This window comes from Dickeya chrysanthemi NCPPB 402, from assembly GCF_000406105.1.
In the GTDB taxonomy this organism is placed as follows: domain Bacteria; phylum Pseudomonadota; class Gammaproteobacteria; order Enterobacterales; family Enterobacteriaceae; genus Dickeya; species Dickeya chrysanthemi.
In genome coordinates this window covers 1,828,850-1,886,520 of record NZ_CM001974.1, presented here as the reverse complement: position 1 = coordinate 1,886,520, position 57,671 = coordinate 1,828,850, and the positions used below count along the sequence as shown (strand labels likewise).

The following is a 57,671-nucleotide window of genomic DNA, read 5'->3' as shown; positions in this document are numbered from 1 at the left end:
GGGTGGCCAGCTTATCGCTATGGCCGACTACGCGGGTAAGGTGGTTCTGGTCGTTAATACCGCCAGCCATTGCGGCTTCACGCCACAATACGGCGGCCTTGAAGCGCTCTACCAGAAATACGCCGCCCAGGGTTTGGTGGTGCTGGGTTTCCCCTGCAACCAGTTCGGTAAACAGGAACCCGGCGACGCCGACGAAATCGCGCAGACTTGTCACATTAACTATGGCGTGAGCTTCCCGATGTTCGAGAAAGTAGAGGTCAACGGAACTGCAGCGCACCCGGTGTTTCGTTATCTGAAAAACGAATTGCCTGGCGTGCTGGGTGGGCGAATCAAGTGGAACTTCACTAAGTTCCTGATCGGTCGCGACGGTAAACCGCTCAAGCGTTTTGCACCGTTCACCACCCCGGAGAAAATGGAAGCCACAATCCTTGCGGCACTTGAAATCTCAGTGTTTCGATAATTCGAACCATTCAATTTTAGAGCGCTCACGAACAACTCATTATCCGTGGGAGGATAACTTCCGCTGTTCGCTCGTATCAGCCTCGCTTCAATGTCTGCAGTACTTAGCCAAAAGCGGATGTTGCTGGCGCTATTTCTTCTTATTAAGCATCGACTTGAGATCGGCAAAGGGATTATAGGTTGCTACACCAACATCTTTTTGCGCGTCTTCCCCCGCCACAACGGTTGTGCCGTACTGCTCGGCTTCCGTGTACTTCGAGTGTTCGTGGTCATGGCAATACAGACACAACAACTCCCAGTTGCTGCCATCTTCCGGGTTATTGGTATGATCGTGATCGATATGATGAACTGTTAATTCACGTAGGTTTGAATAAACAAACTCCCGTGAGCAGCGCCCACACACCCATGGATAGATTTTTAGTGCTTTCTCACGGTAACCGCTTTCCAGCCGCGAGTAGTTTTTGGGGATCAAAACCATTGCCGATGCCACCTGTTATTTATAAAGAGGTAATTTTACAATATATCCCATATCTGGAACAGAAAGAGACGCTTCGTCGTAGTCCGTTTTTCTCGCTTAGCAGAGGGTCAGCAACTAATCTCCACCAGCACAGAGAACGGCATTCCAGTTCCCAAGATGCAACATCGCTGTCACTCGCAGCTAATTAACACGCTTTCCCTGTTTATCAACCACTTGCTCGCCATCCTCTTTAATGAATGCGCCTTGCTGTGCATCAGGCAAAATATCCAGCACTACTTCTGATGGGCGGCATAGCCGGGTGCCAAGCGGCGTGACCACAATCGGGCGGTTGATCAATATGGGGTGAGCCAGCATAAATGTGATCAATTGTTCATCGCTGAAGCTATCGTCAGCCAGACCTAACTCGCTATAAGGCTCAACGTTTTGGCGCAGCAGCATACGTGGGGTAATGCCCATCGCGCTAATCAGCCCCTCAAGTTCCGCTCTGGAGGGTGGCGTTTCAAGGTAGTGGATAACGGTGGGTTCAACACCGCTATTACGAATCAGCGCCAGTGTATTGCGGGATGTGCCGCACACCGGGTTGTGGTAGATAGTAATCTCTGTCATTGCCCTATTCTCTTTGAAAGCCTGCGTTGAAGGCCACGCCGGTTAGATAGAAAGACGCAGCGCCAGCGCTGCCAGCGTTACGAACAGCACCGGTAACGTCATCACCACGCCCACGCGGAAATAATACCCCCAACTGATGCGAATCTCTTTTTGCGCCAGCACGTGCAACCACAGCAGCGTGGCAAGGCTGCCGATAGGGGTCAATTTGGGGCCTAAATCACAGCCGATAATGTTGGCGTAAATCATTGCCTCACGAATGACGCCATCAGCCGCAGAAGCATCAATCGACAATGCGCCGATAAGCACCGTCGGCATATTGTTCATCACCGATGACAACACTGCCGTGAGGAAACCGGTGCCGATTGTCGCAGTCCATAATCCCTGCGCGGCAAAATCATTCAACACACGTGTCAGAGAATCCGTCAGTCCGGCATTACGCAGACCATACACCACCAGATACATGCCCAGTGAAAACACCACAATCTGCCAGGGCGCACCGCGCAATACTGTGCCGGTATCAATGATGGCCCCTCGCCGGGCGACCAGCCAGAGGATCACGGCGGCCACCGTTGCGACCAGGCTGACAGGTACGCCCAGCGGCTCCAACACGAAAAAACCGCCTAACAACAGTGCCAGTACAAACCATCCGGCGTTAAACGTCTGCCTGTCGCGAATTGCCGCCGCGGGGTCTTTCAGCTTGTTCAAATCATAATCAGTTGGAATGTCCCGACGAAAAAACAGATGCAGCACAACCAACGTAGCAACGACAGCGGCGATATCCACCGGAATCATCACCCACGCATAGGTATTGAAATCGATACGAAAGTAATCCGCCGTGACGATATTAACCAGATTAGAGACTACCAGCGGCAGACTGGAGGTATCAGCAATAAACCCGGCGGCCATCACAAAGGCCAGCGTTGCACCGCGGCTAAAACCCAGCGCGGTCAGCATCGCCACGACTATTGGCGTCAGGATCAGCGCGGCGCCATCATTCGCAAACAGCGCAGCGACCAATGCCCCCAGCACAATCATCAGCGTGAACAGTCGTTTGCCGCGGCCCTGTCCTTTGCGCGCCATATGCAGCGCCGCCCACTCAAAAAAACCCGACTTATCGAGCAGTAAGCTGATAATAATCACCGCAATGAACGTCGTCGTCGCGTTCCAGACGATGTGCCACACCACGGGAATATCTTCCAACTGAATCACCCCGGTCGCCCAGGCCAGCACCGCCCCAAACGACGCGCTCCAGCCAATCCCCAACCCCCGCGGCTGCCAAATGACCAGAATTAACGTCAGTATAAAAACGACTGCAGCCAGTAACATGCCATGCCCCCATCAACACATATGAAATAACGAATATATAAAGATAAATTTTTTATTCACAAACCCGCTGATGACCAAGCCGTTTTATCACGCCGGCAACAGCGTGACGTTGGCTTAACCACGCCTGTTCGATAATCGCGGCGCACCAGGCCGGCATATGGAGCGAAAGCCGATAATGAATCCATTTACCCTGGCGGCGATCCACGAGCAGCCCGGCATCCCGCAATAGTGCAAGATGGCGGGAAATCTTGGGCTGAGGCTCCTGTAACCCCTCACATAAATCGCACACACACAACTCACCCGCTTCTCGCAACAACAGCACGATCGAAAGGCGAGTTTCATCAGACAACGCTTTAAACAGCTCCTGCGGGGTCAAGGTAGTCATGAAATTCTCCAGAAAGCGCCCTTATATAGGTTAAATCAGATATGTTTATCATAGCAACCATTGCTTGCTGGCAATAACCGCTAAACGACAAAAGTCGGATAATGCATTTAAATCGTTTTTTACTTGCGTTATTTTGAGTGTCATTAAATCCGACGGGTAGATCCAGAAGCTGACAAAACTCACCCGTTCGATCGTATATTTGCTTCTTGCTTATACCCGTCATACTTCAAGTTGCAGGTGCGTTGGCTGCGTTCGTTCACCCGAATCACTTACCTGAGTAAGCTCATCGGGATGAAATGAGAGACATCCTGTCTCTCACCAGAGGCCAGTTGTTGGCTGGTCAAATTCGTTCCCGACGAATTTGTCTCTCTCTTGCCGCGTTACAAGGCTCTATGAGCCTTGCCCTGAAGGGCCAACGCGTTGCGTTGTTCAAAACGCAACACGTTTTGTCCTGCAACTCGAATTATTTTGGGTATATGCCAGTAGAAAGAAGATATTAAGGTAGAGAAACCAGAACATGACGAAAAATGAATACACGTCATTCCACGTTCGATTTTCTTCAGATGTTCATTGCGCGAGATTGTATTGGGGTGAAGGCCCATCACAGTGTCAGCATCATTAACAAAGAGATATTCTTCGCGCTGGGCATCAACAGACGGACAGAAAGCGCTGCCGGGCATGTGGCTGGTCGACAATGGGGGAGCAATATCGAGTCAGGTGACCGCCTGAGCGGTCACTTCTGAGAAAAGGCGTTTACACAGAATCGTGTACAGGGTCTTTATTAGTGCTGATTTTGTGGGGATCTCTCAGCCCTTTAAGGCGACTCCAGTATTAGAAATAACCCTCGCTACACGTTTCTGCACCTTATCAAACTACCAGCTCAGCCCAAACCCACGAGGGAACGCTACCGTACATGTATTCGTTTCCACATCGAAATTACGCCAGGTATTGACCGGCAGTTTTCCCTGGGGCGTGAGTTTCCCTGTTAGCACGTCTGCCAAAGAGATCATTGAGTGACCACGCCAAATACCGTTGTCATACCCGTAATAGGAATAGGTGGCCACAGCTGCATCTACATCTTCGGCATAGCTGACAATATCGTATGGCGCGCGCAGTGAAAGATGAACGCGTTTTTTCCCCAAACCAGCGGCATATTTCAACCAGCCGGTATAAGGATTATTATCTTTTGTTCCGCCGGTAACGACGCCATCCTGTTCAACCGGTGTAAAGCGGGTTGACAGTGTCCCGAGCAAAAATACGTCACAGCCGTCAATATGCTCTCTGACCTGCGCGTCACTAAGCTCTGTTTCCTTTGCGGCAACGACGTTCTGGTATCCATCTTGAGTCATCACGGTCGCAACACCGTGGGCCTGCTCGCCCCAAGGGGTCAGGATAAAATAGCGCAGGGTTTTGTCCTTTAAGGGCAACAGCGATTGCTGGTTTATAACCACAGTAATCGAGCGATCGGCGATACATTTTTCCAGTTCATGCTCTGACGGAGAAGCTCCGGCAGTGGCGGTTTCTTCTTCACCCAGCAGGTTATACCGTTTCTTGAGGTTTAAAATGCGTTCGACCGATGCATCGATATCGTCTTCGCTGATACGATCTTTTTTAACCATTTCCACAATGTAGCGGATAAGATCCGGCAGAAGGCTAGCCTGAGAAGGTGATGTAATGCTGACAGGCATCAGGGCAATATCCACCCCGGCGGCAAATACGTTTTCAATGGCCTCTTCCTGGCTGAAATGGTCGGCAATCGCCCCCATATCCAACGCATCCGAAATCGTCACGCCAGCATAACCTAGCTCACCGCGCAGGATATTGGTCTGGATTTCGCGTGACATGGTTGCAGGCACTGTAATTTTTTCACCGTTGCGGGTGATAACCTGACTGTTATCCAGTGCCGGGTACTGAATATGCGCAGTCATGACCATATCCGGAGCCACCTGGTTATCAATCGCCTGTTTATAAGGCGCGATATCAATGGCAAAGGCATCTTCCCGTGAGCGATCGACGCGAGGAAGGCCGGTATGTGAATCAGTGGACGTACTGCCGTGCCCAGGAAAGTGTTTATAGGTGGTGATAAGCCCCTGTTGTCTCATCCCTGCTGTGATTTTTTCAGCCAGACGGGAAACGGTGTTTTCGTCATCGCTGAGTGCACGTACGTTAATTACTGGGTTGAAAGGATTGGTGTTAACATCGACGACTGGTGCAAAGTTGGTATTGATATGCAAAGAGAGCATATCCTGGGCCATCAGTTTGCCCTGTTCAACGGCAAGTTGATCATCGGCTTCCCCATTAATGGCCGCGGAGAGGGCCATATTGCCGGGAAATGAAGAGTAATCACCGCGTGGTAGCCGAAAAACATTACCGCCTTCGTTATCCGTGCCAATAAACAAACGAATGTCCGCGCGGGTTTTCATCGCAGCATACCAGGCTGTCAACGTTTTGATCTGCTGCTGATCTTTAAGATTATTGGCAAACAGAATCACGCCACCGACGTGGTTATCCGTGATTAACTTGCCGATGGTTTCATCAGGAGCAATCATATCCTGATTGCTGCTACCGGTCGGCTCCCAGTAGCGAAAATCCAGCATGATTTTTTGCCCGATTTTCTCTTCCAAAGTCATGTTTTTTACTTTCTGTTTAATATTCATAGTAAATCCCCTTTTTAAAGCACCAGTGAATGACAAGATAAAAAATATCCCTAAAAGCTCGAAGCAACCTGTCATTTTGTTTGTGTCAGTGATAGGACAAAGGACACTTGCGAATTTATTAAACAAAGAATAAAAAAATATTGAGATCAATGAATTAATAGACATATAAACATGCGTAAAAAACTGATTGCCTTACTGATTTTTGTGGTAGTGATTGAACTGTTGTTATTGCTGGTGCCCTGGGATCGCTTCTGAGTCCCTGACAACTGTAACCATAAGCAAATAAATCGTTCAGAGAATCCGTCAGTCGACGTAAGATAGACGCATTCTTATATACCCTAAATAATTCGAGTCGCAAGAAGGCGGCGACGCAGCGAATCCCCAGGAGCTTACTCAAGTAAGTGACTGGGGTGAGCGAGGAAAGCCAACGCACCTGCAACTTGAAGTATGACGGGTATATTATTATCGCCAGGCGCATACGGTCCCTGTCCCCCGTCAGGTGCCAGGCTCACACCATCGCAACCACATCACGAGGGATCACATGAACAAGCCACATACTTCTTTGCTGGCGCTTGCCCTGTCGCTGCTGTCGCTGACGGCATCGGCTGCCGACGGTTACAAAAACCTGAAATTCGGCGCATCCGCCGCCACCATCCGGCAACAGGCGAATTGTTCACTGCGTGGCCCGGAAATGATTCTGGGACAGACCGTGTACATCTGCCCTGACTTTAGTTTTGCCGATAAAAAAACCCAGGCGATATTCAGTTTCAACGGCGACAAGTTTAACCGTCTGGCAATCTCAATCGCGCTGCCCGATGTGCCAGGCGTCGTGGAAGGGCTGAAGAGTAAATACGGCATGACGGCACCGTTGTCCGCCAGCGACGTGGATACCTTCATGAACAAGCCGAACACCCGCGTGACCGCTCGGTTCGATAAAAACAATATTACGCTGGTGTTCGACAATAGCATCGACAATCAGAAAGCTATTTATCTGGTGTACAACGCTGAAAACAGCGTCAGCGCCGGCCCAACCGCTGCACCGGCCACCCGCGGCATCACCAAAGACGACCTGTAACGACGGCATACGACATCGCTGCCCGGCGCTCGCCGGGTGCGGTTTTCGGTCAGACCCGCTCCGTGCCGCCTTATCCGGCGTGGTAGCCGCTCCAGATTTTCACCAGCGCCGCCGCCGACAGACTCCAGCACACCACCGCCAGCATCAGTGCCGGCGGCAAACGCATCACGCCGGTAAAGTAATAGAGCGAAATCAGGTACACCAGATAGGGGATCACCGCCCAGATGCCGAACAGAATCGTGGCGCGCAGCGCTTCCACGCCGCGTTCCGTTCCCACGATGTAATGCGCTATCAGCGCAAACGTCGGGAATAACGGCACCAGCCCGGCAATGTAGTAATTACGGGTTTTGGCCAGCAGGCCAATCAATACCACCACGATCGCGCCCAGCGCCGCTTTTATCAGTAATGCCATGTTTGTGATGTTCAATTATCAGTGTGCCATTCGGCTCGTCTGTCACGTCCGCCCTTTCCGCCTGATCGACCCGGCAGTTGCTTCTATATCTAACAGAAAACCCGCTAATATCTAACAGAAAACTCGCCAAAAAACAGGATTGACGCCTTGTTTGTGGCAACCGTTCGCAGATAGAAATGAAACACAGGTTTATTTTTAAAAATTTATGATCCCGCTTCGCGTTTTTTTGTCCTGGGTTGCGTAGGCTGCCACAGCCTGATGCCGATCCGCCCTTAACATGACCGCAACCCAAGAGGAGCACGCTGTGAGTCTGACACACTTTTCCGGGCTGACCGCCGCGGTGTCTATGTCAATTCTCCTGACCGCCTGTGGCAGCCAGATGCCGAATCATTCGGCGCGTTTTCAGCCGGTTTTTCCCGGCACCGCCGGTCGCCCGGTGCTGTCGGCACAGGAAGCCGAACGCTTCACACCACAACACTATTTCGCCCACGGCGGTGAATACGCCCGACCGATAACGGATGGCTGGACGCCAACCCCGATTGAAACCGCACATGTCACCGCCGCTTATGTCGTCGGCCCGCGCGTGAGTGTAGCCGGCGTTACCCACACCAGCATTCAGCAAGCGGTGAATGCCGCGCTGCGTCAGCATCCAGGCCAGACGCGGGTATACATCAAACTGCTGCCAGGCACCTACACCGGTACGGTATACATCCCCGAGGGCGCGCCGCCACTGACGTTATTCGGTGCCGGTGATCGGCCGGAACAGGTAGTCGTGTCGCTGGCGCTGGATTCAATGATGTCGCCGGCCGACTACCGCGCCCGCGTCAATCCGCACGGTCAGTATCAGCCGACCGATCCGGCCTGGTATATGTACGATGTATGCGCTTCAAAACCGGGCACAACCATCAATACCACCTGTTCAGCCGTGATGTGGTCACAGAGCAACGATTTTCAGTTGAAAAACCTGACGGTGGTGAATGCGCTGCTGGATACGGTAGACAGCGGTACGCATCAGGCCGTTGCGCTACGTACCGACGGCGACCGGGTGCAACTGGAAAACGTTCGCCTGCTCGGCCGTCAGGACACTTTTTTCGTCAATACCAGCGATCGCCAAAACGACTATGTTACCGATCATTACAGCCGCGCCTACATCAAAGACAGCTACATTGAAGGGGATGTGGATTATGTGTTCGGTCGCGCCACTGCCGTGTTTGACGGGGTGCGATTCCATACCGTGTCGAGCCGTGGCTCAAAAGAAGCCTATGTGTTCGCACCAGACAGTATTTCGTCGGTGAAATACGGCTTTCTGGTGATCAACAGCCTGTTAACCAGCGACAGCGGTTATCGCGGCGCGCGGAAAGCCAAACTGGGGCGCGCCTGGGATCAGGGCGCGAAACAGACGGGTTACCTGCCGGGGAAAACCGCCAACGGCCAGTTGGTGATCCGCGACAGTACCATTGACAGCAGCTACGACCTCACCAACCCGTGGGGTGCCGCCGCCACGACCGACCGGCCATTCAACGGCAATATCAACCCGCAACGCAATCTGGACGACATCCACTTCAACCGGTTGTGGGAGTACAACACCCAAGTGCTGCTGCGAGAGTAATGCCGGTATGTCGTATTGCCTCCAACTGAAGCGAGGCGCCAGGCCGGCGCCTCTGTTTTCTTAATACACTCATTTCTTAATACACTCATTTCTTAATACACTCAGCGGGCGGCGGCGGCATGGCAACACTCCCACTTTCGAACCTCGCCGGGTTCCAGCCCTTTCACCAGAATGCCCTGAGGCAACGGACTGACGACGTCAATCCGCCTCACTTCCGGCGCTGACTGTGGTGTGGGGCGATAATAAACCGCCGTCTTCCCCTGCTCGTCCTGGCCGATCTCATCCGGTAACAGCACCATGCCTTTCGGATCGGAAACAAGGGTGATGGTTATCAGTGCGGACATACCAAACCGCGGCACCGCCTGCCCGGCGTGGCAGCAATCGAGATTGAAGACGACATCATAGGTGGCGCCGGGCTGCCCTTCGGCGTAATTGGCCTGCGGGCTGACCATCCGTAACGTACCGGCCAGCGGCTGGCCGGGCAGCGCCTCGCTGGTCAGCGTGACGGGCATGCCCGGTCGCAAATGGTCGATATCGGCTTCGTCGGCTTTGGCCCGCGCATCAAAGCGCGTCACGCCCGCCAGCATGAATAACGCCTCCCCCGCGCCGACACGCTGGCCTAGCCGGGGAAAGGCAATCTTATCCTTATCGTCGTTTTGTATGCGAACGGCATAGCCGTCACCGGGCGCATACAGCCAACCATGTGCCTGCTGGTCACGAATTTGCTGTAATTTCTGTTCGGCGTTATTCAACTCCAGTTCAGCCACCGTCTGATTTTCCGCACTTCCCGACGCCCGTGCGGATGTCAGCGCCTGACGCGCCGCCTGTAATTCCAGGCGGCGGTTGGCCAGTTGCTGAACCAGGCTGTCGCGCTCCGAACGTGCAATAATCCCTTGTTGATACAGCGGTTGTGCCGCATTCAGCTGGCTGACGGCGTCCCGTTCGCTCATTTCCGCCATGATCAACGCCCGCTGAGCCGACATCACTTCATTGCTGTTTTCCCAGGCGCGTAAATTTCTCAGCGACTGACGCGCCTTGAGAAATTGTGCCTGCCCATCGCGATACTCAATCTGCAACGGGGTGGTATCCAACGCCAGCAGGGGATCGCCTTTATGCACTTCTTGCCCATCCTGTACGTTCAACTGGCTGATATGACTATCAAAAGGGGCGCTGACCACATATTGCTCCGCCGCCTGCACGTGCGCCAACAGCGTAATATGGTTTTCCACCGGCGATGGCGTGACAGCGCGCCATTGTGTCCCGGTTTCGCTTTCGGTCTTGGCCGGCCACGATAAAAACGCCGAGACCGCCGCCAGAATGATTACCCCTCCATACAACACCCGTCGTCGCCAACGAATATTACCGATCATTCTGCTCTATTCCCCAGTGGTTAAGGGTGGTGCCCAGCACGCGATCCAGCTCAGCACGCGCGTTGAGATAGGCGATCTGCGCGGACACGCGCGCACTTTGCGCAGCGCGCAGACTGGTCTGGTAGCTCAGCACCTGAAAGTTCGATGAACGCCCTGCCAGTAGCTTGGCCTGCTCCGCCTGCAATGTTTTTTCCGACAGTCGCGTCAGGCGATCGGCAATCAAAAACTGCTGCCAGTTGCTATTAAGCGCGTTGACCTGCTGCGTGACCGTTTCTTCCAGTTGCTGACGCACATCCGCCATCTGCAATAGTTGTATTTTCCCCGCCACCCAGGCGCGCTGCTCTTCCTGACGCGCCTGCAGGTCGTTCAACGGAATGGAGACATTCAGGCCGACATAGCGCTGCCAGCGGCCATCATCCTCGATATCTGCCGCCCGGGTATTCACTCGCCCGGCCCCGGCGACCAGATCCACCCCCCACAGGCGCTGGTTTTTCGCCTGCATCAGGTAGATCTGCTGTTTGTCCGCCGTGAGTTGCTGAATCAGATAATCAGGTTGACTTTTCATCGCCAACGCGATCGCCTGCGGCGCTTTCAGGGTGATCGGGTGTATGTCGAGGCGATCGCTGGCGCTCAACGGCGTACGGGTGTCAATGCCCAATAAACCGTTCAGAGCCAGACGTCGCTCATTCAGGGCATTCTCCTGCTGTTCCAGGCTTAACTGCTGCGAGGACATATCGGCATCGCTCTGGAGTCTGTCGAGCGCCGCCTGCCTGCCGCTGTCAATCAATGCCTGCATCACGTCGCGCTGGGCGCTGGCCCGTTGCAGCGACTCCTGCGCCAGCATCACCCCTTGCTGCGCCTCCAGCAAGCCGTAGTAAGCCTGAACAATCTGCGTAATGGTGTCTGTCATCTGCTTTTGCTGGTTCAGGTGACCAATGCGCTCATCAAGCCGGGCCAGACGCACCGGTGCGGTATTGAATTCAACACCGGCGCCCTTTAACAACGGCTGTACGACATTGACCGAGTTTCCCAGACTGCGGGAACTTCCTGCCGATGACTGGCCGGAATAGTCATCGTCCCAGTCAGCCTCAAACTGCGTGCCCAATGGCGTCAACAAGCTGGCGGAAAGACCGGCATGATTTTCCTGCCCTGGCAGCTGCGCCCCCATGTTGTGACGATACTGATTGTTCAACACCAGATGCGGCCGAAAACCATCTTCGGCAACCAGCAAATCAAACTTGTCCATCAGCCGGGTTAACGCAACGCTTTTCAGCGTATTACTGTTACGCACACCCAGTGCGACGGCATCGGCCAGCGTAAGCGGCACCCGCGCCGGTGATAACGTCGCTCCGGCTGTCGCACCGTTCGCCAGCGATGACCAGGGCGCTACCAATAACGATAAAAAAGCGATGGCATACGCCGGGTTAATGTTCACGTAACGCCTCCGCAGGGGATAAACGAGCGGCGGTCAACGAGGGTTTCAGACCAAAAAAGACCGCCAGTACCAACGAACTGCCAATAGCCAGTGGAAACACCCACGGATCGACCATCAGCGGCCAGTCGGCGTAACGGGTATAAGCCCAGGCGAGCAGCGCCCCTGCTACGCTGCCCAGCACCGCGCCGGGGAGTGAAAGCAGAGCGGCTTCCAACAGAAACAACACGCCGATATCCAGCGAACGGGCGCCAATAGCCTGACGCAGGCCGATCTCATGCCGACGCGTCGACACACTCATCACCATGACGTTCATGACGCCAATACCGCCCATCAACAGCGCCACGGCGGCCAGTGCCGCCAGCAGGTAGCGGAAGGTCGCATTTTGTTGCGCCATGCTGTCGATGAGTTGCTGCTGGAGCTGAATCTGGATCGTCCGCGTCGGCAACATCTGCTCAAGCCAGGGTCGGATAGCATCGACAACCGACGTCAGGAGCGTGGTCGACGTCACTTGTATGTACAGCAGGTCTGTGGTCGCAAAAGGTGAAATCCGCATGATGGTATCCAGCGGTACCAATACGACATGGTCGGCCGCCTGCCCGCCGATTGATAACGTCGCTGATTTCAGGGTACCAATCACATCAAAGGCGTAATGGCCGAGCGGGAAAGTGCGCGCCGGGGCAGGACCCGAAAGCCGGGAGGCCAGATCCGCACTGACAATGGCATAGGTGCTGCGGCTGTCGTAACGGGAAAACGCCCGCCCCTGCGCCAGCGTCAATCCCAGCAACGGCATCAGATCGGGCGTAGAGCCGATCACCATCAACGGGACGCCGTTCTCATCCCCCTTCTGCGGCAACGAGGTATTCCAGCGCGCTACCGGAACAACACGCCGGATGCCATGGTGCACATGAGACAGCACCGACAGATCCAGCTTGACAGGCAACAACAGTACCGGCGAGTGGCTGTCTTCCTTGATGCCGATATCGACCACAATGATATCGCCGCCCAAATGGTCAAACGCACTCAATGCCATCTGTTGGGCGCTTTTGCCCAGCATTAACAGCGTCACCACCAATGCGCTGCCCACACCGATGCCCAACATCGCCAACGACGCACGCTGATGGAAGGCGATCAGGTTGCGGCAGGCTTCAAGCCATTGTTGCATCACATTCATGCCGCACTTACTCCGCAATCAGCACGCCGTCTTTCATGCGGTAACGTCGCTGTAGCCGTTGTGCCAGTTGCTCGTCGTGGGTCACCATGACAAGGGTTAATGCCCGCTGACGGTTGATGTTCAGTAACAGGTTGAGGATTTCTTGCGCGGTTTCGGCATCCAGGTTGCCGGTCGGCTCATCCGCCAGCAACACGGAGGGTTCACCGACCAGCGCCCGGGCCAATGCGACCCGTTGGCGCTGCCCGCCGGACAGCGTTGCCGGGCGTTGCAGGCGATACGGATACATCCCCAATTCGCCCAGAACGCCGACAGCGCGGCGGCGGGCCTGCACCACGGGAATATTCCGGTACAACAGCGGCAGCGCCACGTTATCCAGCACGTTATGACTGTCCAACAAATGAAAATGCTGGAACACAAATCCCAGTTTTTGATTACGCAACCGGGCACGCAAGCCTGCGGAACACAGCCGGATATCGTCACCATCCAGATGATAACTGCCCTGCTGTAGCGGCTCCAGCAGCCCCAGCACATTGAGCAGCGTACTTTTGCCGCTGCCGGAGCGACCAAGAACGGCACAGGTTTCCCCATGCCGGAGATGTAATGAAAGCGAATGCAATATGGTCGTTTCACCATAGCGGTGCTGCAAATTCTCAATCCGAATCACAAGTATAGGTTTCCCGTCCACATTCCCAAGAAAAGCAGTGAGCGACAGCTACCAGAAAATACGGTAAATGGACCATCAGGGCACATCGATCATGCTGATTACGTCAAACTCGTTATAGAAATGCTTATCTTTCTCCCGGTATTTTTCGCTAGCGCATCTTTTACCGAATCATTTGCCGAAACTTTATAAAAAACGACATGGAGCTTTATCGGCCGGGGAGCGGCGGTAGTCGCGGCAATAGTGCCTTCCAGATAACCATCATACAGGTAATACTCCGACTTCTTATCGCTAAACGCTTTTTGATCCATTCTGGAAATCGTGACGAAATACCCGGCTGCATTTCCCACATGCGTATTCTTAGAAAAGGCCTCTTCATTCTTTCTTTGCTGCAGCCATCCCCGACGATACGAGAAGCAACGCTATAACAGAAAGCAATCTTTCGATATATTTCATCATTCACCTCTGGTGAATTAAATACCGTATTTCACATTCGTGTATGGATCGTATCAATCCTGATGAAACCACACTGCACTTACTTAATCAGGCACGTCCGACTTAGTTATAAAAACGGCCGTCTGATCAAACCGCATATCCTTTGATTTATTAGTCACTTTACTTACATTACTTACACCATTTTTGCACTGAACTTTAGTATCGTTACTATTCCCGGGAACAAAAACAACATGCATAACGGCAGGATGGTCCCCGGGCAGTTGTCGCCCATGATCACTACCCAATTCAAATGAAAATACATTCGCTATCATTTGATTATCTTTTCGAGATATAGCCAGACAGTAACCGCTGGTATTCGCTACATACGTTTTAGTTTTACCTGTTTGGTATGGCTTGAGTACACCACCTGAACCTGAGTCCGCCTGTACCATAGCGGCAGACAATAGGCTCCCCGCGACAATGAAAGAAAAAAACCATTTACCATATTTCATAATTCACCTCTGATGTTGGAGATTGTGATAACGACCAGAAAAAACCTTTTATACCCTTCATACTTCAAGTTACAGATGTGTTGGCTGTGCTCGTTCACCCGAATCACTTACCTGAGTAAGCTCATCGGGGTTCACTCACTTGCCGCCGTCACTGCAACTCGAATTATTTAGGGTATATTCCCTAAAATTAAAAACACGAAAAAATTAGCTCACACTATATTTATTACTTCAAAAAATAAAAGTTGTAAAAACCGCTAAAATATAACTAACCGCTACGCAAGCAAGCACCCGGTGTCATTTTTATTTTTCGACATTACCAATGCCTGTTAGTACTGTACAGTACTCGTTATTGCTACCGCTGGGCCATCTAACTTCAGGTGTTTTTTCCCTTTCATATAAAAAGCACCCCTACAAGGATTATTGCCAATATGGCCATCCTTACTGTCAGGCACATAAAAATCAACATCGACATAAACAGGATGCTTTCCCATCACGGACTCACCACTATCATCTTTAATATAGATGCGCGGTAAACTTTCACCGCCCTTGAAATCACCACTGAGATTACCACCGTCTTTACGATAAATAACAGCACAATAACCACTTTCGTTAATCACATAAGTATCGCCATCATATAGATTTTTGTCCCTAGCCTCAGCCATACCTGACAAAAGGAGAATCGACGTCACACACAACACCCCACCATTTACATATTTCATGAGAGCACCCTTCTAAGTTAAGTTTAATATGAATAAAACCCTCACAAAGCGTCACATCCATACTCTGAATCAGAATTTTCACCTGTGAGTTTCAATACATCCTTATTACTTATTACAGTATTACACTTTTATTCAATCAAATCGCTTTGCCTATAAAAGTATTTTAATATCATCCATATCAGTATCGGAATACTCCCAACTATTGCATCAGAAAATCTATCACCATAAAACCAAAGAGAATAAATATTTCCATACAGAGACAGATAATCTGCAACGATTCCGGCAATATCAGGCAAGCACTCTTAAATATTACTTATAAAAAAGCCCCGATAAAAATCGGGGCAAAAAAAAGAAATCATAAGAAGGGATAATAAAAATTAATGTTCATGTTCCAATGCCTGAACCCCCGCCTGATTGCGGTTTTCAATGGCAATTTTTTTCGGCTTTTCGTTTTCCGGAATATCCTGTCGCAAATGAATAGTCAGCAGGCCATTTTCCAGATGCGCGCCTTCTACCTTGACATGTTCCGGCAGTGAATAACTGATGCTGAAATCGGTGCGGTTGATGCCGCGATACAGCCAATTCTCCTGCTCCTGCTGCTCCTGCGAGACTTCGTCCTTATGTTTACCGCTGATGGTGAGCTGACCGCCCTGTGTATTGATCTCCAGCTCCTCTTCGCGCCAACAGGGCACGCTGACCGTAATGCCGTAGTGCGTATCGTCAAGCCGGCGGATGTCGTAGGATGGCGTAGCGGTAAGCGGGGTATCACCGGTTAATTGGCTGAACAGCCGGTCGATACGGTTAAAACGATCGGAGAACAGTGCGTCGGTAAAAGCCGGAAATAAAGACACGGATTTGAATGCCATAGTTAACCTCCTGAATATATCGTGACACACATTCAAAAGTGCAAACCGCAAGGCAACAATAACAATATTGTCTTGCTTTCGTTATTTCATATATACCCGTCATACTTCAAGTTGCAGGTGTGTTGGCTGCGTTCGTTCACCCGAATCACTTACCTAAGTAAGCTCATCGGGATTCTCTCTCTTGCCGCCTTCCTGCAACTCGAATTATTTTGGGTATAGATCCGTATGCGATTTTTTCAAGGCCAGCGGCTAACAAATTAGCCGGTGAAGTCAGGCGGGCTTCCCTGCCCCGCCACTCTCAGGCGTTACGTTGATCCGGCAATAACCGGTACAACGCCAGCGCCACCACAAAGGTCACCGGTGCGGAAAATGACTGTAACAGCGCACTGCCATGCATCAACGCGACCCCGGCAATCACACTCAGCAGCCAGGCGACAAGGCCGGTCGGATTCAACGCTCGTACCGTCGTCGGCGCGGCGCGTCCCCCGAGAATATGCGCCAGCGCCACACCGACCCACGCCACCACAAACACCCCCTGATAAGCCAGCGCTTGCAAGATATAGGCGAACACATCCGCCAGCATCAGCACATAGACCGCAACCCCCACCACGCAGGCCCAGACAATCTTGCGATAGCGCATTCGAAACAGTCGGTCAAAAAACACCTGCATATTGACGGTAGCCAGATAATAGTTGGCGGTATTGATGCGTGTTTGCGTCACCCACACGAACAGTAACCCCCAAAAACCGAGCAGGTTAAGGATATTGACTACCACCGCGGTTTCACTGACGCCATTCTGCTGGGCAAAACTGCTGACCAGATAGATACCGACCGCGCCATTGAGCAAAAAGGTGATCAGATAGAACGGCATACCGAAGTTGATGCGCGCGTGGTACTGGCTGTCTTCCTGACGGCCGAAGCGGGCATAATCAAAGGTGTACATCATTAAGATCCACACCCCCATGTAGTAGGTAAAGCAGTTCCACCAGCCGTAGGCAGGCGGCGACGCCGGACCGAACGACAACCATTGCGGCTGATAGCCGTAGTGTTGGATAGACACCACCACCGTCAGCGCCAGCCCGAGCAGGTAAAACGGCAACAACACGCCGTTAAACTTGTCCAGCCAATGCTGCACGCTGCCGAAAATCAACGGCACGCTGTAAAGCACCACCAGCAGCGCCGCCCAGTGATAATCCAACGCGGGAAACAGGTGATTAATCGCGAACGCGATCACCGAACCTTCAAACACCGCGTAATAAATCGCGGTAGAGAAAAAGATCAGCGTCGCCAGCGCAGAGCCGGCCTGGCCGAATAACTGGCCGGAAAATGCCGCTACCGACAGGCCGCTACGGATAGCAAAACGGCTAATCACCGCATTGATCACGCCGTAACACACCACGGACAATGCCATGCCGATGATGGCGTTGCGTGCGCCATAATTCAGCGCCAGCGACGCCCCCACGACAATATAAAAAATAGCGCTGCACACCGCCCACCAGGCCATGGTCAGCGATAGTTTTCCCATGCGCTCCGTTCCAGACACCGTATCGGCAGGCGTCACCACCGCCCCTTGTACCCCGGATATTTCCGCCATACCCCCTCCACAGACCTGTCGTTGATGTATCTTGATTGACGTTGATGATCCTGCCGCAGCAGGTTTTGAGGCCGAACGCACCCGCCGTGACGGCAATACCGCACGGTCAGTGATGCATTCGGTAGAGTCAGACACGCCCCGCCGATACCATTGGCCCTGGTGTTGGCGCGGGGTGCAATCCGGCGGGGCTGTCTGAAATCAGCGCGTTAACAACTGTTCCAACCGCTCAAGGCGGTGGCGATAGTGCTGGCGGGCAAGTAATGCGTCCTCCAGCGATACCGGCGTAAAGCGAACGCTATAATGTGGCTGTAACTGCCCGATGAGGTCCAGATCGCTGCTGATCACCGTCCCCAGCGTCATGTAGCCGCCGCCGGATACCGCGTCGCGTAACAGAATGATCGGCTCCAGTCCGCCCGGCACCTGCACCGAACCGATGGGGTAGCAGGCATCCACGATATTGGACGGGTCTGAGCCTGCGCCAAATGGCGGTGTACGCGGTTCAAACGCCAGCGGCGCGCCGCCTTTCAAACGATAACCGATGCGGTCGGCCTCGGTGCCGACCCGCCACTCGTCGGCGAAAAACTGCTCGACGGCGGCCGGGGTGAGCCGATGGATATACAGCCCGGTCACCATACGCAACGTCACCTGCTTCTCCAGCGGTGGCAGACAATCCGCCGGCACCGTCATATCGGGGGCGACCTGGCGTATCGGCATACCGACCGGCAACACGTCGTTGGCGGCCAACCGCCGCCCCTGATAACCGCCCAGCGCGCCGAGCGCATAGGTTGAGCGACTGTCCAACACCTCCGGCACCGCAATCCCGCCGGCAACCGCCAGATAGGCGCGGCAGCCTGCCGTGGTCGGGGCGAACCGCAACACCTGGCCGCCACGCACCGCAAAGGTGGTATTCATCGGCATCGCTTCGCCGTCCAGCAACGGCGACATGCGTGCGCCGCATACCGCCACCATCGCATCACCTTCAAACTGTAATTCCGGCCCCAGTAGCGTCATTTCCAACACCGCCGCCTGTACCGGGTTTCCCACCAGCAGGTTCGCCAACCGCAGCGAATACTGATCCAACCCGCCGGATGGCGGAATGCCGAGATGGTAATACCCCTCGCGGCCGGTATCCTGTATTGAGGTCGCCAGTCCGGGCCGGATAACGTTGATCCGCACGCCCGAGGTCCGCTCGCTACTGCGCTGCATACAGCACCCCCTGAAGATAGTGTTTATAGCCGGTTGGGTCGGCGAGGAATTTATCCAGCTCAAAGGTGACCGGGCGAATACGCAGGCTGAAGCGCCCCGTCGCCACCGCCTCGACATCCTGCTCATAACGCGCCAGATCGATAGGCTTAAACTGCACGATGTCGCCCGCGCGGAAAAACACCATCGAGGGTTGCAAGTAATCCAGCCGTTGTTCCGGGTCGTAAATCGGCGCCGGGGTCACACCAAACAGCTGATAGCCGCCCGCCCCGCGTACCGAGTAGATACAGCCGAAACAGCCGCCATGCCCCAGCGACAGTTTGGGGGTATCGGTGCGCGGTCGCAGGTATTTCGGCACCTGAAGCTGTTGCGCCTGCTCGACCATCTGGAACATGAACGGTAATCCCGCCACGAACCCCACCATCGACACAAACCACGGCGTGCCGCTGTGCGCCGCAATAAATGCCGCCACATCCTGATAACCGTTGATTCGGGCGGCGTATTCCAGATCGGTGGCCGCCGGCTCCTGGTGACGATCACGAAAACGCATCAGGGTGTCGTGGGTCCAGGGGTCGTTATACAGCACCGGAATTTCGATGATGCGCGTGTCGAGCACCGTCATCGTCTGCGCCTGGCTTTCGGTCTGTCGCACCTGCTCCAGCAACGCCTGTGGTGCGATGACGTCTGGATTAAAGCGCGCCTGAAAAGAGGCGTTGGCCAGGCAAATATCCAGTACCCCAGGCAACGCCTGCTGTTCCAACGCACGGGTCATCGCCAGCCCGCGAAAAAATGCGCCCAGCGACATCGCCTGGTCAATTTCGGCAAACAGGTGCTCATCACCGCCGAAGGTGTAACGTATTGCGGGAAACGTCATCTCAGGCCTCCTTCGTCAGCGGCAGCGTGTCGGTTTCCCGCACCTGTAGCCAGCTTTCCAGCGAGGTGGTATCAAAGTGACCGGCGCGCAGCCGGGGATCAGCCAGCAGCCACTGGTGCAGCGACTGCGTCGTGGTCACACCGCCGATGCGCAACTGGCGCAGCGCCTGTTCAGCACGAGCCAGCGCCTGCGTACGGTCCGCACCCGACACCACCAGTTTTGCCAGCAGGGAATCGTAATACGGTGGGATGCGGTAACCGCTAAACAGATGGCTGTCGATACGGATACCGGGGCCTTGCGGCCACGTCAGCGTGTCTACCACGCCGGGACAAGGAAAAAAGTTACGCGCCGGATCTTCCGCATTGATGCGCATTTCACAGGCATGTCCGCGCAAACCAATCGCCTCCTGCCGCAGATCCAGCGGTTCACCACCGGCGATACGCAGCATCCACTGCACCAAATCGACGCCGGTTACCCGCTCCGTCACCGGGTGCTCGACCTGAATCCGCGTGTTCATTTCGATAAAATAGAACTGCTCTCGCTCGGTATCGAACAGGTACTCCAGCGTACCGGCGCTGCGATAACGCAACTGTTGCGCCAGTTGCAAGGCGCTGCGGCACAAGGCGTCGCGCTGCGTCGATGAAAGCGCCGGTGAAGGCGCTTCCTCAAAGACTTTCTGGCGGCGGCGTTGCAGCGAGCATTCACGTTCATACAAATGCACCGCCCGTTCGCCATCCCCCAAAATTTGCACTTCAATGTGGCGAGCGTGGCGAATAAACAACTCCAGATAGACATCCCCACAGCCAAATGCCGCTTTCGCTTCGCTTTGGGCGATCGGCAATTCCCGCTTTAGGTCGTCCTCATTATTCACGACCCGAATCCCGCGTCCGCCGCCGCCTGCCGCCGCTTTGATCAGCAATGGATAACCTATCTCCGCCGCGGCCTGCAACGCCGCCTCCAACGACGACAACACCCCGGAACCGGGAACCACCGGCACCCCGGCGGCCTGCGCGGTGCGCCGCGCTTCGGCTTTGTCACCCATCAGGCGGATGGTTTCCGCCGTCGGGCCGACGAACACCAGCCCGGCCTGCTCCACCGCTGCGGCAAATGTCGCATTCTCGGACAAAAAGCCGTATCCCGGATGCACCGCCTGCACTCCGCTGTCTTTGGCGGCTTGCAGCACCGCGGCCTGATTCAGGTAACTCTGGTCGGCGCGCGCCGGCCCCAGCAGTATCGTTTCATCCGCCAGACGCGCGGGCAACGAATCGATGTCGGCTTCGCTGCAGGCGGCTACCGAGGTCATCCCCAGACTGCGTGCGGCATGAATAATGCGGACGGCAATTTCCCCCCGGTTGGCGATAAGCAATTTTCTGATCGGCTGACGCATCGTCGCTGCCCTCCTGATGACGTAATAATTAGGCTGTATGGTCGTGTTGAGCGTTATTCATCGATTTTTATGATGGCTATAACCTGGCCCGGCTCTAACGCATCCCCGTCATTGACACAAAACGAGACTAACTCCCCTGCCTGTTCGGCATAAATTTCACTGAACTGTTTCATTACCTCAACCAACCCAATTACCGTATTCGCCGTAACCGCGGTATTTTCTTCAATAAATACCGGGGTGTCCGGCGCGGGTTGGCGATAAAAAATACCCGGTAAAGGAGAACAAACTTCATATGTTTTCATTAGTCCCACTCCTTGTAATTCGTTATCAATTACCAATGATTAACACTATTTTGCAGTGGCGAACGCACGTGAATATTGGCGTTATTCAACGCCTCTCGCGTCGTTTTAATTAATGCCAATGCGCCGGGTGTATCGCTGTGAATACACACCGACTCAAACTCGACGGAAATATCCTCGCCATCGATCGAGGTCACCTTGCCCTCTAAGCAGGCACGCACCACTTTTGACGCCACCCTGGCCGGATCCAGCGCGCCGACGCGACGGGTGAAGACGATAGAACCGCTGGCATCGTACTCTCTGTCGCCATAAAATTCACAAATAACAGGATGTTGTAACTTTTTCGCTTCCTGCCATACCAAGGACCCATGCAGACAAAATAACCGTAATTCAGGGTCCAGCCGGTGTAGGGTTTCGACAAACAATTGCGCAGCCGGGCGATCTCGGGCCAAATGCATATACAGCGCACCATGCGGTTTGACATGCTGCAACGGTAATTGATAAAGCCGGGTAAATTCCCGCAATGCGCCCAGTTGATACAGAATGTCATTGACCATTTCCTGCGGCTGACTATGAATATGCCGCCGGCCAAACCCCACCAGATCGCGAAACCCGGGATGGGCCCCCACCGCTACGTCATTTTCCCTGGCCCATTCAATCGTCTGCCGTATCGTTGTCGGATCGCCGGCGTGAAATCCGGCGGCAATATTGGCGGAACTGATATAAGGCATAATCTCCTGGTCGACGTCATCGCCTATTTTCCAGGGACCAAAGTTTTCGCCCATATCGGAATTCAGATCGATTTCATATTTCATAATTATTTCTTATTTGTGATGGTTTTGTTTAAAAATAATATAGAGCCACAATTTTCCATTCGGAAAGACGTATTTTCAGAACGTTCACTATCTGAAAAACAGAACGCTCACTGATAAAGGAACTGGTTATGGTGACATTGCGTCAGATCCGCTACTTCATCGCCACCGCCGAAACGGGGCAAATCTCACAAGCGGCGATTCATCTCAATATTTCGCAGTCAGCGGTGACGACGGCGATTCAGGAGCTGGAAAACCTGCTGGGAAAACCGCTGTTCCTGCGATCGGTGCATGGCATGACGCTGACCGAGAACGGCAGCTACTTTCTCAATCACGCCTACGCGGTGTTACGTAGCGTTGATGACGCGATGAACATTCCGCTGACCGATAATCGCATCAGCGGTTCGCTCAATATCGCCGCCAGCTATACAGTGATGGGCTATTTTCTGCCCTTTCATCTGCAACGGCTGTCAGACGGTTTTCCTCACGTCGCCATTCATCTCAACGAGCGCGAGCGGCAGGACATCGAACAAGGATTGCTGGACCGTTCTCTGGATCTCTCGCTGGTGTTGACCGCTAACCTCACGCACCCGGAAATCACCTCGGAAACACTGTTCAACTCGGAACGGCGCTTATGGCTGCCGAGCCGCCACCCGTTATGCGACCAACCGGAAGTCAGTCTGGCGGATGTCGCTAACGAACCCTTCATCATGCTGACGGTGGATGAAGCGGATCACAGCGCCATGCGTTATTGGGAATTGAGTGGACATCGCCCGAAGGTGATGCTGCGCACCAGTTCCGTTGAAGCGGTACGCAGCATGGTGGCGAATGGACTGGGTGTGGCGATCCTGTCCGATCTGGTGTACCGCCCCTGGTCACTGGAAGGGCGGCGCATCGAAACGCGCTCGCTGACCAACAGCGTTCATCCTATGAGTGTCGGACTGGCCTGGTATCGTGATGCGGAATTTACTCCGGCGATGCAGGCGGTGCGGGAATATTTCCGCAACCTGTTCCTGACGCCGCAGTTGGCATTTTCGCGCCGTTAAGCCGATTCAGTCATCCGATAGCGCGGCCCAAAACGCAGCGCCATCAGAATCAGCGCCGCCACGCCTGCCGCCATCACCTGCCAGGCTTGTTCCAGCCCGCTGGTATACTGCCTGATGACGCCGGCCAGCAGCGGCATCAGGCTGGCTATCAGGTAACCGCCGCCTTGTACGAACCCCATCAGCGCCCCGGCCTGGCGCGGATCATCCACCTGATCCAGCGCGATAATCAGCGACAACGGAAACAGCGCGCCGATCCCCAGCCCCAGGGCAATCATAATCGGCAACACCAACGTCTGCGGCGCCAGTATTAGCCCCGCCATACCCAGCAGCAACAGCAGCAACACCGGCAGCAGCAGATAACGCCGGTCCGGAAAGTGATTAATCAGCCATGAAACCACTAACCCGGCCACCACTTCGGTAAGCGTCAAACCGCCCAGCAACAGCCCGCTATGAGCGGGGCTCCAGCCAAGCTGGGTGTAATACGGCGGCAGCCAGGCCAGAACCAATGTATAGGCACCGGTGCCGATGCCAAAAAAGATCATCAACGCCCAGGCCCGGTTGCGCGACGGCGCAGACCTGTCGTTTTTGCGTGGTGCAGCCTGGGGGAGTGGGTCAAGCGAGACGGTGATCATCCAGGCAATGGCCGCCAGCGTCGCCAACCCGCCCCACAGAGCCAGTGCGCCATCCCAATCGATAATATCCGCCAGTGGAGAAATGCTGGCGGCGGCCAGCGCGGCGCCGCCCATAATCGCGGTGGTATACAATCCCATCAGACGACTGCTTTGCCGGCTGAAACTACGGCGTAAAAACGATGGCATTAAGGCCTGAATCAACGCAATGCCGATACCGGCCATCGCCGCGGTTAACAACAACCCGATTGTACCTGTAAGCCAGCAGCGCAGCAGACAGGCAACCGCGATCCCCACGATACCGATGCCGATGCCTCGGTATTCCCCCAACCGGGATTGTAGCCACCCACCATAGAGCGCGCAGAGGCCCATCGCGAATACCGGCAAGGTGGTCAACAGGCCGGCTTGCGTATCTCCCATACCGGTAGCCGCCTGAATGCGCGACAGTAAAGGACCGACGCCGGCCAGTACCGGCCGCAGGTTTAGTCCAAGCAGGATGACGGTGGCAACAACAAAAAACCGTGACCTGGTACGAATCGAGTGTGACATAACGCTCCCTATAACGTCCTGATGCTTGAGCAGCCGTATCTATTATCCGTATAATATCTTCACAAAAAGAATCTTAACGTCAAGATAAATTACACTTATGACAACTCGGGCAGATAACGCTTACGAACAATGGCAACGAGAAAGGCCAGACATTGATCCCTTCCCGATGCAACTACTGGGAAGGCTGTTTGAAGCCTCATTGCGACTTGAACGGGATCACCTCAATCCGTTATTCGCACGCTTCGGTTTACGTCCTGGGGAGTTTGATGTACTGGCGACGTTACGACGTAGCGGAACACCTTATGCGCTGACGCCGACGCAACTGTACGAAACGCTGATGATGTCATCAGGCGGCATGACGAATCGCATTGATCGGCTGGAACAGGCCGAATGGGTGGCGCGTCAAAGCAACCCGCAGGACCGACGCGGCACGCTGGTGACACTGACGGAAAAAGGGCTTGCCTTGATGGAGACGCTGCTGACGTTGCATGTCGAGAACGAGCGGCAGTTGCTGGCGTCGTTAGATGACGAAGAACAGCATCAGCTCAATCAATTACTGAGGAAATTGCTGGCGGGTTTGCCGCAGTAATAATAAAAAATCCGCCCGTTTGGGCGGATTTCTCAGCACACGGGGTTTAACGCCCGTGCCTCACGCTGCTGCGTTCACGTCATGCGCGAAATACAGCAGGCAATTAGAAACGGTAGCCTACGCCCACGTTCCAGCTGCCTACGTCAACGCTACGGATACGGCTCTGCTCGTAACCGACATCAAAAGCAACGTTCTGAACCGGGTTGAACTGCAGACCCGCACCGTATACGAAGCCGGCATCGCTGGTGCTGTTGTTGGAAGAACCGTTGGTGTTGTTGGCGGTAAATTTAGCTGCGCTCACACCCACCAGACCGTAGATGCTCGCCCAGTCATTGAAACGGAAAGACGGACCAGCGCTGAAACCGTAGTACTGCGCTTTATTGTAAACACCGTCGGTAGTCTGGCTGTCTTGCAGGTAGGTGAAAGAACCCACCACGCCAAACTGGTTGTCGAACTCATAACGGTACTTCAGGTTGAAGCCCGGCAGTTTGTTCATTTGACTCTGAGCGTCGCCCTGAGCATAACCAAGAGATACAGTGCTTTCACCAGCCACTGCGGAACCTGCGCTTACAGCCAGAACACAAGCTAAAGCGGAAAGACACGCGATTTTTTCATAATATGCCTCGAATTATCTTACGAAAGAAGATTTAAGCGAGGCAAATATAACAAAAAATTAGGGCACATGCCGCCTGGTTATTATTTTTCAATTAGGCCAAACATGTAACAATATTTTTCAAAATCAAATTAACATATTGTTTTAAAAGTGAAAATAAAGTTCACTTCGACATAAAAAAATAAATAACACCTGCCGCGCCGATGCGGAGTTTTCTTAATTTTTTGATTAATTTTCAGGCTGATTTTATATCAAAAAAAGATTTTCAAATTGAGAGTAAATTAAGGTCAACAAGAGTAAACTAACCCCGAATAATTTGTTCATTTATTGCCTGCTTTTTCTGCTTGTCATACTGAGAGCCTATTCCAGTAGGCGTCATTGGCGCAGCCAGTTTGGACTCGGACAGCCGCAGAGACAACATGCAACGCATGTTGAACGGACAAAGCTCTTTGTCCGGCCCAACGGGCGAGCGCAGCGAGTAAACCGGAACGTACACGGAGTACGTGAGGATTTCGAGCACTGCCCAGGGCCAAAATGGCAAGTAAAATAGCCCTAATGGGATAGGCTCTCTGAATGTTAAGGCCCTGCAATGACCTTGATTCCCGCATTAAGAAACTCCGTACTGCTGCCGGTATTACTGATTGTGATCGCGATGTTGTCCATCCAGACCGGTGCCGCGCTGGCTAAACGGGTCTTTCCGCTGGTCGGCGCATCGGGCATGACGGCATTACGCCTGGCCATCGGTTCGCTGATTCTGTTGGTGGTGTTCAGGCCCTGGCGATTACGCTTCGGTTCAGAAAGGCTGCCGTTGCTGGTGTATGGCATCACCCTGGGCGGCATGAACTATCTGTTTTATCTGGCGTTGCGTACCGTCCCTCTCGGCATTGTGGTGGCGCTGGAATTCACCGGGCCGCTGGCGGTGGCGATTCTCGCTTCACGCCGCTTGCCGGACTTTATCTGGGTAGTGCTGGCCGCCGCCGGGCTGTGGTTGTTGTTGCCGCTTGGGCAACATATCGACAATGTCGATTTCGTCGGCGCCGCCTGTGCGGTTGGCGCCGGTGCTTGCTGGGCCGGTTATATTCTGTTCGGCCAAAAGGCCGGCGCCAACCACGGTGCCGGGACTGTAGCGATGGGCTCATTGATCGCCGCGCTGATATACTGCCCGGTCGGTTTACTGTTTTCCGACGCCAACACCCTGTTTTCCCTCAATGTCTTACCTATAGGTATTGCCGTCGCCTTGCTGTCCACGGCTCTGCCGTACACACTGGAAATGCTGGCGTTGACCCGGCTGCCGACACGGACTTTCAGTACGTTGATGAGTCTGGAGCCTGCCGTCGCGGCAATGTCCGGCATTCTCTTTCTCAATGAACACCTGACGCTCACCCAATGGCTGGCGCTGGCGTTTATTATCATGGCTTCGCTGGGCACCACGCTCAGCGTAAAAAAGCGCGTCGAACCCGTCGTTTCCTAAATAAACGCGAAGCTTATCGTCACGTTTTCCAAAACGTCGTTATTACACTCGGGAAATATCATCAATGGCCGCGCTGTCGGCGTCTATTCCTGTAATAGACCGAACTAAGCATCCTCTGCTTATACCGGCTGATATAATTCGTTCCGTTGACAGCCAGAATCATCATCAGTCATGACAGCAATTAAAGAGGATAATACTATGCGTACAGCCAAACTGGTAAAAGCCGCACCTACCGGCCTTATTTTCACCCGTAACGATCTGGACGATAACGTTAAAGCCTCGACCATCGCCCTGCTCAATCAGCTGGTCGTGGACTTTACCGATCTGTCGCTGATCACCAAACAAGCACACTGGAACATGCGTGGGGCCAACTTCATCGCCGTCCATGAAATGCTGGATACCTTCCGCACCTCGCTGATTACGCATCTGGACACCTTCGCCGAACGCGTGGTGCAGTTGGGCGGCGTGGCAACCGGCACGGTTCAGGTTGTGCACGAGAAAACCGCGTTGGGGAGCTACCCGCTGACGATCCACAGTGTGCAGGACCATCTGAAAGCGCTGGCGGATCGCTATGCGGTCGTCGCCAATACCGTGCGCAAAGCCATCAGCCAGGCGCAGGACGAAGATACCGCAGATATGCTCACCGCCGCGTCCCGCGATCTGGATCAGTATCTGTGGTTTATCGAAGCCAACATCGAATAATTCATCAATAATGACCGGCGGCCAGCCCGCCGGATTTCTTCAGGTATTTACGGCAATTCGCCCCTTTAGCCCATTTCATCCATGCCGTTTTCCGCAGATAAACCCACCGTTGCAGAAATGAAATAATATGCATTTTTTTTGCATCACCACGCAAATTGCTGGTATGTGCGCCAAAAAATGTACAAAAAATTAGCGCTTGTTAGCAATATTGCCCTTCGGACGTAATCAACGGTTGTGTCCCCTGCACAATTCAGTTATTCATAGCAGCGCGTTCCATAGGCGTTTCTGATGGAAGCACCATAATAAATTAGCGGGTCTACCCGTCCTGTTTTGGCAACGACTCCCCCTGTTTTATCCACCGCACTCTGAACGGCAGTACGGCGGTCGATCACAACCGATGTCAGGTCATCGGCCTCATGCCTGTATGCCAGAGGTTGACACAGCACATCCGCAAGGTGCGGTAAGACAGTGGAATATATAACCAACGAGAGGAAGGACGTTTTGATGAAATCGTTATTTAAAGCTTCACTGGCCGCACTTGCGCTGGCCTTTAGCCTGTCCGGTCAGGCAGCTGAGAAACCGCTGATCGTCGCGACCGATACGGCATTCGTACCGTTTGAATTCAAACAAGGCGATAAATACGTCGGTTTCGACATCGACCTGTGGGATGCCATCGCCAAGCAATTGAACCTGACCTACACCCTGAAACCGATGGATTTCAGCGGTATCATCCCGGCGCTGCAAACCCGTAATGTGGACCTGGCTCTGGCCGGCATCACCATTACCGAAGAGCGTAAACGCGCAATCGATTTCTCTGACGGCTACTACAACAGCGGCTTGCTGGTGATGGTGCGTGCGGATAATCAGGATGTTAAAGGCGAGCAGGATCTGGCGGGTAAAGTGGTGGCGGTGAAGAGTGGTACCGGTTCGGTCGACTACGCCAAAGCCAACATCAAAACCAAGGAACTGCGTCAGTTCCCCAACATCGACAACGCCTATCTGGAGCTGGGCACCAACCGTGCCGACGCGGTGTTGCACGATACGCCGAACATTCTCTATTTCATCAAAACCGCCGGCAACGGCAAATTCAAAGCCGTCGGCGACTCCATCAAAGCGCAACAGTATGGTATCGCGTTCCCGAAAGGCAGCGACGATCTGCGCAACAAGGTGAACGGCGCGCTGAAAACTCTGCGCGACAACGGCACCTACGCCGCCCTCTACCAAAAATGGTTCGGCACCGAACCGAAATAATGAGTTGAATAAAAAATAACGACCTGGCGATGACTTACGGTGCCGACGGCGAGGCCGTGCGGCACCGTGTTATTGCGGCGTTATATTGCTGGAGAATGTTCATGCAGTTTGACTGGAGTGCCATCTGGCCATCTATCCCCCTGTTGCTGGAAGGGGCCAAAATGACCCTGCTGATTTCCGTGCTGGGTTTGTTGGGTGGCCTAATCATTGGCGTACTGGCAGGATTCGCCCGCGTTTACGGCGGCTGGTTGTCCAACCGTATCGCGCTGGTATTTATCGAAATCATCCGTGGCACGCCGATCGTCGTGCAAGTGATGTTTATCTATTTCGCACTGCCGATGCTGTTGACATCGGTACGTATCGACCCATTTAGCGCGGCCGTGGTCACGATTATGATCAACTCGGGCGCCTACATCGCCGAGATTACCCGCGGCGCGGTGTTGTCTATCCATAAAGGTTTTACCGAAGCCGGCCTGGCGCTGGGGCTGTCTCGTCGCGACACGCTGCGTCATGTTATCGCGCCGCTGGCACTGCGCCGCATGTTGCCGCCGCTGGGCAACCAATGGATTATCAGCATCAAAGACACCTCGCTGTTCATCGTCATCGGCGTTGCCGAGCTGACCCGTCAGGGGCAGGAAATCATTGCCGGTAACTTCCGCGCGTTAGAAATCTGGAGTGCGGTGGCCGTGATCTATCTGGTGATCACGCTGGCATTGAGCATGGTTTTACGCTGGCTGGAAAGAAGACTGAAAATTATATGATTGAATTTAAAAACGTATCGAAACACTACGGCCAGACGCAAGTGCTGCACGACATCAACCTGAACATCAATCAGGGCGAAGTGGTGGTGATTATCGGGCCGTCCGGCTCCGGTAAATCTACCCTGCTGCGTTGCATCAACAAGCTGGAAGAGATTACCAGCGGCGAGCTGGTGGTGGACGGCCTGACCGTCAACGATCCGAAAGTGGATGAGCGCCTGATTCGTCAGGAAGCCGGCATGGTGTTCCAGCAGTTCTACCTGTTCCCGCACCTGACGGCGCTGGAAAACGTGGCTTTCGGCCCGATTCGCGTACGCGGCGCCAGCAAAGCCGATGCGGAGAAGCTGGCGCGTGAGCTGTTGGGCAAAGTGGGTCTGGCGGAACGCGCCCACCACTACCCGTCCGAGCTTTCCGGCGGTCAGCAACAGCGGGTGGCGATCGCCCGTGCACTGGCGGTCAAACCGAAGCTGATGCTGTTTGACGAACCCACCTCGGCGCTGGACCCGGAATTGCGTCACGAAGTCCTGAACGTGATGAAAGATCTGGCCGAAGAAGGCATGACCATGGTCATCGTGACCCACGAGGTGGGCTTCGCCCAGAAAGTGGCCTCACGCCTGATCTTCATCGATAAAGGCCGGATTGCCGAAGACGGTCACCCGGATGCGTTGATTTCGAATCCGCCCAGCGATCGTCTGCGCGAATTCCTGCAACACGTATCCTGATAGCACATTGACGGCGGCCCTGAAACGGGCTGCCGTCCACGTTGGCGTTGACACGATGCTGATCCCCTGACCGCCCGATTCCTTATGCCGAACCTCACTAACCGGGATACGAACATTTACCGGGATACGGACATTAACCGAGATACGAACATTCCGGAAACCAATCCAATAGATTTGGCATTTTTTACCGATTGCTATACGCTGCCCGAAGCCGTTACCCGTCATTATCAATATCACCTTTAAATCAACACGTTATCAGTTCACCAGGATGTACGCATGAAAACTACCCGTTCTCGCCTTTCCCGACGCCGACTCAGCGCCCTGATGGGCGGATTGCTGTTCAGCGCATACGGGTTCGCTGACGACGCCCACCCCGCCATCGACACACAGCGCTGCGCTGGCTCGGTTGCCTCAGCCAGCCTCATGGCCGTCGATAAGGACTCTCAGGAGCTGTCTTATCCAAAGATGAATGGCCTGTACCAGCGGCCGGCGGCAACCGGCGTCACGCTGGTCGGCGACAATGACGGCGAAGCCAATAAATACGTCGAGCCGATTAAAGGCGCAAAGGAAGGGAAATACCTGCTGTTACACGCCGGCGAGCACCTGACGCTCACCGGTCAGGGCTACTTTCTGATGCACTGGGAGCTAAACTATTTTAACCGCGGCGGCACCTTGCTGGCGGAAAATGCACCGCTGGTAACGGCCTCGCAAGGCATCATCAAAAAAGTGGCGTTAACCGATCGCTACGCACCGGATTACCGCCTTGACGGCACGCCCGGTCGCTCCGGCGTCTGGAACGCCGGCACCCAAACCAGCACCGGCAACCCGCTGGTTCCCTTTACCGTCGGCGCACCCGCCGGCAACGGCGAAGTGATGCCCAGCCTGTGGCTCAATGAAATTTTCTATCTGGACGGCACCGCGACCTTAACGCAGCGCGAAGGTACGGTGGATTACGACATCAGCATCACCCCGCTGACATTGACCGACGTCAACAACCGACTGGCGGCGACCCGCCATCGCATCAACGCCGCCACACTGCGTGACGGGGTCTCGCTGGATCCGTATACCGGCGACGATAAACCACCGTCGTCTCCCGATAGCCTGACGGTCGGGGTCGTCTCAAGTTCAGTGGTGCAACTGGACTGGAACGACTGTTCGGATAACGAGCGTGGCTTTATCGTGGAGTATTCTTATGCCGGAACCTTCGGCGAAGGCGCCTATGACACCACACCCCGCGCCTATGGTGCCGGTGCGGTCTATACCAGCGCCGAATCGCTGGGGCCGGGCGCGACTTCCGTCGAAGTAGGCACGCTGGCCCCCGGCACAACTTATGCGTTCCGGGTAAAAGCCTACAATCAGGCCGGAGACTCCGCCTACTCCAACGTGGTCACCGTCACCACTCCGCCCGCCGCCCCGCTCAGCGCCGACTGGACACAACAGGATATCGGCAAAGCCGCCGCCTCCGGTACAGCCAGCGAAGACCAGGACGTGATAGCGCTGGAAGCGCAAAACGGCGACATGTGGGCCGCCGGCGACAGCGTGAATTTCGTCTATCAGAAACTGAAAGGCGACGGCAGTATTACCGCGCGCCTGATCGACCTGCGCTACAGCGATCCTTACGCCAAAGCCGGCGTGATGATGCGCAACACCCTCTCCGAGAGCAGCGCTTACATGCTGACCGGCTATATCGCCTCTTCCGGCCCGATGTCGCAATGGCGCAGCAAAGAAGCCAGCGCCACCGGCAGCCGCGGAGCGTTCGCCAAATCCGAGCACGGCAGTCAACCCACCTGGTTACGGCTAACCCGCGACGGCAACGCCTTTATCTCCGAGGTGTCCAACGACGGGCAGAGCTGGACCACGCTCAATAAGACCATCAATCAAAATATGAACGATACGCTGTATGTCGGGCTGGCGCTTTCATCGCACAACAACAGCCACGGCAAAGTCAGTTTTGATAACGTCGGTATTACGCGTTAATCGCATCGGTTGCGGCTTGGTATGCGCAAAACGGTTTGGTATGCGCAAAAAAAAAGAGAGGCGCGAACTTCGCCTCTCTTCGAGCCTCTCTCAATAGGCTATTTTACTTGCCATGATTTCCCCCTTTTCAGGGGGAATCATCTTCATTTCTTCATTTCTTCATTTCTTCATTTCTTCGCCGCTGCCACCGCATCATGCAGGTTCAGGCGTTGCCAGAAATTGGCGTCCGGCCCGCCGGAAGATAACGGGTAGCCGTCGGCAATCGCGGTTTTCGCCATCAACGCCCGGCGCTGGGCAGCGCTTAACTGCGGCAACGGCCCTTCCAGCAGAACTTCCGCACCTTCCGGCACCTTGACCGGTTGGGCTTTCACCTTCGCCATCGGCAAATTGTAGGTCATGGTGTAACGGTAGAACGACTTCATCGCCGGGTCGGTGTACGGATCGTTTTTACCCTGCGGTTTGGCGCATTCGGCCAGCGTGGTGCCGCACGCTTTCTCCAGCGCAGCGCGCAACTGGGTTTTGGCTTCGTTGAACAATACACGGTATTTCGGGTCATTCAGGAAATGCGCCACGCTGCGCTGCGCCGTCATGCGCCCGCCGATGACATCCAGAGGGAAATGCACGCCCAACACCTGACGGGAATAGCCGTAAGTCGCGGCGCGGTCGAGAAGCGGCACAAAGCGTTCCGGCAGCATCTGCGCCAGCAACAACGCATCGTTATAGCCGCCGTTGGTATGGCCGCTGGGGAACGAACCGCCTGACGCCGTGTAACGGACGTTGTCTGCGACAACGGCGGTATCCGGCACCAGATGAATGCTATTACCCGGTTGTCTGAACGGGCGCGGGTAGTCAAACGCGTTTTTCGCCGCGGAGGTACTGACGTTGGTGGCCTTGATCAGCGCGGCGGCTTTCCCTATCTCACCTTTTTGATAAACATCGAGAAACGCCTTGCCCAGCTTCGGCCCCAGCGCTTCCGCCAGAGCATACAGATAACGGGTATTTTCCGCATCAATCAGCGCTTTTTGGCGCAACGCCAACGTCGACTCCAGATTGATGCGTTCCACCGTCGCCAGGTTTTTCTCCAACACCGCCGTGGGCAGCGTTCTGAACCCTTCCAGCAGTTTCACGCTGGCTTGCTGCTGGTCTTTCGGGTTGAACACATAACCGGTCGCTTTCAGCCATTTCATGTCGCCCTGCGGCTCACCCTGATCCGGCGCTTTATCCAGTACTGCGCGAGTCAGCTTCGGCGCGGTTCCCTGCAAGGCTTTTTGCAGGTATTGCTGCACCTGTTGCTGCATTTCAATCACCGGGGCGCTATTGCTGGCCTCGGTGGTGGTTTGCAGCACGCTGATTTGCGGCAGTTGGGAATCGCTACGGGATGCAGCCTGCGTCTGGGCTGCCGTCAGCGAGCACACCACTGCCATAAACACGTAAGAATAGCGCATGATATGTCCTTTTTATTGTCACGGATTATCGTCAAAGATAAGAAACCGCATCAGCCTAAGCGTTGCTGATGACAGTTCGGTGAAACTTTTTTAATAACAGGCACTTTCATTGCGGATACCGCCAGACCAGTATAGGCGCGGGTTCCCCCCGGCGCGAGAGAGCCGCGCCGGTTTAGCGATACAAAAGAGTGATGGGGTTCAAAAAGCAAGCACGCCAACAGTAAACGCCGCGGCACCGCCACGGCGTTGCGCACTCAGGCATGAAGCGGATAGGTATCCTCAATGGCACGGGCGAATGCCTGGCACATGGCGTCATCGCCGTCTTGATTGTCCGCCAGCACCATACCGCCATCCACCACCTGGATATGGGCATTGAGCGAGAAATCCGCCGCCGGTTGCGGACGCGCCATCGCCGCGGCAATGGCGGCCTGCGCCTGCTGCCAGGCTTCGTCTACCGTCAGGTTGCACTCATGCGCCAGATAGTCCGGATTGAACCCTTCGCCGGTCAGGCTGCGTAACGTTTCATCGTGGCTCAGGCTGTTGCCCGGCTGCCAGTAGTGACGCGTCAGGTCCGGACCAATCGCCGGGTTATCCGTCAGATAACCGTCGCGTTGCAGGAAGAAATGCCGCGTTTGCTCTACCGCCATCTGCGCCAGCAGATACCCCTGATACGAACAGGCCGACTCCATCGACAGCAAATGCGGGATCGCCATCGTCGGGCGCGGGCTACCGCTGATGCCGATAATACGCTGCTCAATATCACGCGCCAGTTGCAAAATCGCCTCTGGCGTACGCGCATCGTCATCCATGCAGTACAGTTGCCATTCGAAATACGGCACCAGCAAAATATGGCGCTCGTTGAAGGCCCGCATCGGTTGACGTGCACGGATATCCACCTGAATTAAGGCATCGGGCACCGGCTCGCCCTGTAAATTATGCGCATAGCGCTTGAGCCAGTCGGCATCCTGCAACAGGCTATCGCAGAACATCGATTGGGTTTCGGCGTAGGCCATTGACGTCGGCGGGAACTCCTGCGCAAAGCAAGGCGCATTCTGGCGAATGTTGGCGAAATGCGCGGCGTGGCCGCCTTCATGAAACAACGTGTTGATGCCGATAGCGCCGCTGCCGACCTGATCCGGCTGCGCCAGGCTGGTAAAATTGATGCGCGCCGGCAGCCACCGTCCCTGATCGACAAACGGCGGCACCGGCTGGTGCATAAAACCGTTTTCATATTTGCCTTTACGCACCAGCAGGTCGAGCTGCATCTGTGCGCCGCTGAAGTCGACATGCAACCGTTTGAAACTGTTGACCCAGCGAGACAACGAGGCGGAAAACGGGAAATACGGGTCCATCTGACGGGTGACATCGCCGGTACTGGCATAGCGCACATTCCACGGCTGTAACGCCGACTCGCCCTTTTCCGCCGCCAACTGACGCAGGCTACGCAGATTGGCCTCGCGGGTTTGTTCCTCGAAGCAATCGAGAATGGCGAACAATTGCTCCGGCGTCATCCGCTCGGTTTTGTTCACCTTGTAATCAAAGTAATTGCGATAGCCCATCTGGCGCGCAAAGCGATTGCGCAAACTGACCAGCGCCGGGAATCCGTGCGTCACCAGCCACTGTTCCAGCTCACGCAGCGCCTGCTGCGAGCTGCGTCGGTATTCCTCGTTATCATTGGTGGCCTGGTTGGTCAGCAACTCGCCCAACGACGCGGAAACCCGCTCGCCCCGCTCATTAAGATGGGTCGGCTGGTAGGTTTTACGGCGGGAAAACAGGTCGTGTTCGGCGGCAATCAGCTCATCCATCAGCGCCTGTGCCTGCGGGTCTTCAATCACATTACAGTCAAAAAAGCGATACCAACCGCGCAAGCCGTGCAGCAAGGCGTCGCGCGCTTCGTCGGCAGGTGCCGCCTCCACCGTCGCAATATGTTGCCGCAATTCGGCCAGCCGGGAAGACTGCGAAATAAAACGTTTCCAGACGCTTTCCGCTTGCGCGAAACGGGAAGAGACGGTCTCGTCGCCGGTTCCCATATAACGTTGCCAGAAGAGATCTTCTTTGGTTTGATGCACCGCCAGATAGTCGCGGTTAAGGGCGTCAAAATACGCCTTGGCCTGTTGCATGTGGTTGTTCCCTCTTATTGTTAATCGTTATGTTCAACCCAATCGCTTTGGTATTACCGAGACCGCCTGCTCCATGGAGGCTGCCTCACCGGTTCCCACCAGACAACACGCCAGTTGCAGCCGAATCGCCTGTGGTATCGGTTGCTCCCCCGCCAGGCACGCTTGCGTCCAGCGAGCCGTCGCCACCGCCTCTTTATCAGCAGGCAGGGCTGAACGATCGACGGTGATATCCTGACGCACCTGCAAAAGGTCGTTGCGCTGTTCACGGATGGAATAAATATCCGGGCAGCGCTGCGGGTTGGCGTAAACCTCACCTTCGGTGCCGTGCATCAATAACGCGCGGCCGCGGATGTCCTGAAAAAAGGTGCCGACCCGGCCGACATATTCCGGATGCGATACGCTCGCCAGTCGCAACGCGGCGTCTTCCCCAAAGGGCGTAGCCAGCTTGGCCAGCGTATGCGCGCTATTGCGCACCCCCATACGCCAGCGTAGATCCAACTGACGTTCGATAGCAGGGCAGAGCAGCGACACCGGCATGAACACGACATCGCCCTGATCGAGTCGCTGCTGCGCCGTCTGTGCATCGTTAACCGGCGCAATGCCCAGTTCACGAAAGATCGCCTCGCTGGTCACGCGGGTTGGGTCGTGGCTGACGCCATGCACCACCACCGGCAGCCCCAGTCGGTGCAGCAACAGCGCGAGCAATGGCGTCAGATTAGCTTGTTTACGTGCGCCGTTATAACTGGGGATCACCACCGGCATCGCTCTGCCGGCCGGCGCAGACAGGTGTAGCGTTTGCTCGCACATCGCCTGATAGAAACCGCGCATTTCGGCTTCGGACTCGCCTTTAATCCGAAATGCGATCAACAACCCGCCCAGCTCCAACTCCGGCACCTGATCATTCAGGATGTGACCATACAGCTGATACGCCGTGTCCTGGCTCAGATCGCGTGCATGATTTTTGCCACGACCAACCTCTTTAATGATTCGGGTGTAATCCATAATGTGCTCTCACGGGTAAGGCGACGGTTAAACGATTTTCATCGACCGGGCGCACCGACGGTGCCGGTCATGGCAAGACAACGCATTGGAAACATAGCATGAATTGGCCGCGGAGGAAGCGTGAAATCGCCGTTGCCGCTCCCGCAACCGACGCCGGCTAAACCGTCATAACTGACTGTTAATGCGGCTGATAACCCGACGGCAAGCTACTTATCATCCGGCATCTCATCCGGCATCGCACGCTGTTCGATGGGAAATACCGGTAACGCAGCCAGTAACTGGGCGCCGTAGCCTTTGGTCAATAAGCGACGGTCGTAGATGACGATTTCACCGAAACAGTCGTGACTGCGGATCAATCGGCCGACCTGTTGGATCAAACTAAACGACGCGCTCGGCAGGCTCTGCACCACAAACGGGTGACGTTTGAGGCTTTTTAGCCACTCGCCTTCGGTGAGGACAAGCGGGCTGTCTATCGGCGGAAACGCAATCTTATGGATATGCACCTGCGACAGCAATGCTCCTTTGAGATCCAGTCCTTCAGAGAAGGATTGCAGGCCGATCAGCACGCTGGTTTGCCCCTGCCGTACACGTTGGCGATGCAGCTCTACCAGTCGATAGCGCGGCTGATCGCCTTGCACCAGCAGCATCAGCCGCAGGTCGGGCACTTCGGTCAGAAACTGCTGCATCGCCCGTTGGCTGGCGAACAACATCAACATGCCCTTGTGGGCTTCCCGCTGTAGTTCAGCCCGGAAAAACCGCGCCATCTCGGCGAGATGTTCCGCTTCCTGCGCGATCAGCGGTTCATGACGCATTCGCGGGATCACCAGTTTACCCTGTTCACGGTGATTAAACGGTGAATCCAGCGCGATGAAGGTATCGCCTTCCTCTTCATCCAGCCCGGAGAGTTCCTTCAGACGGGAAAAGCTGTTGAGCGAACGCAATGTCGCCGAGGTGACCACCACATGCGACAAATTGCGCCACAGCAAGCGGTCCAGTTGGTCGCACACGCGAATACCCGCGCAGTGAAAGTAGAGATGCAACTGGTTGTCACGCCGTTCCCGCAGCAGCCATTTCGACACCGGCGCATTAGAGGATTTCTCCAGCGCCGCCAGCCGCCATAACTTGCTTTGCGACTCCCAGTAACCGTTCAGCCGGCTAATGCGCAGCATCGCCTGATGCAGCTTGACCACATCATGTTTACCGGTTTTTTCCGCCAAATCATTCAGCAGGTATTCCGCCAGCCCACGCAGGCTATCCGCCAGTTTGCATAGCCGATTGCAGCACTCGCGCATCTCTTCCGGCAGTTCCCCCATCGGAAAACGGTAATCGGCGTCCGGCTGGGCAGGCGGTAAAAACAGGCTGCTCAGGCGCTCGAACAGTTGCAACTGCTCTCGTATTTCGCCACAGTGCTCGCCCAATCGGTCAGGCTGCATTAGCCGCGGCGGCGACTTGGGCGGGAACTGCGCCAGACACAGCCCGACCTGCTGAATCAGTTGATCCATCTGGTGCTGCACCGCACTGACCGTCACCTCACCGGACATCTCCAGCGCATCGCGCGCCACATCCGGCACGTGGTGGCCTTCGTCCAACACCAGCAGCATATTTTTCGCCTGCGGCAACACCGAATCGCTTTCCATCGCCGCCATCACCAGCGCGTGGTTGGTCACCACCACGTCGGCGTCTTCAATTTCCCGGCGGGCGAGGAAGAATGGGCACTCGCGGTAATAATGGCAGTTGCGGCCAAGACAATTGGCCTTGTCGGTACTGAGGCGCTGCCATAGCGCATTGTCGATCGACTCCTGGCAATGGTCACGCAGTCCGTCCCAGGCATAGCTTTGTAATGCCTGTTGCAACCGGGCGCTAGTGGTTTGGTCCTCGCGGCTGGACGGCAGGTGGTCATCCATAAACAGCATCAGATCGCCTTGCGCCGACGCGTCGGTCGCCATCGCCGCCAGATTGCGCGGGCACACATAACGCCCACGGCCAAACGCCGCAGTGAACTTCAGTTCAGGAATAAACTGGCGCAGCAACGGCAAATCTTTGTTGAAGATCTGATCCTGCAACGCCACGTTGGCGGTGCTGATGACCAGCGTTTTCAGCTCTGCCCGGCCGACGGCAATGCCGGGGATCAGATAAGACAGGGTCTTACCCACACCGGTCGGCGCTTCGATCACCAGATGACGCGGATAATCGCCTGCCAGCGCTTTCGCCACCTCGGCAATCATCTGGCGCTGTGGCGCACGGGAGACAAAATCGGGAATCTGCTGTTGCAGCGCTTTATACCATTCGCCAATCTGCTGCTTTAACGCGGGGGTCAGGGTCATGCCATCTCACTGTCGTTCAATCTGGCCGGTATTGTCCCACAGACCGGCGGCAACGTCAGTAACCCTAGTCAATAACCAAATTTGTGACATTGTCACATTTATCAACGCCGTAAATTTATCAACGCCGTAACGGATTGACGCCGACACATGCGGCTGGCTTGTATCCGGTGGCGGAGGCTCTATAATCGCCGGGACGTAACCATTACCGGGACGTAACAAAAGGATAACCGGATGAATATCAAAAAACTGGGGGTCGTCAGCCTGTTTGCGCTGTGCGCGTTAGGTGGCATCGGCGGCGTGATGCTGGTGGGGTATATCATTATCGTGCACGGCGGCTGACGCCAAACCGGTTAGATCCGGCCGCCTGTTATAGCGCAGCCGGTTTTCCTGTCCGGCCCCTGGGAACATCATCTCAGGGGCCGTCGTTTTCTACCTCAAGTCAAAACAACAGGCGCTTACAGCAAGGTAAAGCTGCTGGTTTTCACGCGCTGGGAATCCAGCCCAATCATCACATCAAACTTGCCCGGCTCCGCCACCTGCTGCATCTGTGCGTTGTAGAACATCAAATCCTGCGGCGACAGGGTGAACGTCACCGTGCGGCTTTCACCCGGCTGCAACATCACCTTCTGGAAGCCGCGCAGCTCTTTCACCGGACGGCTGATTGACGCCACCACATCATGCAGATACAGCTGTGCCACGGTTTCGCCGGCGCGTTTGCCGGTGTTGGTAATCGTCACCGACGCTTTAATGCTGCCGTTGCGTTTCATGGTCGGGCTGGAGAGTTTCACGTCCGACACATCGAAGGTGGTGTAACTCAGGCCATAACCGAACGGATACAGCGGGCCGTTGGCTTCATCAAAATAATGCGAGGTGTACTTGTTGGGCGCGTCTGCCGAATACGGACGACCAGTCGGCAAGTGATTGTAGTACATCGGGATTTGCCCCACCGAGCGCGGGAAGGTCATCGGCAGCTTACCGGACGGGTTATAATCGCCAAACAGCACATCGGCGATGGCGTTGCCGCCTTCGGTACCGCTAAACCAGGTTTCCAGGATCGCGTTCGCCTGCTGATCTTCACGGCTCAGGTCCAGCGGACGGCCATTCATCAGCACCAGCACCAGCGGCTTGCCGGTGGCTTTCAGCGCGGAAATCAGCGCTTTCTGTTCCGGCGGAATGGTGATTTTGGCACGGCTGGACGCTTCATGCGCCATCCCCTGGGATTCCCCCACCACCGCAACCACTACGTCGGATTTCTTCGCTACGTCTACCGCTTCGTCAATCATCGCCTGCGGCGAGCGCGGGTCAACCACGACAGACTCATCGTACTCGTTCAGGAATTTGAGCAACCCCGGATGATTGGTGACATTCGAACCTTTGGCGTAATAAACGCGAGTGTTATACCCCACGGCTTTACGAATGCCTTCATACACGGTGACCGCCTGCGCCTTACGTCCGGCGGCCGACCAACTGCCGATAATATCGCGCTGACTGTCGGCCAGCGGCCCGACGACCGCGATAGTGCCGGATTTTTTCAGCGGCAGAATATCAAGACGGTTTTTCAGCAACACCAGACTGCGGCGAGCCACGTCACGCGCTTCTTCGCGGTGCAGACGGCTTTCGGCGTTGGTATCCACCGGGTCGGAACCGGCCGGGCCAAGATGACGGTACGGATCCTCGAACAGGCCCATATCGTATTTCATGTTCAGCACCTGACGGCAGGCATCATCGATATCCTTCATGCTGACCAGCCCGCGTTTAACCAGATCCGGCAGATAGCGCACGAAATACTCGTCGCTCATGCTCATGCCGATGCCGGACTGCACCGCGATACGCGAGGCATCGCTCGGGTCTGCCGCCACACCGTGCTTGATCATCTCTTTGATGGCGCCGTGATCACTGATAGTGATGCCTTTGAAGTGCCACTGGTCGCGCAGCACATCTTTCAGCAACCAGCGGTTGGCGGTGGCCGGTACACCGTTGATGGAGTTGAGCGACGCCATGACGCCGTAGCTGCCTGCATCAATCGCCGCTTTGTACGGCGGCATGTAATCCTGGAACATGCGCTGCGGGCTCATATCGACGGTGTTGTAATCGCGTCCGCCTTCCGCCGCGCCATACAGCGCATAGTGTTTCACGCTGGTCATCAGCGAATGGCGGCCGGTCAGGTCGTCGCTCTGAAAGCCTTTCACCATCACGCGGGCGATTTCGCTGGTCAGATAGGTATCTTCACCGAACCCCTCGGAGACCCGGCCCCAACGCGGATCGCGGGTGATATCCACCATCGGCGCCCAGGTCATGTTCAGGCCGTCTTCGGTGGCTTCATAAGCAGCAATTTTCGCCGACAGCTCGACGGCGCTCATGTCCCAACTGGAGGCTAACCCCAACCCGATCGGAAACACGGTACGCTGGCCGTGCACCACGTCATAGGCGAAAAACAACGGAATTTTCAGGCGGCTGAGTTGCATCACCTGATCCTGCATCACGCGGATATCCTGCCGGGTAACGGTGTTGAAAATCCCACCGACCTGACCGTTGCGGATCATCTCACGGATAGCGTGTTTCGGGTTATCCGGCCCGACGCTTATCAAACGAAGCTGGCCTATTTTTTCATCCAGCGTCATTTTCTTCATTAAATCGCTAACGAAAGCATCGCGTTGTTGCTGGGCGGGAGCCGCCTGTGGCGCGGTCTGCTGCAGGGACGTTTGCGCCCAAATCGGGCTACAGGCCAGGCCAACCGCCAGCGCTAGTGGAGTAAACCATTTCATTGTTATTGCAAGTTCCTTGTGCAGTTGCCGGTTAGGGAGCGACAACCTGCCCGATGATGTGATTGACAAGGCGGCTAATGTGCCACAAAACCGTCAGTGGAAAAATGGCTATTACACATTTTCCCGCTGACGGTGTGATGCAGCACAAACGCCAGGAAAGCCTCACACCGTATTCGGGCAATATTACGTTCAGGCGCTACCGCCGCGCCCACCGGGACATCCTTAACGCCACGGTCAGGAGGCGGTCGCACTCAACGCCTTGTCCAGCGCCCCGACCAGCCAGTCGATGTCATGCGCCTGAAACGCCAGCGTCGGGCGCAGTTTCAGAACATTCCCATGCGGGCCGGCCACCGAGGTCAACACACGCTGCTCGCGCAGATGTTCGATAACGTTCAGCGCTCGTGTTTTGTCCGGCGTTTTGTGGTCGCGATCGCTAACCAACTCGAAACCGATAAACAGCCCGGCGCCGCGAACATCGCCAACGCTGGCATGACGATCCGCCAGCCCGGCCAGTTCCTTCAACAGTTGGGCCCCCACCACTTTACTGTGCTCTTGCAGTTTCTCCTCACGAATCACCGTCAGCACCGCTTGTGCCGCCGCCATCGATACCGGGTTACCGCCAAAGGTATTGAAATAGGGAATCTCATCACTGAATGCCGCCAGTACCTCCGGTTTCGCCAGCAACGCCGAAACCGGAATACCGTTGCCCATCGGTTTTCCCATGGTGATGATATCCGGCACGATGCCGTGACGGGCAAAGCCCCAGAAGGCGTCGCCGGTGCGGGCAAAACCCGGTTGCACTTCATCGGCGATAAAAATGCCGCCGTTCGCATGTACCACGTCGATAGCGGCCTGCAGATAACCGGCCGGCCCCGGCAGCACGCCGTCGGAAGAGAAAATCGAGTCGGCGAGGAAACCCGCAAATTTGATGCCGTGCGCGGCCATGTCATCGATCTGTTGCTGGATTTGATTGGCAAACCAGACGCCTAAGTCCGGCGCATCGACACGATAACGATCCGGCGCCGGCACCAGTCGGGTGGTGGCGGCGATCGGCTGGCCGCTGCCCAGCGCCGGCGACGCGCCGGACGTCAGCTCGCTGGTGCCGTGATACGCCTCGCGGGTGACGATAATCCCGGTGCCGCCGCTGTAAGCGCGCGCTACCCGAATCGCCAGATCGTTGGCTTCCGAGCCGGTGCACATGTACATCGCCTTGGTGATAGCCGCTGGCACCAACGTCAGCAACTCTTCGGTGTAATCCAGAATACGATCGTGCAAATAACGGGTATGCGTATTGAGCTGGCACATCTGCGCGTGTACCGCCTCAATCACCGCCGGGTGGCAATGGCCGATGCTGGCGACGTTGTTGTACACGTCCAGATACTGGTTGCCTGCCGCGTCCCACAGGTATTGCTTCTCACCGCGCACCAGATGCACCGGCTTACGGTAGAAAAGCCGGTAAGAATCCCCCAGTACTCTGCCGCGTTTTTCCGTCAGCGTGCGGATGTCGTCGGTGAGTGCCGCGGCGTGTTCCGCCCGAAAGCTGTTGGTATCCATAATGGTTGAACGTGTCGCCATGATGACTCCAGATTGAAAGTAATATGCCCAACGCGTGATGGCCACCGGCTCTCCGGCGCCGCCTGATGAGCATTACCCTACACCAAAAGCAACAAAATACACAAATACAAAAATATGCAATATAAATAAACGCTATCCCACGCCAGATACGCCCACTAAATGGGCGGCAACCTACCACGTCACTCCATCGCCTTCGCGGTTAAATATACTTTAATAACAATAAATAGATAAAAAATCACGTTAAAATGACTTCCTGTCGGACCATTGCCAACACGATGATACCTGTTATGCTTAAAAGCACAAAAATACACAAACGATATCTATCCCCAAAATAATTCGAGTTGCAGGAAGGCCAACGCACCTGCAACGTGAAGAATGACGGGTATATCGTCCGTTGAACCTGATCGTCCGTCGCCTTGCCGTTATAATGGCGCGACCGTCACACTGACCGAGAGAATGCCCGTTAATGCTCGAAGAAACTCGCCTGCACCGTATCCGTTTGTTGTTGTCATCGTTAAATCGGGTCAGTACCGACCACATCATTCAGCATCTGGGCGTGTCGCGGGAAACCGTACGGCGCGATGTGCTTAAGCTGGAAGCGCAAGGCGTGCTGCGCCGGGTACACGGCGGCGTCGTCTCGACCGGGGTGGAACCCGAACCGCCGCTATCGGTACGCAACACCGTGCGGGAACAAGAGAAACTGGCGATCGCGCAACGGGCGGTACAGTACCTGAAAGCCGGTCAGACGCTGTTTATCGACGCCGGCAGCACCACGACCTTGCTGGCCGGCGAATTGCTTCGGCTTCCCGGCATGACTATCATCACCAACAGCCTGAACGTGGCGCTGAAACTCGCCGGCACCGAAACCGACGAGCACTCGCCGCACGAGGTCATCCTGCTCGGCGGCCACATGGGCACTGCCGCACAAGCCACCAGCGGCGCACTGACGGTAACCGAAATCCAGCGCTATCGCGCCGATGTCGCCCTGCTGTCGCCGGTCGGCATCGCCAGCCAGTCCGGCGCCAGCAGCTTTTCCCATCATGAAGCGGCAATCGCCGGGGCGATGTCGCGCAACGCCAGACAGCGCATCATGCTGGCGGATCACAGCAAGATTGGCATCACCAGCCGGGTGGTCTACGCGCCGCCAACCGATATCGACCTGTTGATTACCGACCATGCCAGCGGTAATCATGCCGACCTGCCGGCGCTACAGGCCGTGTGCGGGCAGGTACTGCTGGCCTGAGCCGGTCCCGCGGCGAATCAAACGATGCTATGCCGCTGATTCCGTGGTACATCTATACCCGTCATACTTCACGTTGCACGTGTGTTGGTGTGAAAATTCGGCCCATCGCTATATCTCCACGGAGGAAGACATGTATCAGTTGCACATCGCCAATAAAAACTATTCGTCCTGGTCGCTGCGCCCCTGGATCCTGCTGCAAGCACTGGATATCCCGTTTGAAGAAATCCTGACGCCGTTTGCATCCGCTCCGGTTCAAACCGCGTTCAAAGCCTTCTCGCCGACCGGCAAAGTGCCCTGTCTGGTCGATGGCGACATCACCGTCTGGGATTCGCTGTCCATCATCGAATATCTGGCGGAAGAACATCCGGCCGTGTGGCCGCAAGACAAGGCCGCCCGCGCCTGGGCTCGCAGCGCGGCGGCGGAAATGCATTCGGGCTTTAGCGCCTTGCGTAATCAATGTTCGATGAGCTGTGGCGTGCGGGTAACACTCCATACCCTCACCCCCGAATTGCAGAGCGATATCGATCGGCTGAATCAATTGTGGCAGGAAGGCATACAGCGATTCGGCGGGCCGTTTCTGGCGGGAACGCAGTTCAGCGCGGTAGATGCCTTTTTCGCCCCGGTGGTGTTTCGGGCGCAGACCTATGGTCTGCCCTTGACTGGCGCGGCGGCGCATTACGTCAGCCACCTGCTGGCGCAACCGGCGATGCAACTCTGGTACCGGCAGGCGCTGGCGGAAACCTGGCGCGAACCAGGGCATGAAGAGGAAATTGCGGCGTCAGGCCGAATTATTCAGGACGAGCGGGCGGCGTCGTAACACCGCCCTATCCTGCCGTTATTCGTCCACCTCGGCGGTTACGCCAGCATTGCTATTATGCGGCTGGCGTGACGCCAGCGACTTCTGTTTCTTGTAGCTCAACGCCGCTTCCGGCACCGGGCTGACTTTGCCGGTTTCCAGCCAATTACGCAGACGGTTGGCATCGGCAAAATGGGTGAATTTGCCGAACGCATCCAGTACCACCAGCGACACCGGCCGCCCGTTGATCACCGTACGCATCACCAGACAGTGACCAGCCTGATTGGTAAACCCGGTCTTGGTCAGTTCGATGTTCCAGTCCTGGCGGTAGATCAAATGGTTGGTGTTACGAAACGGCAGGCTGTAGGACGGGTGAGTAAACACAGCGGTTTTCTCATGCGACGTACTGAGCTGGCTCAGCAGCGGATACTGTTTGGACGCAATCAGCAATTTGGTCAGGTCACGCGCCGTCGAAACGTTGCTGGTTGACAGCCCGGTCGGCTCCACATAGCGGGTATGGGTCATACCCAGCGCTTTGGCTTTGGCGTTCATCGCCGCGATAAACGCCTGATACCCGCCGCGATAGTGATGCGCCAGGCTGGCAGCCGCCCGGTTCTCCGACGACATCAACGCCAGCAACAGCATATCGTGGCGACTGATCTCACTGCCCAGACGCACGCGTGAATATACCCCTTGCATCTCTTTGGCCTGGCTGATATCGACGGAGATGCGCTCGTCCAGCGGCTGATTGGCGTCCAGCACCACCATGGCGGTCATCAGCTTGGTTACCGAAGCAATCGGCACCACCACATCCGGATTGCTGGAATAAAGTACATCGTTATTACGTAAATCCACCACCATCGCACTGCCGGAAGCGATCTCCTGACGGGACGACGCCGGTTGCGTCACGGACGTTTTGGCGGCGGCCTGCGGTGCAAAGCACACCGGCGCAGAAAGCAACAACAGGCTTACAACGGAAAGCCGAAATTTTTTATTCATTATTCAATAGCTTAAACAGTGTACTGTTAACTGAAAAAAAAGAACGACGCATTATAATGCGCCGCTGGATAGCGTGCACGCCGCCTGTCTCAAAAGCTTTGTGACAAAGTTTGACAACTGTTTACCCGGTATGACACGCCGTGTCGACAACGGCTGACAGTCGGCCCTGGATAACGGATGTACCCGCCGCCGGTTTCGCGGCCCCCTCAGGCGCCGCACCGGCGCTCTCTTGCGCTATACCGCCTAATACCCGAGCAATTGCCGATAGGAACGGGTTTCGATGCAGTCCATCTGTAACCCCAGCCGTAATGCACAGTCCTGGCAATGTTCACCCAGAATATCCAGTTCCGCTTCATCCTCCGTCGTACAGGAGATTTCCACGAAATGCCCCAGTGACTCAATATAATCCAGCGTGATGTGAAACCGATCGAGAAAGTAGATACTGCGGGTTTTATTCACCTCGAAGATCGGCAGGAACCCCAGCGTTCTCAGCATGCTGTCCGTCATATCGAATGATTCAACATTGACGGCTTCACAGCAACCGGTGCGCGGCCCTTTCACTATCCAGAGTTTGATCCCGGATGGCGCCATTCGCCGTAATAGCATACTGATATTTTGTTGCCCCAGTTTCTTTTCCGCCGAATCATAATAAACATCATGTTCCTTATTTTCGAATACGAATGATTCAGGGTGATGACTAAATAAACTTTCACGAAAAGCGATAATATCCTGAATACGAAATTTCAATTCAACTTCATATTTCCCTCTAAAATGCTCGTGCACGTTTTTTTCTCCGCTTATAGGCTCTCTCTGAGGCGTCTTTTATTTCGCGCATACACGCAAACGGAAAAGGCGTTCAGGCCGTGTTATATTTGTGATTGTAGGTATTACTATCATGCTAATTTATTGCCGGCCGGTCAGCCGCTCAGCGAATAGCCTTCGGCGCTCCCACCAACGCCCGCACCATCACCTTGCGGGCCAACACGCGGATTGCACCAGCCGTCATTGGCATGGTGTGCTGAAATGAGCACTACAAACAACAGCACAGTGTGCGTTCACCATGCTAAAAAGAGAACGGATTTAAAAATCTATCCCTTACCAGAAAGCCAATTTTCCATTTTCCCTCATGGTTGATTGACAAAATAAATCTCATTTACCAAACGCCTGACTGTCCGGTGTTACCGGTCATAATAACGATAAAAACCAGCCATTATTTTTTCGTTAATCATGTATAGATACGAAAGCGTAATAATTCAATCCACTGACCGCCATTTTACTGATCAGATGAGTACATTGTTGTAACTTTTCTTTTCATGAATGATTTTACGAATAAACCGTCATCAATGCATAGGGAACTGACCGACAATGCGCCAGCCGGGACGCCAAATCACCGACATACATCTCCAGCGGGTGGTCGTCCGGATCTTGAGAAAATACATTACGACGCTTGCTATGGCGCAGCAAGCGTTCCCTTAGCGGATGCCGTCGATCACCCGGGCAATATCGGCCGAAGTCGTCAGGGCGCGGACCCGGCTGAACAGCTCGCCGGCGTCGTCATATTCCTTGCGCAGATAACCCAGCCATTGCTTGATGCGTGCTACGTGATACAGCCCCGTGTCGCCCTGCTTTTCCAGCCGTACATACTTTTGCAGCAGTTGCACGACGTTCGGCCACGGCATACGCGCCTCGCGATATTTGATCACCCGGCTCAGATTCGGCACATTGAGCGCCCCGCGGCCAATCATCATCGCATCACAACCGGTCACGGCCAGGCAATCCTGTGCGCTTTGCCAGTCCCAGATTTCGCCGTTGGCGATAACGGGAATATTCAGGCGTTGGCGAATTTCCCCTATCGCCGCCCAGTTGATGCGCTCCGCCCGATAGCCGTCCTCTTTGGTACGCCCGTGCACCACCAACTCGCTGGCTCCCGCCTGCGCTACCGCATCGGCAATCTCAAACTGGCGCTCGCCGGAATCCCAGCCTAAGCGCACTTTTACCGTAACCGGCAGCGATGACGGCACCGCCTCGCGCATCGCTTTGGCAGCCCGGTAGATCAAATCAGGGTCTTTAAGCAACGTGGCGCCGCCGCCGCTGCCGTTCACCATTTTCGACGGACAACCACAGTTGAGATCGACGCCCCAGGACCCCAGCTCCACCGCCCGGGCGGCATTTTCTGCCAGCCACTGTGGATACTGGCCGAGCAGTTGTACCCGCACCCGGGTGCCGGACGGTGTACGGCTGCCGTGGCGCAACTCCGGGCACAGGCGATAAAACGCTTTTACCGGCAAACGGCTATCCACCACCCGCAAAAACTCGGTGATACACAGATCGTAATCATTCACTTCGGTGAGCAATTCCCGCACCAGGGAATCCAGCACCCCTTCCATCGGGGCCAGTAAAACGCGCATAACTCGACTCATCGTAAAAAAGGCAGGTCATGGTACTGTCGGCGGGAGAAACTGTCGATGGGAGAAACCGCACGATCGGAACAGGCAAAATAACCGGCGGGAAAACCTCGGCTTTCCCGCCCGGCACGGCAATTACTGCCGAATATCGACCTGATAAAAAATGTGTTTGCCGAACGGGTCGATTTCATACCCGGTCACCGTATTGCGCACCGGCTCAAAAATAGTCGAGTGCGCGATCATCACCGCCGGCGCCTGCTCATGCATCATGAACTGCGCCTGACGATACAATTCCACGCGTTTCTGGTGATCCTGCTCGGCGCGTGCGTCGGTGATTAGCTTATCGAACGGCGGGTAGCACCATTGGGATGAGTTGGACCCGCCATTGGCGGAATTGCAGGTAAACAGCGGGCCGAAGAAATTATCCGGGTCGCCGGTGGCGGTGGTCCAGCCCATCAGCGCCGCCTGATGCTCGCCGCTCTTCACCCGCTTGAGATATTCGCCCCACTCGTAACTGACGATATTGGCTTTCACCCCCACGTTCGCCCAGTCGGCCTGAATCATTTCCGCCATGCGGCGTGCGTTCGGGTTATACGGCCGCTGTACCGGCATCGCCCACAGATCGATAACGGTGCCTTCCGTCAGCCCGGCTTCTTTCAGCAGCACCCGCGCTTTTTCCGGATCGTATTCGTAATCCTTCAGGTCGGATGCGGCGCTCCATACACCGGGCGGCAGCAGGTTTTTAGCCGCGCTACCGGTGCCCTGAAACACCGCCTCGATAATCGCCGGTTTGTTGATCGCCATCGTCAGCGCCTGACGCACCTTGAGGTTATCCAGCGGTGCTTTGCGGGTATTAAACGCCAGAAAACCGATATTCAAACCGGCTTTCTGCATCAGGGTAATCTCTTTGTTGCTCTTCATGTCCGCCAGCTCAGCCGGGTTGGGAAACGGCATCACCTGGCATTCGTTCTTACGCAGCTTGGCGTAACGCACCGAGGCGTCCGGCGTGATGCTGAACACCAGCCGGTCCAGTTTGGCTTTGCCCTGCCAGTAGTCCGCAAACACCTGATACAGAATGCGGGAATCTTTCTGATATTGCGCCAGTTGGAACGGGCCGGTGCCGACCGGCTCCAGATCCACTTTCTCCGGCGTGCCGGCTTTCAGCATCTGGTCGGCGTATTCGGCGGACAGAATTGACGCAAAATACCACGCCAGATCGGCCAAAAACGGCGCTTCTGCATGACTCAGGGTAAAACGCACGCTGTAATCATCCAGTTTGTCGATGGCGGTAATCAGGCTGCGAAACGACAGGCTTTCGAAGTTGGCATAGGTGCCGCCGGATACCTTGTGATACGGGTGATTGGGATCACGCTGGCGTTGAAAAGAGAAAATCACGTCATCGGCGTTGAAATCGCGGCTCGGGGCAAACTGGGCGTTGCGATGGAATTTCACTCCCTTGCGCAGATGAAAGGTGTACTGGGTACCGTCCGGGCTGATGTCCCAACTTTCAGCCAGACTCGGCGCCAGCTCGGTGGTGCCGACTTTGAAGTCCACCAGTCGGTTGTAAATCGGCACGGCGCTGGCATCCACGCTGGTGCCGGAGGTATACAGTTGCGGATTAAAATTCTCCGGCGACCCTTCCGAGCAGTACACCAGCGTTTTGGCGTAGGCCGTCTGCGTCAACGCCAGCGTCATCGTGGCCAGCGCGATACGCGCTAATCTGTTTTTCATCCCCATCCTCGCTTTTTATTGACTTCCGGGTAGCTCGCTGAGTACAACGAAGCCTTTGATTATTTTTGAATAACCATACCTAATCTTTCGAAGGGTTTACCAATAAGGATCCGCTATGAGCAATAACCTGGCGCGTCAGTTGACCGAGCGTTTCTACCGCTATCTGGCAGTCACCAGCCAAAGCGACGCCGCTGCCGCCACGCTGCCGAGCACGCCGGGTCAAATGGCGATGGCTCACCTGTTGGCGGCAGAATTGCGCTCACTGGGGCTGAGCCAGATTGTGTGCGACGAGCACGCCACCGTCACCGCGGTGAAACCGGGCAACACGCCGTCCGCGCCGCGCATCGGCTTCATCACCCATATTGATACGGTGGATGTCGGCCTGTCGCCGGAGATTCACCCGCAAACCTTGCATTTTACCGGCGACGACCTGTGTCTTAATCCGGCGCAGGACATCTGGCTGCGGGTCAGTGAGCATCCGGAAATTCTGCCCTATCGCGATCAGGAGATTATTTTCAGCGATGGCAGCAGCGTGCTGGGAGCGGATAACAAAGCCGCCGTCACCGTGGTGATGACGTTGCTGGAAAATCTGCGCGATGACCAGCCGCACGGCGATATCGTGGTGGCGTTCGTGCCGGATGAAGAAATTGGCCTGCGGGGCGCTAAAGCGTTGGATCTGGCGCGTTTCGACGTCGATTTCGCCTACACCATCGACTGTTGCGAGCTGGGCGAAGTGGTGTACGAGAATTTTAATGCGGCGTCGGCGGAAATCCGTTTTACCGGTGTCACCGCCCACCCGATGTCGGCCAAAGGCGTGCTGGTTAACCCAGTCCTGATGGCGCACGATTTTATCAGCCGGTTTGATCGTCAACACACCCCGGAACACACCGAAGGCCGGGAAGGCTATGTCTGGTTCAACGATATCCACGCCAACGCCAATGAAGCGGTGCTGAAAGCCTCGATCCGCGATTTCGATCTGACCGGATTCGACGCGCGTAAACAGCAGATACGCGACGTCGCGGCGCAGATTGCCGCGCAGTACCCAACCGGTCAGGTCAGTTGTGCCATCGCCGATATCTACGGCAACATCAGCAACGCGCTGGGAGACGACCGGCGCGCGCTGGACTTGTTGTTCGCCGCCATGGAGACCCTGTCGATTGTGCCGAAAGTGATTCCGATGCGCGGCGGTACCGACGGCGCGGCGCTATCGGCCAAAGGCATTCTGACGCCAAACTTTTTTACCGGCGCGCACAACTTCCATTCACGCTTTGAGTTTCTGCCGGTGCCATCGTTCGTCAAATCGTATCAGGTCGCGTTGACGCTATGCCTGCTGGCAGCGCAGCAATCTTCACGCCGAACACTGCTGGCGTAGTGCCGACGGCGTGATGCCGTATTCGGCGCGAAAGCGCTGGCTGAAATGACTGGCGGAGCTGAACCCGCAGGCCAGCGCGATATCGGTGATGGAACGGCGGCAGTGGCGTAACCACTGTTCCGCCTGCGCCAGCCCGCCGCGCCGGGAGACAGACCCGTCGCATCGCCGTCAGGACGCGACGGTCAACCGGTCTTCATCGTCACGACGTGCGGGTTTTCGGTGTACCGCGATGCAGGACATCACGCTGCACACCACCAGCGTAAACGCGGCGGCTTCCAGATAGGTGGGCAGGCGTTGCTCCCACAGAAAGCCGTAAATCAGCGCGAACAGAGTTTCAAACAAAATCATCTGCCCGACCAGCGTAAGCGGCAACAGGCGGCTCATCTGGTTCCAGAACAGATTGCCGAGCATCGAAGCCAGCACCGCCACCCCAAGGGATACACCGGCAAACTGCGCCCAGGCGATACCGCTGTGATCGTCGGTGTTAAGCAGGATAGCCAAAGGAATCAGCATCAGCGACTGTGCGCCGGTGACGATGCCCATCAGGAGATTCCAGTCGTGGCCCGAGACCGACGCCACACGCGCCAGCCAGCGGCTGTTGCCTACCGCGAAGCTACTCCAGGATATCAGCGCGCCCAGCGCGCACAACAGGCCGACGACCTGAGCCCCCACCGCAGTGGACGCCGGCGCGCCCAACGCCTGCCAGCCGATACACAGTGCGCCGGCCGCGCACAGCAGCAACGACGGTAACAGCCTGCGCAGCGGAACCGCGCCCCGGTCGCGGCTGCCGATCAACGTCACCACTACCGGCATAAACCCAATCACCAGCGACGTAATGGCGATGCCCGCCATCTGTACCGCGCTGGACAGCAAAATGTAATACAGCGTGTTGCCCGCCAGCGACAGCCAGCCCAGCGCAATCCACTCACGGCGGGTTAATCGTCGCACCAGAGACGGCCAGCGCGGCGCCAGCAACATCAACGAAATCAGGCCGTACGCGCTATATCGGCCAATCGCAATTTGCAACGGACTAAACGCGCGCACCAGTTCCGGCGCCAGAAAAACCAGTCCCCAGAGCGCCCCGGCTCCCATGCCGCACGCTACGCCCGCTACGGTTTTTTTACCATCCACCTTGCTCTCTCCACTCGTTGCTGACGCGAGAGTATCGCGCCAACTGCGCGCTTTGTCCTGAAATATCAATATTAAGCGAACCTGACAACGGTAAAACCCATTGCGAATGATCAGCTTCCAGTGCGCCGTCACCGTGAATGGACAGCCTGAAGGCATTAGGTGTATACCCAAAATAATTCGAGTTGCAGGAAGGCGGCAAGAGAGAAAATCCCGATGAGCTTACTCAGGTAAGTGATTCGGGTGAACGAACGCAGCCAACGCACCTGCAACTTGAAGTATGACGGGTATAACCATCTCTCACCACCACCGCTGAAGTATGAATGGATTGCTTATCACGACGAGCCGATACGCTCGTCTGCCCAAAATAAAAAACCGCAGGATTTTGCTACTCACCGCAACCTGCTGACAGCCGCCGCCCCACCAATACCGGATACTCATTATTTGTCGTTTACTGAATTAATTGTTTTCGGAATTTATTGCTTTTGCAATTAATTTATTCAAAATCAAATAATTGTTAATTTATTGCGGGGTCTGACGATGAATAGCCTGCTTTATTGCACGGTGGTACTGATCTGGGGCACCACCTGGATCGCCATCAGTCTACAGCACGGTAGTGTGCCGCCTGAAGTGTCGATTTTCTGGCGTTTTACCATTGCTTCGACGTTGTTAATGGCGTTTTTGATCCTGACCCGACGCCTGCGTCCCTTAAGCGGCCGGGCGCATCTGCTGTGTATGGCGCAAGGGGCCACCGTCTTCGGCCTCAATTTCTTCTGCTTTTACCATGCCGCCGCCTGGATCCCCAGCGGGCTGGAATCGGTGATTTTTTCGATGGCGGTCCTGTTTAATGCCTTCAACAGCCGGCTATTCTTCGGCTCCCGTCTCAGCCGTAATGTGATGCTGGCCGCGCCGCTGGGGCTGGCTGGCATCCTCCTGCTATTCTGGCATGACCTGCTGCAACTGAGCAGCAGCCCACAGTTATTGTGGGGAGTCGGCCTGAGCTTGCTTGGCACCTACGGCTTTTCTCTCGGCAACATGATCAGCACCCAGCATCAACGTATGGGACGCGACATCATGACCACCAACAGTTGGGGTATGCTATACAGTGCGTTAGTGATGGGCCTCATCGCATGGCTGTTAGACTACCGCTTCACGCCGGAATTCTCGCTGCGCTATCTCGGTTCGCTGTTTTACCTGTCGCTGTTCGGTTCGGTTGTCGGTTTTGGTGCCTACTTCGCGCTGGTTGGGCGTATCGGTGCCAGCCAGGCAGCCTACGCTACCCTACTGTTCCCGTTGGTTGCGCTTTCCGTCTCCACCCTGTTCGAAGGGTATGTATGGCGAGTTAACGCCGTGCTGGGATTAGTATTGATTCTGGCAGGTAATGCGGTGATGTTTTATCGCCCCCGGCCGCAACCGGAGGCGAAAGCAGCGCTATAGGATATTACTGGCCGCCAGCCGGTTTACGCGGCGGGCGGCGGCGGGCGGATTGCCCTTCCGGGCGTTGTCCGGCCGGGCGAGCGGTGCCGTCACGACGCGGCTGATGGGAACGGTCGCCCTGCGCCCGCCCGGATGCACGTTCGCCTTGCGGACGATCGCCCTGACGCGGCGCACCGCCGCCGCGACCACCCTGCCGGCCATTCTGGATCGGTTCGGCCTTGATAGTCGGGTCCGGCTCGTAACCCGGAATCTCCATCCGCGGGATTTCCCGCTTCAGCAGGCGTTCAATGTCGCGCAGCAGTTTGTGTTCATCAACGCACACCAGCGACAATGCCTCGCCAGTCGAGGCCGCCCGGCCGGTACGGCCGATACGGTGCACATAATCTTCCGGCACATTCGGCAGCTCGTAGTTCACTACATGCGGCAACTGGTCGATATCCAGCCCGCGGGCAGCGATATCGGTCGCCACCAGCACACGGATGTCGCCGTCTTTGAAATTCGCCAGCGCACGGGTACGTGCCCCCTGGCTCTTGTTGCCGTGGATAGCGGCGGCGGTGATACCGTCTTTGTTCAGTTGCTCCGCCAGATGGTTGGCGCCGTGCTTGGTACGGGTAAACACCAGCACTTGCCGCCAGTCGTGTTTGCCGATCAGATGCGACAACAGTTCACGCTTACGTTTCTTGTCCACAAGATGCACGTGCTGGGTCACCAGCTCGGACGGGGTGTTGCGGCGCACCACTTCCACCGACGCCGGATTGGTGAGCAGCTTACCGGCCAGTTCCTTGATCTCGTCGGAGAAAGTGGCGGAAAACAGCAGGTTCTGCCGTTTGGACGGCAGCTTCGCCAGCACCCGGCGGATATCGTGGATAAAGCCCATATCCAGCATACGGTCGGCTTCATCCAGCACCAGAATTTCCACCTGCGACAGGTCGACCGCATTCTGGTGTTCCAAATCCAACAGACGGCCCGGCGTGGCAATCAGAATATCGACGCCGCTGCGCAGCTTCATCATCTGCGGGTTAATGCTGACGCCGCCGAACACCACCAGCGAACGCAGACGCAGGTATTTACTGTACGCCAGCACGTTTTCGCCGATCTGCGCCGCCAGTTCACGGGTCGGCGTCAGGATCAACGCCCGCACCGGACGGCGGCCTTTCGCCAGCACCGGGCGTTCGTTCAGCAATTGCAGCAGCGGCAGGGTGAAACCGGCGGTTTTGCCGGTGCCGGTCTGGGCGCTGGCCATCAGGTCGCGCCCTTCCAGCACGACCGGAATTGCCTGACGCTGAACCGGCGTCGGCTCACGGTAGCCCTGCTCTTCCACAGCGCGCAAAATATCGGCACTCAGACCGAGAGATTCAAAAGACATAACGAGAACAACTCCAGATTCACCCTACCCGATATTGACCGGTGCAGTTTTTAGGGTGATGACAGATGGGTTCTGCGCCGCTCCGGCATACAAGGCCGCACAACGCTGACTCCAGATGAATGGGCACAAACTACGGTGCATGACTGCGCGCAATTGTAACAGAAACTCGCTTGTTTGAGGAATTTTTATCTGTCGATCACATTTTATCCTCCGCATTCTGCGCAAAATGATTTTGCTCTGTATGGATATCAATCAGTTACTGATTAAAAAGCGCGATCATCTACTACTGCAATGCCGGCGGATAGCCGTGTGAAATCCGCCTGCCGTCGGGCAGAACGCGGCAATCTGACGAATGAGCAATTATTCTTACAGTGAGGCCGTCGTCTATGCGGGTTCGGCAATCATGGCATCAGCCGTTAAGAGTAGGGCGCACAGGCACATCGGGAGCGTTATGAACAAGAAAACAGGGTCATGGCTGGTGCTGGCGGTCATCGCTATCGCTGCCGCCGGCTACGGCCTGATGCAACAGCGTCATCAGCAGGCTACACCGTTAACGCTGTACGGCAACGTGGATATCCGCAGCGTCAATCTGGGATTTCGGGTGGGTGGACGGCTGGCGGGTTTGAATGTGGATGAAGGGGATGCCGTCCAGCCTGGACAACGGTTAGCCCGGCTGGATAGCACGCCGTTGCAAAACGCGCTGCAACAGGCGAAAGCCAATGTCGCCAGCGCGCAGGCGCAACTGGCGCTGTTGCGGGAAGGCTACCGCAGCGAAGAAATCGCCCAGGTGCGTTCGCAACTGGAACACGCGCAGGCCGCTTACGATTACGCCAACAGTTTCTACCAGCGCCAGCTCAGCCTGTGGAAGCAGCGAACCCTCGCCGCCAACGCACTGGAAGACGCTCGCTCCACGCGCACTCAGGCGCAGGCGACGCTGCAGGCGGCGCGACAAAAACTGAACCAGTATGAGCGCGGCAATCGCCCGCAGGAAATCGCCGCCGCCGAAGCCGCACTGGCGCAGGCACAAGCCGCCGAAGCGCAGGCGCAACTGAATTTGCAGGATACGTACCTGTATGCGCCGTCTCCCGGCGTGATCCTGACCCGGGCGGCCGAAGTCGGCAGCATGTTGAACGCCGGCAGCACCGTATTCACCTTGTCGTTGACGCAACCGGTATGGATTCGCGCCTACGTCGGCGAAACGCAACTTGGCCGCGCCGCCCCCGGACGCGACGTGCTGATTTACACCGACAGCCGTCCGGATCACCCCTACCACGGCAAAATCGGCTTCGTATCGCCCAGCGCCGAATTTAC

Annotated in this window: 54 protein-coding genes and 1 pseudogene (2 of these 55 running past the window's edge); 19 read left to right on the top strand and 36 right to left on the bottom strand. The window is 55.6% G+C overall.

Annotated features, from left to right (window positions below; all coding sequences use genetic code 11):
• Window positions 1-460, top strand: partial view of a glutathione peroxidase gene (locus DCH402_RS08500; protein ID WP_040000704.1) — the 3' portion only. It extends 35 nt beyond the left edge of the window; the window shows 460 of its 495 coding nt (coding positions 36-495); its start codon lies off the left edge, out of view; it ends in the stop codon at window positions 458-460.
• A gap of 129 nt (window positions 461-589) precedes the next feature.
• Here the strand turns inward: DCH402_RS08500 and yajD are convergent, their stop codons facing one another.
• The 4 genes from yajD to DCH402_RS08480 all read right to left on the bottom strand — a co-directional run bounded on the left by yajD (window position 590) and on the right by DCH402_RS08480 (window position 3,254).
• A complete protein-coding gene (gene yajD, locus DCH402_RS08495) occupies window positions 590-937 on the bottom strand; it encodes an HNH nuclease YajD (protein WP_038901022.1) in 348 nt (115 codons plus the stop codon).
• Between the two features lie 180 nt (window positions 938-1,117).
• Entirely contained in the window at window positions 1,118-1,543 is a 426-nt protein-coding gene (arsC, locus tag DCH402_RS08490; RefSeq protein ID WP_040000703.1) for a glutaredoxin-dependent arsenate reductase, read from the bottom strand.
• Between the two features lie 42 nt (window positions 1,544-1,585).
• A complete protein-coding gene (locus DCH402_RS08485; protein ID WP_040000702.1) occupies window positions 1,586-2,869 on the bottom strand; it encodes an arsenic transporter in 1,284 nt (427 codons plus the stop codon).
• A 52-nt stretch (window positions 2,870-2,921) separates the two neighbouring features.
• The gene (locus tag DCH402_RS08480; RefSeq protein WP_040000701.1) at window positions 2,922-3,254 is read right to left on the bottom strand and encodes a metalloregulator ArsR/SmtB family transcription factor; all 333 of its coding nucleotides are present in this window, start codon (window positions 3,252-3,254) and stop codon (window positions 2,922-2,924) included.
• 527 nt (window positions 3,255-3,781) lie between these two features.
• Here DCH402_RS08480 and DCH402_RS23375 point away from each other — a divergent pair.
• Window positions 3,782-3,997, top strand: a complete 216-nt coding sequence (locus DCH402_RS23375) for a hypothetical protein (protein WP_040000700.1) — start codon at window positions 3,782-3,784, stop codon at window positions 3,995-3,997.
• 129 nt (window positions 3,998-4,126) lie between these two features.
• Here DCH402_RS23375 and DCH402_RS08470 read toward each other — a convergent pair whose 3' ends face one another.
• Entirely contained in the window at window positions 4,127-5,911 is a 1,785-nt protein-coding gene (locus DCH402_RS08470; protein ID WP_040000699.1) for a glycoside hydrolase family 3 protein, read from the bottom strand.
• A gap of 541 nt (window positions 5,912-6,452) precedes the next feature.
• Between DCH402_RS08470 and DCH402_RS08465 the strand changes: the two genes are divergently transcribed.
• On the top strand, window positions 6,453-6,986 hold the full coding sequence (locus tag DCH402_RS08465) for a hypothetical protein (RefSeq protein WP_040000698.1): 534 nt from the start codon (window positions 6,453-6,455) through the stop codon (window positions 6,984-6,986).
• A gap of 70 nt (window positions 6,987-7,056) precedes the next feature.
• Here the strand turns inward: DCH402_RS08465 and DCH402_RS08460 are convergent, their stop codons facing one another.
• On the bottom strand, window positions 7,057-7,398 hold the full coding sequence (locus DCH402_RS08460; RefSeq protein WP_012770170.1) for a GlpM family protein: 342 nt from the start codon (window positions 7,396-7,398) through the stop codon (window positions 7,057-7,059).
• Between the two features lie 304 nt (window positions 7,399-7,702).
• Here DCH402_RS08460 and pemB point away from each other — a divergent pair, with 304 nt between their 5' ends.
• A complete protein-coding gene (pemB, locus tag DCH402_RS08455) occupies window positions 7,703-9,007 on the top strand; it encodes a pectinesterase PemB (RefSeq protein ID WP_233276339.1) in 1,305 nt (434 codons plus the stop codon).
• Window positions 9,008-9,108: 101 nt separating this feature from the next.
• Here the strand turns inward: pemB and DCH402_RS08450 are convergent, their stop codons facing one another.
• The 14 genes from DCH402_RS08450 to DCH402_RS08385 form a co-directional block, all read right to left on the bottom strand.
• A complete protein-coding gene (locus tag DCH402_RS08450) occupies window positions 9,109-10,377 on the bottom strand; it encodes an HlyD family secretion protein (protein ID WP_040000697.1) in 1,269 nt (422 codons plus the stop codon).
• Window positions 10,367-11,812 carry a TolC family protein gene (locus tag DCH402_RS08445; protein ID WP_040000696.1) on the bottom strand — a complete coding sequence of 482 codons (1,446 nt, stop codon included), beginning with the start codon at window positions 11,810-11,812 and terminating at the stop codon, window positions 10,367-10,369. Before DCH402_RS08445 ends, DCH402_RS08450 begins: the two co-directional genes overlap by 11 nt.
• A complete protein-coding gene (locus DCH402_RS08440) occupies window positions 11,802-12,983 on the bottom strand; it encodes an ABC transporter permease (RefSeq protein ID WP_040000695.1) in 1,182 nt (393 codons plus the stop codon). Before DCH402_RS08440 ends, DCH402_RS08445 begins: the two co-directional genes overlap by 11 nt.
• 7 nt (window positions 12,984-12,990) lie before the next feature.
• Window positions 12,991-13,647: an ABC transporter ATP-binding protein gene (locus tag DCH402_RS08435; protein WP_050583282.1), complete on the bottom strand. Its 657-nt coding sequence runs from the start codon at window positions 13,645-13,647 to the stop codon at window positions 12,991-12,993.
• A gap of 98 nt (window positions 13,648-13,745) precedes the next feature.
• The gene (locus tag DCH402_RS08430; protein WP_040000694.1) at window positions 13,746-13,994 is read right to left on the bottom strand and encodes a hypothetical protein; all 249 of its coding nucleotides are present in this window, start codon (window positions 13,992-13,994) and stop codon (window positions 13,746-13,748) included.
• A gap of 189 nt (window positions 13,995-14,183) precedes the next feature.
• Window positions 14,184-14,591, bottom strand: coding sequence for a hypothetical protein (locus DCH402_RS08425; protein ID WP_040000693.1), 408 nt, complete (start codon window positions 14,589-14,591; stop codon window positions 14,184-14,186).
• A gap of 326 nt (window positions 14,592-14,917) precedes the next feature.
• The gene (locus DCH402_RS08420) at window positions 14,918-15,310 is read right to left on the bottom strand and encodes a hypothetical protein (RefSeq protein ID WP_040000692.1); all 393 of its coding nucleotides are present in this window, start codon (window positions 15,308-15,310) and stop codon (window positions 14,918-14,920) included.
• A 377-nt stretch (window positions 15,311-15,687) separates the two neighbouring features.
• Window positions 15,688-16,176, bottom strand: a complete 489-nt coding sequence (locus tag DCH402_RS08415) for an Hsp20 family protein (RefSeq protein ID WP_040000691.1) — start codon at window positions 16,174-16,176, stop codon at window positions 15,688-15,690.
• A gap of 298 nt (window positions 16,177-16,474) precedes the next feature.
• Window positions 16,475-17,770, bottom strand: a complete 1,296-nt coding sequence (locus tag DCH402_RS08410; RefSeq protein ID WP_040000690.1) for a purine-cytosine permease family protein — start codon at window positions 17,768-17,770, stop codon at window positions 16,475-16,477.
• A gap of 198 nt (window positions 17,771-17,968) precedes the next feature.
• Window positions 17,969-18,976 (bottom strand): 5-oxoprolinase subunit C family protein, encoded by a 1,008-nt coding sequence (locus DCH402_RS08405; protein ID WP_040000689.1) that lies wholly within the window; start codon window positions 18,974-18,976, stop codon window positions 17,969-17,971.
• Window positions 18,963-19,847 (bottom strand): 5-oxoprolinase subunit B family protein, encoded by an 885-nt coding sequence (locus DCH402_RS08400; RefSeq protein WP_040000688.1) that lies wholly within the window; start codon window positions 19,845-19,847, stop codon window positions 18,963-18,965. Before DCH402_RS08400 ends, DCH402_RS08405 begins: the two co-directional genes overlap by 14 nt.
• Window position 19,848: 1 nt before the next feature.
• Window positions 19,849-21,234, bottom strand: coding sequence for an acetyl-CoA carboxylase biotin carboxylase subunit (locus DCH402_RS08395; protein ID WP_040000687.1), 1,386 nt, complete (start codon window positions 21,232-21,234; stop codon window positions 19,849-19,851).
• A 53-nt stretch (window positions 21,235-21,287) separates the two neighbouring features.
• Complete coding sequence (locus DCH402_RS08390) at window positions 21,288-21,536, bottom strand: acetyl-CoA carboxylase (RefSeq protein WP_040000686.1); 249 nt, start codon at window positions 21,534-21,536, stop codon at window positions 21,288-21,290.
• 29 nt (window positions 21,537-21,565) lie between these two features.
• Window positions 21,566-22,348 (bottom strand): 5-oxoprolinase subunit PxpA, encoded by a 783-nt coding sequence (locus DCH402_RS08385; protein WP_040000685.1) that lies wholly within the window; start codon window positions 22,346-22,348, stop codon window positions 21,566-21,568.
• Between the two features lie 128 nt (window positions 22,349-22,476).
• On the opposite strand from DCH402_RS08385, the gene DCH402_RS08380 reads away from it, so the two are divergent.
• Entirely contained in the window at window positions 22,477-23,391 is a 915-nt protein-coding gene (locus DCH402_RS08380; RefSeq protein WP_027712352.1) for a LysR family transcriptional regulator, read from the top strand.
• Here the strand turns inward: DCH402_RS08380 and DCH402_RS08375 are convergent.
• Complete coding sequence (locus DCH402_RS08375) at window positions 23,388-24,569, bottom strand: MFS transporter (RefSeq protein WP_040000684.1); 1,182 nt, start codon at window positions 24,567-24,569, stop codon at window positions 23,388-23,390. The two genes, DCH402_RS08380 and DCH402_RS08375, sit on opposite strands and share 4 nt — an antisense overlap.
• A 97-nt stretch (window positions 24,570-24,666) precedes the next feature.
• Here DCH402_RS08375 and DCH402_RS08370 point away from each other — a divergent pair, with 97 nt between their 5' ends.
• Window positions 24,667-25,158, top strand: coding sequence for a MarR family winged helix-turn-helix transcriptional regulator (locus tag DCH402_RS08370; protein ID WP_040000683.1), 492 nt, complete (start codon window positions 24,667-24,669; stop codon window positions 25,156-25,158).
• Window positions 25,159-25,261: 103 nt separating this feature from the next.
• Here the strand turns inward: DCH402_RS08370 and ompX are convergent, their stop codons facing one another.
• Window positions 25,262-25,765 carry an outer membrane protein OmpX gene (gene ompX / locus DCH402_RS08365; RefSeq protein ID WP_040000682.1) on the bottom strand — a complete coding sequence of 168 codons (504 nt, stop codon included), beginning with the start codon at window positions 25,763-25,765 and terminating at the stop codon, window positions 25,262-25,264.
• 595 nt (window positions 25,766-26,360) lie between these two features.
• Here ompX and rhtA point away from each other — a divergent pair.
• Complete coding sequence (gene rhtA, locus DCH402_RS08360; protein ID WP_040000681.1) at window positions 26,361-27,242, top strand: threonine/homoserine exporter RhtA; 882 nt, start codon at window positions 26,361-26,363, stop codon at window positions 27,240-27,242.
• A gap of 198 nt (window positions 27,243-27,440) precedes the next feature.
• Window positions 27,441-27,944 (top strand): DNA starvation/stationary phase protection protein Dps, encoded by a 504-nt coding sequence (dps, locus tag DCH402_RS08355; RefSeq protein ID WP_027712357.1) that lies wholly within the window; start codon window positions 27,441-27,443, stop codon window positions 27,942-27,944.
• A 4-nt stretch (window positions 27,945-27,948) separates the two neighbouring features.
• Here the strand turns inward: dps and DCH402_RS23280 are convergent, their stop codons facing one another.
• Entirely contained in the window at window positions 27,949-28,077 is a 129-nt protein-coding gene (locus tag DCH402_RS23280) for a hypothetical protein (RefSeq protein WP_264085398.1), read from the bottom strand.
• Window positions 28,078-28,448: 371 nt separating this feature from the next.
• On the opposite strand from DCH402_RS23280, the gene glnH reads away from it, so the two are divergent.
• From glnH to DCH402_RS08335, 4 genes are all read left to right on the top strand, one after another.
• Window positions 28,449-29,195 carry a glutamine ABC transporter substrate-binding protein GlnH gene (gene glnH / locus DCH402_RS08350; protein WP_027712358.1) on the top strand — a complete coding sequence of 249 codons (747 nt, stop codon included), beginning with the start codon at window positions 28,449-28,451 and terminating at the stop codon, window positions 29,193-29,195.
• A gap of 101 nt (window positions 29,196-29,296) precedes the next feature.
• Window positions 29,297-29,956 carry a glutamine ABC transporter permease GlnP gene (gene glnP, locus DCH402_RS08345; protein ID WP_040000680.1) on the top strand — a complete coding sequence of 220 codons (660 nt, stop codon included), beginning with the start codon at window positions 29,297-29,299 and terminating at the stop codon, window positions 29,954-29,956.
• Entirely contained in the window at window positions 29,953-30,675 is a 723-nt protein-coding gene (gene glnQ / locus DCH402_RS08340) for a glutamine ABC transporter ATP-binding protein GlnQ (protein WP_012770192.1), read from the top strand. The genes glnP and glnQ overlap by 4 nt, the downstream gene beginning before the upstream one ends.
• A gap of 276 nt (window positions 30,676-30,951) precedes the next feature.
• Window positions 30,952-32,652 carry a DUF1349 domain-containing protein gene (locus tag DCH402_RS08335; RefSeq protein WP_040000679.1) on the top strand — a complete coding sequence of 567 codons (1,701 nt, stop codon included), beginning with the start codon at window positions 30,952-30,954 and terminating at the stop codon, window positions 32,650-32,652.
• Between the two features lie 167 nt (window positions 32,653-32,819).
• On the opposite strand, the gene DCH402_RS08330 is transcribed toward DCH402_RS08335, so the two are convergent.
• The 4 genes from DCH402_RS08330 to dinG form a co-directional block, all read right to left on the bottom strand.
• Window positions 32,820-34,097 carry an acid phosphatase gene (locus DCH402_RS08330; protein ID WP_040000678.1) on the bottom strand — a complete coding sequence of 426 codons (1,278 nt, stop codon included), beginning with the start codon at window positions 34,095-34,097 and terminating at the stop codon, window positions 32,820-32,822.
• Between the two features lie 254 nt (window positions 34,098-34,351).
• Window positions 34,352-36,217, bottom strand: a complete 1,866-nt coding sequence (locus DCH402_RS08325; protein WP_040000677.1) for a M3 family metallopeptidase — start codon at window positions 36,215-36,217, stop codon at window positions 34,352-34,354.
• A gap of 33 nt (window positions 36,218-36,250) precedes the next feature.
• Window positions 36,251-37,219, bottom strand: coding sequence for a DNA-binding protein YbiB (ybiB, locus tag DCH402_RS08320; RefSeq protein WP_040000676.1), 969 nt, complete (start codon window positions 37,217-37,219; stop codon window positions 36,251-36,253).
• Between the two features lie 206 nt (window positions 37,220-37,425).
• Window positions 37,426-39,543 carry an ATP-dependent DNA helicase DinG gene (dinG, locus tag DCH402_RS08315; protein ID WP_040000675.1) on the bottom strand — a complete coding sequence of 706 codons (2,118 nt, stop codon included), beginning with the start codon at window positions 39,541-39,543 and terminating at the stop codon, window positions 37,426-37,428.
• 231 nt (window positions 39,544-39,774) lie between these two features.
• Here dinG and DCH402_RS23045 point away from each other — a divergent pair, with 231 nt between their 5' ends.
• Entirely contained in the window at window positions 39,775-39,882 is a 108-nt protein-coding gene (locus tag DCH402_RS23045; protein ID WP_012770198.1) for a membrane protein, read from the top strand.
• A gap of 116 nt (window positions 39,883-39,998) precedes the next feature.
• On the opposite strand, the gene bglX is transcribed toward DCH402_RS23045, so the two are convergent.
• Together bglX and DCH402_RS08300 are read right to left on the bottom strand one after the other, a co-directional pair.
• On the bottom strand, window positions 39,999-42,308 hold the full coding sequence (gene bglX, locus DCH402_RS08305; protein WP_040000674.1) for a beta-glucosidase BglX: 2,310 nt from the start codon (window positions 42,306-42,308) through the stop codon (window positions 39,999-40,001).
• A gap of 234 nt (window positions 42,309-42,542) precedes the next feature.
• Window positions 42,543-43,883, bottom strand: a complete 1,341-nt coding sequence (locus DCH402_RS08300; protein WP_040000673.1) for an aspartate aminotransferase family protein — start codon at window positions 43,881-43,883, stop codon at window positions 42,543-42,545.
• A gap of 466 nt (window positions 43,884-44,349) precedes the next feature.
• On the opposite strand from DCH402_RS08300, the gene DCH402_RS08295 reads away from it, so the two are divergent.
• Both DCH402_RS08295 and DCH402_RS08290 read left to right on the top strand, forming a co-directional pair.
• The gene (locus tag DCH402_RS08295; protein ID WP_040000672.1) at window positions 44,350-45,126 is read left to right on the top strand and encodes a DeoR/GlpR family DNA-binding transcription regulator; all 777 of its coding nucleotides are present in this window, start codon (window positions 44,350-44,352) and stop codon (window positions 45,124-45,126) included.
• Window positions 45,127-45,256: 130 nt separating this feature from the next.
• The gene (locus DCH402_RS08290) at window positions 45,257-45,943 is read left to right on the top strand and encodes a glutathione S-transferase family protein (RefSeq protein WP_040000671.1); all 687 of its coding nucleotides are present in this window, start codon (window positions 45,257-45,259) and stop codon (window positions 45,941-45,943) included.
• Between the two features lie 18 nt (window positions 45,944-45,961).
• On the opposite strand, the gene pbpG is transcribed toward DCH402_RS08290, so the two are convergent.
• The 4 genes from pbpG to DCH402_RS08270 form a co-directional block, all read right to left on the bottom strand.
• A complete protein-coding gene (gene pbpG / locus DCH402_RS08285) occupies window positions 45,962-46,921 on the bottom strand; it encodes a D-alanyl-D-alanine endopeptidase (RefSeq protein ID WP_040000670.1) in 960 nt (319 codons plus the stop codon).
• 243 nt (window positions 46,922-47,164) lie between these two features.
• On the bottom strand, window positions 47,165-47,704 hold the full coding sequence (cyaB, locus tag DCH402_RS08280; protein ID WP_040000669.1) for a class IV adenylate cyclase: 540 nt from the start codon (window positions 47,702-47,704) through the stop codon (window positions 47,165-47,167).
• Between the two features lie 689 nt (window positions 47,705-48,393).
• Window positions 48,394-49,329 (bottom strand): tRNA dihydrouridine(16) synthase DusC, encoded by a 936-nt coding sequence (gene dusC, locus DCH402_RS08275; protein ID WP_040000668.1) that lies wholly within the window; start codon window positions 49,327-49,329, stop codon window positions 48,394-48,396.
• 132 nt (window positions 49,330-49,461) lie between these two features.
• A complete protein-coding gene (locus DCH402_RS08270; protein WP_040000667.1) occupies window positions 49,462-51,057 on the bottom strand; it encodes an ABC transporter substrate-binding protein in 1,596 nt (531 codons plus the stop codon).
• A 115-nt stretch (window positions 51,058-51,172) separates the two neighbouring features.
• Between DCH402_RS08270 and pepT the strand changes: the two genes are divergently transcribed.
• Window positions 51,173-52,429: a peptidase T gene (pepT, locus tag DCH402_RS08265; protein ID WP_040000666.1), complete on the top strand. Its 1,257-nt coding sequence runs from the start codon at window positions 51,173-51,175 to the stop codon at window positions 52,427-52,429.
• Here the strand turns inward: pepT and DCH402_RS21200 are convergent.
• Both DCH402_RS21200 and DCH402_RS08260 read right to left on the bottom strand, forming a co-directional pair.
• Window positions 52,406-52,561: pseudogene (locus DCH402_RS21200) on the bottom strand (AraC family transcriptional regulator); the annotation flags it as partial. The gene pepT and the pseudogene DCH402_RS21200 overlap by 24 nt on opposite strands.
• 36 nt (window positions 52,562-52,597) lie before the next feature.
• Entirely contained in the window at window positions 52,598-53,560 is a 963-nt protein-coding gene (locus DCH402_RS08260) for a DMT family transporter (RefSeq protein ID WP_040000664.1), read from the bottom strand.
• Between the two features lie 240 nt (window positions 53,561-53,800).
• Here DCH402_RS08260 and DCH402_RS22270 point away from each other — a divergent pair, with 240 nt between their 5' ends.
• Window positions 53,801-54,052, top strand: coding sequence for a hypothetical protein (locus DCH402_RS22270; protein WP_152486904.1), 252 nt, complete (start codon window positions 53,801-53,803; stop codon window positions 54,050-54,052).
• A 45-nt stretch (window positions 54,053-54,097) separates the two neighbouring features.
• The gene (locus DCH402_RS08255; RefSeq protein WP_040000662.1) at window positions 54,098-54,994 is read left to right on the top strand and encodes a DMT family transporter; all 897 of its coding nucleotides are present in this window, start codon (window positions 54,098-54,100) and stop codon (window positions 54,992-54,994) included.
• A gap of 4 nt (window positions 54,995-54,998) precedes the next feature.
• Here DCH402_RS08255 and rhlE read toward each other — a convergent pair whose 3' ends face one another.
• On the bottom strand, window positions 54,999-56,360 hold the full coding sequence (rhlE, locus tag DCH402_RS08250) for an ATP-dependent RNA helicase RhlE (RefSeq protein ID WP_040000661.1): 1,362 nt from the start codon (window positions 56,358-56,360) through the stop codon (window positions 54,999-55,001).
• Between the two features lie 451 nt (window positions 56,361-56,811).
• Between rhlE and hlyD the strand changes: the two genes are divergently transcribed.
• Window positions 56,812-57,671, top strand: the 5' portion of a protein-coding gene (gene hlyD / locus DCH402_RS08245; protein ID WP_040000660.1) for a secretion protein HlyD. 145 nt of this gene lie beyond the right edge of the window; only the first 860 of its 1,005 coding nucleotides appear in the window; the start codon lies at window positions 56,812-56,814; the stop codon falls past the right edge of the window.

What these genes read in the sequence shown, in the direction of transcription:
- arsC (WP_040000703.1), bottom strand. Translation starts at nt 1,543, where the DNA reads ATGACAGAGATTACTATCTACCACAACCCGGTGTGCGGCACATCCCGC.
- glnP (WP_040000680.1), top strand. Translation starts at nt 29,297, where the DNA reads ATGCAGTTTGACTGGAGTGCCATCTGGCCATCTATCCCCCTGTTGCTG.
- DCH402_RS08470 (WP_040000699.1), bottom strand. Translation starts at nt 5,911, where the DNA reads ATGAATATTAAACAGAAAGTAAAAAACATGACTTTGGAAGAGAAAATC.
- DCH402_RS08400 (WP_040000688.1), bottom strand. Translation starts at nt 19,847, where the DNA reads ATGACGTTTCCCGCAATACGTTACACCTTCGGCGGTGATGAGCACCTG.
- pepT (WP_040000666.1), top strand. Translation starts at nt 51,173, where the DNA reads ATGAGCAATAACCTGGCGCGTCAGTTGACCGAGCGTTTCTACCGCTAT.
- glnQ (WP_012770192.1), top strand. Translation starts at nt 29,953, where the DNA reads ATGATTGAATTTAAAAACGTATCGAAACACTACGGCCAGACGCAAGTG.
- DCH402_RS08440 (WP_040000695.1), bottom strand. Translation starts at nt 12,983, where the DNA reads ATGAATGTGATGCAACAATGGCTTGAAGCCTGCCGCAACCTGATCGCC.
- bglX (WP_040000674.1), bottom strand. Translation starts at nt 42,308, where the DNA reads ATGAAATGGTTTACTCCACTAGCGCTGGCGGTTGGCCTGGCCTGTAGC.
- DCH402_RS08460 (WP_012770170.1), bottom strand. Translation starts at nt 7,398, where the DNA reads ATGGCATTACTGATAAAAGCGGCGCTGGGCGCGATCGTGGTGGTATTG.
- DCH402_RS08375 (WP_040000684.1), bottom strand. Translation starts at nt 24,569, where the DNA reads ATGTCACACTCGATTCGTACCAGGTCACGGTTTTTTGTTGTTGCCACC.
- glnH (WP_027712358.1), top strand. Translation starts at nt 28,449, where the DNA reads ATGAAATCGTTATTTAAAGCTTCACTGGCCGCACTTGCGCTGGCCTTT.
- ybiB (WP_040000676.1), bottom strand. Translation starts at nt 37,219, where the DNA reads ATGGATTACACCCGAATCATTAAAGAGGTTGGTCGTGGCAAAAATCAT.
- DCH402_RS23045 (WP_012770198.1), top strand. Translation starts at nt 39,775, where the DNA reads ATGAATATCAAAAAACTGGGGGTCGTCAGCCTGTTTGCGCTGTGCGCG.
- DCH402_RS08465 (WP_040000698.1), top strand. Translation starts at nt 6,453, where the DNA reads ATGAACAAGCCACATACTTCTTTGCTGGCGCTTGCCCTGTCGCTGCTG.
- DCH402_RS08480 (WP_040000701.1), bottom strand. Translation starts at nt 3,254, where the DNA reads ATGACTACCTTGACCCCGCAGGAGCTGTTTAAAGCGTTGTCTGATGAA.
- DCH402_RS08385 (WP_040000685.1), bottom strand. Translation starts at nt 22,348, where the DNA reads ATGAAATATGAAATCGATCTGAATTCCGATATGGGCGAAAACTTTGGT.
- DCH402_RS08330 (WP_040000678.1), bottom strand. Translation starts at nt 34,097, where the DNA reads ATGCGCTATTCTTACGTGTTTATGGCAGTGGTGTGCTCGCTGACGGCA.
- DCH402_RS08290 (WP_040000671.1), top strand. Translation starts at nt 45,257, where the DNA reads ATGTATCAGTTGCACATCGCCAATAAAAACTATTCGTCCTGGTCGCTG.
- pbpG (WP_040000670.1), bottom strand. Translation starts at nt 46,921, where the DNA reads ATGAATAAAAAATTTCGGCTTTCCGTTGTAAGCCTGTTGTTGCTTTCT.
- DCH402_RS08420 (WP_040000692.1), bottom strand. Translation starts at nt 15,310, where the DNA reads ATGAAATATGTAAATGGTGGGGTGTTGTGTGTGACGTCGATTCTCCTT.
- rhtA (WP_040000681.1), top strand. Translation starts at nt 26,361, where the DNA reads ATGACCTTGATTCCCGCATTAAGAAACTCCGTACTGCTGCCGGTATTA.
- DCH402_RS08395 (WP_040000687.1), bottom strand. Translation starts at nt 21,234, where the DNA reads ATGCGTCAGCCGATCAGAAAATTGCTTATCGCCAACCGGGGGGAAATT.
- DCH402_RS08405 (WP_040000689.1), bottom strand. Translation starts at nt 18,976, where the DNA reads ATGCAGCGCAGTAGCGAGCGGACCTCGGGCGTGCGGATCAACGTTATC.
- DCH402_RS23375 (WP_040000700.1), top strand. Translation starts at nt 3,782, where the DNA reads ATGAATACACGTCATTCCACGTTCGATTTTCTTCAGATGTTCATTGCG.
- DCH402_RS08295 (WP_040000672.1), top strand. Translation starts at nt 44,350, where the DNA reads ATGCTCGAAGAAACTCGCCTGCACCGTATCCGTTTGTTGTTGTCATCG.
- dusC (WP_040000668.1), bottom strand. Translation starts at nt 49,329, where the DNA reads ATGCGCGTTTTACTGGCCCCGATGGAAGGGGTGCTGGATTCCCTGGTG.
- DCH402_RS08450 (WP_040000697.1), bottom strand. Translation starts at nt 10,377, where the DNA reads ATGATCGGTAATATTCGTTGGCGACGACGGGTGTTGTATGGAGGGGTA.
- DCH402_RS08415 (WP_040000691.1), bottom strand. Translation starts at nt 16,176, where the DNA reads ATGGCATTCAAATCCGTGTCTTTATTTCCGGCTTTTACCGACGCACTG.
- DCH402_RS23280 (WP_264085398.1), bottom strand. Translation starts at nt 28,077, where the DNA reads ATGCATATTATTTCATTTCTGCAACGGTGGGTTTATCTGCGGAAAACG.
- DCH402_RS08380 (WP_027712352.1), top strand. Translation starts at nt 22,477, where the DNA reads ATGGTGACATTGCGTCAGATCCGCTACTTCATCGCCACCGCCGAAACG.
- rhlE (WP_040000661.1), bottom strand. Translation starts at nt 56,360, where the DNA reads ATGTCTTTTGAATCTCTCGGTCTGAGTGCCGATATTTTGCGCGCTGTG.
- DCH402_RS08485 (WP_040000702.1), bottom strand. Translation starts at nt 2,869, where the DNA reads ATGTTACTGGCTGCAGTCGTTTTTATACTGACGTTAATTCTGGTCATT.
- DCH402_RS08425 (WP_040000693.1), bottom strand. Translation starts at nt 14,591, where the DNA reads ATGAAATATGGTAAATGGTTTTTTTCTTTCATTGTCGCGGGGAGCCTA.
- DCH402_RS08270 (WP_040000667.1), bottom strand. Translation starts at nt 51,057, where the DNA reads ATGAAAAACAGATTAGCGCGTATCGCGCTGGCCACGATGACGCTGGCG.
- DCH402_RS08255 (WP_040000662.1), top strand. Translation starts at nt 54,098, where the DNA reads ATGAATAGCCTGCTTTATTGCACGGTGGTACTGATCTGGGGCACCACC.
- DCH402_RS08410 (WP_040000690.1), bottom strand. Translation starts at nt 17,770, where the DNA reads ATGGCGGAAATATCCGGGGTACAAGGGGCGGTGGTGACGCCTGCCGAT.
- DCH402_RS08325 (WP_040000677.1), bottom strand. Translation starts at nt 36,217, where the DNA reads ATGCAACAGGCCAAGGCGTATTTTGACGCCCTTAACCGCGACTATCTG.
- dps (WP_027712357.1), top strand. Translation starts at nt 27,441, where the DNA reads ATGCGTACAGCCAAACTGGTAAAAGCCGCACCTACCGGCCTTATTTTC.
- dinG (WP_040000675.1), bottom strand. Translation starts at nt 39,543, where the DNA reads ATGACCCTGACCCCCGCGTTAAAGCAGCAGATTGGCGAATGGTATAAA.
- DCH402_RS08370 (WP_040000683.1), top strand. Translation starts at nt 24,667, where the DNA reads ATGACAACTCGGGCAGATAACGCTTACGAACAATGGCAACGAGAAAGG.
- yajD (WP_038901022.1), bottom strand. Translation starts at nt 937, where the DNA reads ATGGTTTTGATCCCCAAAAACTACTCGCGGCTGGAAAGCGGTTACCGT.
- DCH402_RS08390 (WP_040000686.1), bottom strand. Translation starts at nt 21,536, where the DNA reads ATGAAAACATATGAAGTTTGTTCTCCTTTACCGGGTATTTTTTATCGC.
- DCH402_RS08300 (WP_040000673.1), bottom strand. Translation starts at nt 43,883, where the DNA reads ATGGCGACACGTTCAACCATTATGGATACCAACAGCTTTCGGGCGGAA.
- DCH402_RS08335 (WP_040000679.1), top strand. Translation starts at nt 30,952, where the DNA reads ATGAAAACTACCCGTTCTCGCCTTTCCCGACGCCGACTCAGCGCCCTG.